Origin of the sequence: Chitinophaga jiangningensis, assembly GCF_900142605.1 — a bacterium.
GTDB classification, from domain to species: domain Bacteria; phylum Bacteroidota; class Bacteroidia; order Chitinophagales; family Chitinophagaceae; genus Chitinophaga; species Chitinophaga jiangningensis.
Map to the genome: position 1 here is coordinate 57,672 of NZ_FRBL01000003.1, position 57,671 is coordinate 115,342.

The 57,671-nt window shown below is 48.5% G+C and carries 43 protein-coding genes (2 of these 43 cut by a window edge); 19 read left to right on the forward strand and 24 right to left on the reverse strand.

The window, feature by feature from the left end; translation table 11 throughout:
* Positions 1–543 carry the 3' end of a hypothetical protein gene (locus tag BUB18_RS07830; RefSeq protein ID WP_073079676.1) on the forward strand. Its footprint begins 573 nt before the window's first position, so 543 of the gene's 1,116 nt are visible here — the last part of the coding sequence; its start codon lies off the left edge, out of view; the stop codon is at positions 541–543.
* A 332-nt stretch (positions 544–875) separates the two neighbouring features.
* Here the strand turns inward: BUB18_RS07830 and BUB18_RS07835 are convergent, their stop codons facing one another.
* Positions 876–1,592: a hypothetical protein gene (locus tag BUB18_RS07835; RefSeq protein WP_143159869.1), complete on the reverse strand. Its 717-nt coding sequence runs from the start codon at positions 1,590–1,592 to the stop codon at positions 876–878.
* Between the two features lie 223 nt (positions 1,593–1,815).
* Here BUB18_RS07835 and BUB18_RS29615 point away from each other — a divergent pair, with 223 nt between their 5' ends.
* Positions 1,816–1,965: a hypothetical protein gene (locus BUB18_RS29615; protein ID WP_178372101.1), complete on the forward strand. Its 150-nt coding sequence runs from the start codon at positions 1,816–1,818 to the stop codon at positions 1,963–1,965.
* A gap of 64 nt (positions 1,966–2,029) precedes the next feature.
* Here BUB18_RS29615 and BUB18_RS07840 read toward each other — a convergent pair whose 3' ends face one another.
* Positions 2,030–2,584, reverse strand: a complete 555-nt coding sequence (locus tag BUB18_RS07840; protein ID WP_073079680.1) for a GNAT family N-acetyltransferase — start codon at positions 2,582–2,584, stop codon at positions 2,030–2,032.
* Positions 2,585–2,995: 411 nt separating this feature from the next.
* A complete protein-coding gene (locus BUB18_RS07845; RefSeq protein ID WP_073079681.1) occupies positions 2,996–3,436 on the reverse strand; it encodes a hypothetical protein in 441 nt (146 codons plus the stop codon).
* Positions 3,437–3,599: 163 nt separating this feature from the next.
* Here BUB18_RS07845 and BUB18_RS07850 point away from each other — a divergent pair, with 163 nt between their 5' ends.
* The gene (locus BUB18_RS07850) at positions 3,600–5,078 is read left to right on the forward strand and encodes a DUF1214 domain-containing protein (RefSeq protein ID WP_073079683.1); all 1,479 of its coding nucleotides are present in this window, start codon (positions 3,600–3,602) and stop codon (positions 5,076–5,078) included.
* Between the two features lies 1 nt (position 5,079).
* On the opposite strand, the gene BUB18_RS07855 is transcribed toward BUB18_RS07850, so the two are convergent.
* Entirely contained in the window at positions 5,080–5,796 is a 717-nt protein-coding gene (locus BUB18_RS07855) for an SMI1/KNR4 family protein (protein WP_073079685.1), read from the reverse strand.
* A gap of 77 nt (positions 5,797–5,873) precedes the next feature.
* Here BUB18_RS07855 and xth point away from each other — a divergent pair, with 77 nt between their 5' ends.
* The 3 genes from xth to BUB18_RS07870 all read left to right on the forward strand — a co-directional run bounded on the left by xth (position 5,874) and on the right by BUB18_RS07870 (position 7,808).
* A complete protein-coding gene (gene xth, locus BUB18_RS07860; RefSeq protein ID WP_073079687.1) occupies positions 5,874–6,650 on the forward strand; it encodes an exodeoxyribonuclease III in 777 nt (258 codons plus the stop codon).
* Positions 6,651–6,720: 70 nt separating this feature from the next.
* Positions 6,721–7,155 carry a hypothetical protein gene (locus BUB18_RS07865; RefSeq protein WP_073079692.1) on the forward strand — a complete coding sequence of 145 codons (435 nt, stop codon included), beginning with the start codon at positions 6,721–6,723 and terminating at the stop codon, positions 7,153–7,155.
* 239 nt (positions 7,156–7,394) lie between these two features.
* A complete protein-coding gene (locus tag BUB18_RS07870; protein ID WP_073079694.1) occupies positions 7,395–7,808 on the forward strand; it encodes a response regulator in 414 nt (137 codons plus the stop codon).
* Positions 7,809–7,846: 38 nt separating this feature from the next.
* Here BUB18_RS07870 and BUB18_RS07875 read toward each other — a convergent pair whose 3' ends face one another.
* Complete coding sequence (locus BUB18_RS07875; RefSeq protein WP_073079695.1) at positions 7,847–9,883, reverse strand: PAS domain-containing sensor histidine kinase; 2,037 nt, start codon at positions 9,881–9,883, stop codon at positions 7,847–7,849.
* 150 nt (positions 9,884–10,033) lie between these two features.
* Here BUB18_RS07875 and BUB18_RS07880 point away from each other — a divergent pair, with 150 nt between their 5' ends.
* Positions 10,034–11,146 carry an acyltransferase family protein gene (locus BUB18_RS07880; RefSeq protein ID WP_073079697.1) on the forward strand — a complete coding sequence of 371 codons (1,113 nt, stop codon included), beginning with the start codon at positions 10,034–10,036 and terminating at the stop codon, positions 11,144–11,146.
* Positions 11,147–11,317: 171 nt separating this feature from the next.
* Here the strand turns inward: BUB18_RS07880 and BUB18_RS07885 are convergent, their stop codons facing one another.
* From BUB18_RS07885 to BUB18_RS07895, 3 genes are read right to left on the reverse strand one after another with little or no spacing between them, the layout of a single operon-like run.
* A complete protein-coding gene (locus tag BUB18_RS07885) occupies positions 11,318–12,223 on the reverse strand; it encodes an alkaline phosphatase family protein (protein WP_073079699.1) in 906 nt (301 codons plus the stop codon).
* Between the two features lie 14 nt (positions 12,224–12,237).
* The gene (locus tag BUB18_RS07890) at positions 12,238–12,918 is read right to left on the reverse strand and encodes a phosphonatase-like hydrolase (RefSeq protein ID WP_073079701.1); all 681 of its coding nucleotides are present in this window, start codon (positions 12,916–12,918) and stop codon (positions 12,238–12,240) included.
* Positions 12,915–14,174, reverse strand: a complete 1,260-nt coding sequence (locus BUB18_RS07895; RefSeq protein ID WP_218588011.1) for an MFS transporter — start codon at positions 14,172–14,174, stop codon at positions 12,915–12,917. The genes BUB18_RS07890 and BUB18_RS07895 overlap by 4 nt, the downstream gene beginning before the upstream one ends.
* A 238-nt stretch (positions 14,175–14,412) precedes the next feature.
* On the opposite strand from BUB18_RS07895, the gene BUB18_RS07900 reads away from it, so the two are divergent.
* The 4 genes from BUB18_RS07900 to BUB18_RS07915 all read left to right on the forward strand — a co-directional run bounded on the left by BUB18_RS07900 (position 14,413) and on the right by BUB18_RS07915 (position 19,029).
* Positions 14,413–15,510 carry a zinc-binding dehydrogenase gene (locus tag BUB18_RS07900; protein ID WP_073079702.1) on the forward strand — a complete coding sequence of 366 codons (1,098 nt, stop codon included), beginning with the start codon at positions 14,413–14,415 and terminating at the stop codon, positions 15,508–15,510.
* 118 nt (positions 15,511–15,628) lie between these two features.
* Positions 15,629–16,618 carry a phosphotransferase enzyme family protein gene (locus tag BUB18_RS07905; protein ID WP_073079705.1) on the forward strand — a complete coding sequence of 330 codons (990 nt, stop codon included), beginning with the start codon at positions 15,629–15,631 and terminating at the stop codon, positions 16,616–16,618.
* A 34-nt stretch (positions 16,619–16,652) separates the two neighbouring features.
* On the forward strand, positions 16,653–18,077 hold the full coding sequence (locus tag BUB18_RS07910; protein WP_083549562.1) for a serine hydrolase: 1,425 nt from the start codon (positions 16,653–16,655) through the stop codon (positions 18,075–18,077).
* A 154-nt stretch (positions 18,078–18,231) separates the two neighbouring features.
* Positions 18,232–19,029: an FkbM family methyltransferase gene (locus tag BUB18_RS07915; RefSeq protein WP_073079707.1), complete on the forward strand. Its 798-nt coding sequence runs from the start codon at positions 18,232–18,234 to the stop codon at positions 19,027–19,029.
* A 123-nt stretch (positions 19,030–19,152) separates the two neighbouring features.
* Here the strand turns inward: BUB18_RS07915 and BUB18_RS07920 are convergent, their stop codons facing one another.
* The 4 genes from BUB18_RS07920 to BUB18_RS07935 form a co-directional block, all read right to left on the reverse strand.
* Positions 19,153–20,142: an ABC transporter permease gene (locus tag BUB18_RS07920; protein WP_073079709.1), complete on the reverse strand. Its 990-nt coding sequence runs from the start codon at positions 20,140–20,142 to the stop codon at positions 19,153–19,155.
* Positions 20,142–21,104 (reverse strand): ABC transporter ATP-binding protein, encoded by a 963-nt coding sequence (locus BUB18_RS07925; protein WP_073079710.1) that lies wholly within the window; start codon positions 21,102–21,104, stop codon positions 20,142–20,144. The genes BUB18_RS07920 and BUB18_RS07925 overlap by 1 nt, the downstream gene beginning before the upstream one ends.
* Positions 21,105–21,109: 5 nt before the next feature.
* The gene (locus tag BUB18_RS07930; protein WP_245805627.1) at positions 21,110–21,898 is read right to left on the reverse strand and encodes a COG1470 family protein; all 789 of its coding nucleotides are present in this window, start codon (positions 21,896–21,898) and stop codon (positions 21,110–21,112) included.
* Positions 21,899–22,351: 453 nt separating this feature from the next.
* Positions 22,352–22,873: a GNAT family N-acetyltransferase gene (locus BUB18_RS07935; protein WP_073079714.1), complete on the reverse strand. Its 522-nt coding sequence runs from the start codon at positions 22,871–22,873 to the stop codon at positions 22,352–22,354.
* A gap of 134 nt (positions 22,874–23,007) precedes the next feature.
* Here BUB18_RS07935 and BUB18_RS07940 point away from each other — a divergent pair, with 134 nt between their 5' ends.
* On the forward strand, positions 23,008–23,517 hold the full coding sequence (locus tag BUB18_RS07940) for a VOC family protein (protein ID WP_073079715.1): 510 nt from the start codon (positions 23,008–23,010) through the stop codon (positions 23,515–23,517).
* Positions 23,518–23,539: 22 nt separating this feature from the next.
* Here BUB18_RS07940 and BUB18_RS07945 read toward each other — a convergent pair whose 3' ends face one another.
* The 3 genes from BUB18_RS07945 to BUB18_RS07955 all read right to left on the reverse strand — a co-directional run bounded on the left by BUB18_RS07945 (position 23,540) and on the right by BUB18_RS07955 (position 29,070).
* Entirely contained in the window at positions 23,540–25,447 is a 1,908-nt protein-coding gene (locus BUB18_RS07945; RefSeq protein WP_073079717.1) for a sialate O-acetylesterase, read from the reverse strand.
* 70 nt (positions 25,448–25,517) lie between these two features.
* Entirely contained in the window at positions 25,518–27,656 is a 2,139-nt protein-coding gene (locus BUB18_RS07950) for an alpha-glucuronidase family glycosyl hydrolase (protein WP_073079719.1), read from the reverse strand.
* A 370-nt stretch (positions 27,657–28,026) separates the two neighbouring features.
* The gene (locus tag BUB18_RS07955; RefSeq protein WP_073079720.1) at positions 28,027–29,070 is read right to left on the reverse strand and encodes a LacI family DNA-binding transcriptional regulator; all 1,044 of its coding nucleotides are present in this window, start codon (positions 29,068–29,070) and stop codon (positions 28,027–28,029) included.
* Between the two features lie 315 nt (positions 29,071–29,385).
* Here BUB18_RS07955 and BUB18_RS07960 point away from each other — a divergent pair, with 315 nt between their 5' ends.
* Both BUB18_RS07960 and BUB18_RS07965 read left to right on the forward strand, forming a co-directional pair.
* Complete coding sequence (locus BUB18_RS07960; protein ID WP_083549566.1) at positions 29,386–33,147, forward strand: DUF3857 domain-containing protein; 3,762 nt, start codon at positions 29,386–29,388, stop codon at positions 33,145–33,147.
* Between the two features lie 393 nt (positions 33,148–33,540).
* Positions 33,541–40,548, forward strand: a complete 7,008-nt coding sequence (locus BUB18_RS07965; RefSeq protein ID WP_073079724.1) for an autotransporter-associated beta strand repeat-containing protein — start codon at positions 33,541–33,543, stop codon at positions 40,546–40,548.
* A 128-nt stretch (positions 40,549–40,676) separates the two neighbouring features.
* Here BUB18_RS07965 and BUB18_RS07970 read toward each other — a convergent pair whose 3' ends face one another.
* From BUB18_RS07970 to BUB18_RS07995, 6 genes are all read right to left on the reverse strand, one after another.
* On the reverse strand, positions 40,677–41,786 hold the full coding sequence (locus BUB18_RS07970) for a glycoside hydrolase family protein (protein WP_083549569.1): 1,110 nt from the start codon (positions 41,784–41,786) through the stop codon (positions 40,677–40,679).
* A 183-nt stretch (positions 41,787–41,969) separates the two neighbouring features.
* Positions 41,970–43,031 (reverse strand): glycoside hydrolase family 43 protein, encoded by a 1,062-nt coding sequence (locus BUB18_RS07975; protein WP_083549700.1) that lies wholly within the window; start codon positions 43,029–43,031, stop codon positions 41,970–41,972.
* 201 nt (positions 43,032–43,232) lie between these two features.
* Positions 43,233–43,643, reverse strand: a complete 411-nt coding sequence (locus BUB18_RS07980; protein ID WP_073079729.1) for a DUF3592 domain-containing protein — start codon at positions 43,641–43,643, stop codon at positions 43,233–43,235.
* Entirely contained in the window at positions 43,640–44,056 is a 417-nt protein-coding gene (locus tag BUB18_RS07985) for a DUF3592 domain-containing protein (protein ID WP_073079731.1), read from the reverse strand. Before BUB18_RS07985 ends, BUB18_RS07980 begins: the two co-directional genes overlap by 4 nt.
* Before the next feature lie 112 nt (positions 44,057–44,168).
* Positions 44,169–45,779 carry a RagB/SusD family nutrient uptake outer membrane protein gene (locus tag BUB18_RS07990; RefSeq protein WP_073079733.1) on the reverse strand — a complete coding sequence of 537 codons (1,611 nt, stop codon included), beginning with the start codon at positions 45,777–45,779 and terminating at the stop codon, positions 44,169–44,171.
* A 20-nt stretch (positions 45,780–45,799) separates the two neighbouring features.
* Positions 45,800–48,805 carry a SusC/RagA family TonB-linked outer membrane protein gene (locus BUB18_RS07995; RefSeq protein WP_073079735.1) on the reverse strand — a complete coding sequence of 1,002 codons (3,006 nt, stop codon included), beginning with the start codon at positions 48,803–48,805 and terminating at the stop codon, positions 45,800–45,802.
* 371 nt (positions 48,806–49,176) lie between these two features.
* On the opposite strand from BUB18_RS07995, the gene BUB18_RS08000 reads away from it, so the two are divergent.
* Positions 49,177–49,611 (forward strand): SRPBCC domain-containing protein, encoded by a 435-nt coding sequence (locus tag BUB18_RS08000; protein ID WP_073079737.1) that lies wholly within the window; start codon positions 49,177–49,179, stop codon positions 49,609–49,611.
* On the opposite strand, the gene BUB18_RS08005 is transcribed toward BUB18_RS08000, so the two are convergent.
* A complete protein-coding gene (locus BUB18_RS08005; protein WP_073079739.1) occupies positions 49,608–50,669 on the reverse strand; it encodes a hypothetical protein in 1,062 nt (353 codons plus the stop codon). The two genes, BUB18_RS08000 and BUB18_RS08005, sit on opposite strands and share 4 nt — an antisense overlap.
* Before the next feature lie 237 nt (positions 50,670–50,906).
* On the opposite strand from BUB18_RS08005, the gene BUB18_RS08010 reads away from it, so the two are divergent.
* On the forward strand, positions 50,907–51,734 hold the full coding sequence (locus tag BUB18_RS08010) for an SDR family NAD(P)-dependent oxidoreductase (RefSeq protein WP_073079741.1): 828 nt from the start codon (positions 50,907–50,909) through the stop codon (positions 51,732–51,734).
* A 60-nt stretch (positions 51,735–51,794) separates the two neighbouring features.
* The gene (locus BUB18_RS08015) at positions 51,795–52,721 is read left to right on the forward strand and encodes a helix-turn-helix domain-containing protein (protein WP_073079743.1); all 927 of its coding nucleotides are present in this window, start codon (positions 51,795–51,797) and stop codon (positions 52,719–52,721) included.
* Position 52,722: 1 nt separating this feature from the next.
* On the opposite strand, the gene BUB18_RS08020 is transcribed toward BUB18_RS08015, so the two are convergent.
* Positions 52,723–53,445, reverse strand: a complete 723-nt coding sequence (locus BUB18_RS08020; protein ID WP_073079745.1) for a LytR/AlgR family response regulator transcription factor — start codon at positions 53,443–53,445, stop codon at positions 52,723–52,725.
* Between the two features lie 6 nt (positions 53,446–53,451).
* The gene (locus BUB18_RS08025; RefSeq protein WP_073079747.1) at positions 53,452–54,462 is read right to left on the reverse strand and encodes a sensor histidine kinase; all 1,011 of its coding nucleotides are present in this window, start codon (positions 54,460–54,462) and stop codon (positions 53,452–53,454) included.
* Positions 54,463–54,684: 222 nt separating this feature from the next.
* Here BUB18_RS08025 and BUB18_RS08030 point away from each other — a divergent pair, with 222 nt between their 5' ends.
* Positions 54,685–57,057 carry a TonB-dependent receptor gene (locus BUB18_RS08030; RefSeq protein ID WP_073079749.1) on the forward strand — a complete coding sequence of 791 codons (2,373 nt, stop codon included), beginning with the start codon at positions 54,685–54,687 and terminating at the stop codon, positions 57,055–57,057.
* Positions 57,058–57,074: 17 nt separating this feature from the next.
* Positions 57,075–57,671: the 5' portion of a DUF4249 domain-containing protein gene (locus BUB18_RS08035; RefSeq protein WP_073079751.1), read on the forward strand. Its footprint extends 216 nt past the window's final position; the window shows 597 of its 813 coding nt (coding positions 1–597); the start codon lies at positions 57,075–57,077; its stop codon lies off the right edge, out of view.

Consider the following 57,671-nt stretch of genomic DNA (forward strand, 5'->3'; position numbering starts at 1 on the left):
ATTACCGTAAGTACTACCGTGAGTGCTAACAAAGGTGTTGACTGGACACAGGTAACTAATCCTGCTTCTGCGTTTGCGTTGTTTAATGGTTCAAACGGTACGCTGAATTTCCGCCTCGACAGCTTAATGACCTGGGTCAACTGTGATCGCCTCATGAGCAATCCGAATCCTAAAACCACTGTACTGGGTTATTTTGCATCTAATTACAATCCTGCCACCGGCACCAGCTACGTTGGGGAAGAGCCTACCATGCTGTTTTTCAAGCCGGCAGGTATCAACAGTGTGATTAAATTCTACAACACGATTTTCACACCACCGGCAGGTTTTGAAGGCTTCCTGAGCTATCAGAACAGTATTCCGATTGGCCAGGCAGGTACTTTCCTCGCTATCTCTTCCATCGGTGGTCAGTTTTATGCGGAACAGAAGGATGTAGTGATTCCTGCACCACCTGCAGGGCAGAACTACACTACGTTTACGTTTAATCCCGCTCCGGTAACTTCTGCGCAGTTGATTGCGCTGATTACAAGTATGAATACCAAATAAGGGCAAATTTGAATAGCCGTTAAAGGTTGATTAACGGCTATTTTTTTTCGCGCGGTGGGCCTTCGGCCCTGGCGCGATTTTTTTTTCACGCAAAGCAGCATAAGCAGGTAAGCAGCTAAGGGATTGTGTTTTGTTGTTAAATTCATTTTGTTGTCCACCGAAGGTGGACAATAAAATGAATTGGGAGAGAACTTTGGTCTCTCCCAATTCAAACAAACTTATTCAAACAAACTTATTCAAACAAACTTATTGAACAAACTGCAGGTCTTAGATGCTTACCTGCTTATGCTGCTTTGCGTGAAAAAAGGAAAAGCCAAATTCACCGCTGACCGTTACAACTGCTTCAATACATTTTCCACGAGATGATGATGCAGCCATTTGGCAGCTGCGCGAGTATCCTTATCGCTGGTGCCGCGGCCCGCCACCAGCTCCAGTCCCCAGGTGCGGCCTTCAAATTCAAACAATACTTCTGTTGGTACGGTGGGTTCCACAATCAGCCATATAGCGAAGCTGATATTGCGGAATAAAAAAGTACAATCCCAGGTGAGGTAGTAGAGTTGCTGCTGATAGGGAAGGATTTCGTTGTACTTGCGCGCTTTGCCGGAATAGCGGCCAGTTTCATAGATACCTATTTTTACGGAAGCGCTGGTGTTAGGCATGAGGTAATACATCAGTTTGAGGGCAGGGCGTGGATGATCGCCGCGGCGGCGCAGCACATCTTTAAACAACACCAGCCAGATCTCCTGGATTTCGTGAATGTAATGCAATTCCGTTTTGATATCCACGCCATTGATCCAGACCGTCCATCCGGTGTTTTGGGTGCGCTTAAGGCCAAACTCGCGGCCATCGCTGAGGTGCCGTATAAACTCGCCTGAGCGGTTCCAGGTTTCAAAACCCAGCATAAACAACTCGTTGTTTTCAATAGGGATCGCCTCCATCGCATGGCGCATGGCAGGTAGAAAGGGGTAATGGACTTCTTCAACGCGTATAATATGCCCTTTGTAACGATAATACAGTCCCTCCTTGATATGTTCTAACTCAAGTGGCATAAAGTGTGCTAACAAAATTAGTAATGTCTGAAAAAAGAAAGCCCCCGGTAAGTCTGCTGTTGAGTCTTGAACCGAAGGGCTTTACTTATATGTCTGCGACAAAAATACTAATTTTTTTAGTAAATCCAAGCGCTCGCTTAAAAAAAATAAAATCCCTTTTTTACGTGATTGTTGCCGGGAAGGTATTAGTGTAAATTTAGTATAGAACCTAAATCTGTATTTTATGAAAAAGAAAATCACCACCAGGCTGAAACTGAACAAAATTAAAGTGAGTGCTTTAAACAGTAAAGCTGTACCGCAGGAAAATGCGAAAGGAAAATCACTGGTAACAACACAGTTTATCAGCTGTGGCGCTACCTACTGGGTTTGTTAATAGTTTGACTATTGTTTGTTTCCTGGAACTCCTTCTGCGCCCCCGGTGCAGAAGGAGTTCCGGTTTATTGACGTAACGCCTGGTATTCTGCTTCGGTGAGGCGGTATTGTATTACACTCCTGTATTTTCCTTTGATGCGGTATTCATCTTTCAGCACCGCTTCCTGTATCATGCCGGCTTTCTGTAATACCTTTCCGGAGGCTGGATTTTCGATGAAGTGATTGGCGAAAAGTTTATTGAAGTGAAGGGTGTTGAACCCATAATCCAACACAGCCTGTAGCGCTTCCGACATGAGGCCCTTGTTCCAGAAAGGCTCTCCCAGCCAGAATCCAATTTCTGCTTTATTGTGTTCCTGTTTTACATGCAGGCCTATTGCCCCGATGAATTCATTACTTTCCCGTAGAATGATAGCGAAGATGTATCGCTCGCCTGAACGGTATCCCTGTATACTAAAGCTGATCCAGTTCACTGCATCATCAATGGTGTAAGGGTAGGGCAGGGTGAGGGTGTTCTCAGATATCCGCCTGTTGTTGGCGTATTTCACCATGGCAGGGATATCTTCAGTGGCTACTCTTCGTAAAATCAGTCTGTCAGTAGTTAATTGCGGGAAAGCCTTCATGCCGGGTTTTTTGATTTAAAATGCAGATAGGAGTACTAAGATATTAAAAACGAGGGAGTAATCACAGCAAAGCTGCCAGAAAAATATACCGGGAAGGAATAAACGTAAAGCCTGCGAAGTGTTTTTACATGGGGACAGCAGGGTGAAATAATTTAAATAAACAAATACACACAGTGCTTGTTAATGAGAATAAACCGACCTGTGCGAGAATCATGACGCCACGCCCAGTCGCAATAGACAGGGTTGATAAGGGCCGTCCGACGGTGCATTCCGCAGTGGAGCAAAATGGAAGAGCTGAACAAGGTGCTGGATTCAAAGTTGCAACCACACCCACCAGGCGGATGAATTAATCCGGGATGTAGGTTTGTTTTATATGAATGACACCATTGCCATTGCAATGGCACTTTTTTTTTATGATTTATTGGTGCGTAAAATCCCTTTAAGGAGATGGTAAACAAACAATAGCTGGAGTGCAAGAAAGGCTACAGTGCAGCTTAGTACGGATACCTGGAAAAACGTTTGCCAGCGATTATACACCTCCATGCTGGGAGCAGTAACTACTTTTTGCTGCGCACTTTCCCAGAGCATTAATCCGATTATGGATAACAGCATAGCCACGGTACCGTATATATGTATCCGGCTTAGCCTGGCGGAATACAGCCAGTGATGCACCAGCTGGTATAACAACCATGGTAGCACGAAGAATATAGCCCCGGCTCCAAATACCAAACCATAGGTAAGCACATAGTAAGTGTCGTCGAAATGCAGGTAAAACTGATCCGCACGGAACATAAAGGCAACAGATACCAACGCAATCGATATTAAAAGAAACAGGTGCCAGGGTTTATTCATGCAAATTCGTTTGTACTGTAAATTATTATTTTTCCCCATAGGTGCAACATTCATTTCGATCGTTTGTTATAAAACGTTGCATTGTTATCTCCCAAAATAATATTCCTGAGCCGGATTCAGCGATCATCATCTGTAACAATTCTATTCAAACAAAACGTTCATTATGATCAGGATGTTGATTCCTGCTGTTTCGGCCCTTTTACTGGCAGGATGTTCTAACCAGACTTCCGTAAAAACGCCTGATGGCACCACTACAGATTCTACCGCCACCGGTTACGAATTTAATGGCGGGTATCCCACCAAAGCCACTATTCAGAAAGCTTATGATGATGCTGATCTGGTAAGAGCTATAGCAGCATATAAGTTTTTCTATCCCACCGTTTCAGGAGAAGCCATCTTAAAAGGCAACCTGGATATAGGGATCATTCCCAATAAAATAGTAGGTAAGCTGGACACCAAGCCGCAGCAGATCGGTTATACGCTGAATTCCGATACCCCCTATGGTCCCTTTCTGCTGGACCTCAGTCAGGGACCGATGGTGGTGGAAGTGCCGCCAGGCCCATTGATTGTGGTAGCCATGGATGTAAACCAGCGCTGGGTAGCGGATATGGGTATACCCGGTCCGGATGCAGGAAATGGCGGGAAGCACCTCATTTTGCCGCCGGATTACAAAGGAGAAGTTCCTGCCGGCTATCATGTATGGAAAGCCAGCTCTAATAACCTTACAGTGGGTATAAGGGCTTTGCCTGTTGCGGGAGATGTAGATGATGCCATGAATCGCCTCGGCACGGTTAAATTACGGCCGCTGCATCCCGGTGCCGACTGGAAAGAACCGCAGATACTGGACCTTACAGGCAAACCGCAGAATACTACGCCAGCCGAATACGAAACGAGTCTTAAATATTGGGAAGTACTCCACGGCGTAATTGACCGCGAGCCTGCTTACGCTGGTTACAGGGATTACTATGGAGAACTGGCCGTCCTGGGAATTGTAAAAGGTAAGCCCTTTGCGCCGGATGCCCGTATGAAAGGTATTCTTGAAAAAGCCGCCAAAGTTGCCAATGCGCAAATGCGCGTGCAGTCATTTGCCGACAGACGTCCTGACGCTGTTGTGTGGAAAGACCGACAGTGGGAATGGGCAGGGTTACGCCCTGAAAACGGTGATTTTGATGCGGCCAGCTATGTAGATCTGGATGCAAGAGAAGTATGGTTTTATCAGGCCATCGGCGCTTCTCCGGCCATGTTTCGCAGGCAGGCAGGTGGAGGTTCCGTGTATTGGCTCGCTACTAAAGATAAACAGGGTGAATACCTGGATGGTGGCAAAACGTATAAGTTGACTGTACCACAGCCTGTACCGGCTAAGCTGTTTTGGTCAGTAACGGTGTATGATGCTGAAACCCGCAGCCAGGTGCTCACGGACCAAAACAAAGCAGCACTCCGTTCCATGTTTGAGTTAAAAGACCTGGCAGGTAATCCAAATGCAGAACTCTACTTTGGGCCCACAGCACCTGCCGGTAAAGAAGCACAGTGGATCAAAACCATTCCGGGTAAAGGCTGGTTCGTTTATTTCCGTGTATACGGTCCCGAAGCCAAAGCCTTTGACGGCAGCTGGAAACCGGCTGATTTCGAAGAAGTGAAATAACCTAATTGTCTGCCCGGAACTCCGCAGCAGCACCCATACGTTGAAGCTGAAGGATGATAGGTTTGAGATGGAGGAGGTAACCTTGTTTATAGGTTATCTCCTTTTTTTTGCTCAGCTCGAGGGCCTGAACATTCGTGATACGAAGGGTTTCCTTCAGTAGCTGAATCAGCTTCATTTTATTTGCGCCCAGGTCTGTAATTACAATTCTGCCGGCAATCCATTCGCTCATGTCCACCGGAGTAGATTCCTCCGGTTCTTGCTCCCGATCCTGCGTGTTGGCGTACACTTCCTGCCACAGCTCATTATGCTCCACATCCACCTGTTCACGCAGGTAGGCCAGGGTAGCTTCCTGATCATCATACCGTTTTTCCAGTTCCTGCATAAGCTGTATAAATTGTGCAGCACTGGATGCTACCGGTACTGCATCCCAACGGCCGGCGCCATGCGGTGCATAATACACCGGATAGCCGGTATCGCTTTCCGTGAAATCTACAAAAAACGGGTCATCCATGCCATTTAGTGCGATGGTATACCAGCCGGGCTGCCATTGTCCGGATGCTGTACCGGTAAGATCCTCGCCGGTATGGCCGTGCGTACGGAAGCCCGCCTGCAGCGACTCAAAAGTCTCCACAGCAGGATAGTAAGCTGGCAGGCATATATCGCCCGGGCATATCGCCGCGGTGAGTATTTCCTGAATGGAAGCGGGTAGCTGCGTCATGGTTTGCCGAAAAATGTTGGATGCCAAAAGTAAAAAAAAGCGGTGAACCTGGGATCAATTGTTGCTGTTAAAAATACATGCTCAAGATTGCTACCTTCAATATCAACGGGATCAATGGCCGGCTGAACGTACTGCTGCGCTGGCTGCAGGAAGCTGGTCCGGACATCGTATGCTTACAGGAGCTCAAAGCCCCTTCGGATAAATTTCCGCTGAAAGCCATTAACGATGCGGGTTATGAGGCGGTATGGAACGGACAAAAAAGCTGGAACGGCGTGGCGGTGTTATCGAAAGGTAGCCCCATACAGGAAGTGCGGCGCATACTCCCCGGCGACCCTGCGGATGAACATAGTCGCTACATCGAAGTAATTACCCACCAGCTGGTAATCGCCTGCCTGTACCTGCCTAACGGGAACCCCTATCCCGGACCGAAGTTCGACTACAAGCTGAAATGGTTTAAGCGCCTGACCCGCCATGCTACTGCTTTACTGAAACATGAAGTGCCGGTGGCGCTGATCGGCGACTTCAACGTAATGCCTACGGAGCTGGATGTATACAAACCGGAAAAATATATCGGGAATGCATTGTTCCGGACGGAAGTGCGGGAAGCGTATGCTGCTTTGCTGAAAAAAGGTTGGACGGACGCGTTGAGAAAGTTGTATCCGGATAAGCGAATTTATACCTTCTGGGATTACCTGCGCCATGCCTGGGAGCGGGATGCAGGGCTGCGACTGGACCATTTCCTGTTGAATGAGGAACTGTTGCCCCGACTCAAAAGCGGTGGTGTAGATAAAGCCGTGAGGGGTTGGGAAAAGGCCAGTGATCATGCTCCCGCATGGATCACCATAAAAAGTTAGTAATAGCAGTAACGGTTACACGAATTTTTGTATTTTAAAGTATGGTATCCACACCATATAAACCTATCTTATGTATGAACCCGCTATGGAAAAACCTTTTGTTAACAATGAGTTTCAGCAGCTATGTACGCGCTATCCCGCACTGTATGCGGCTATCCGGCAATTTTTTATTTCAGGAAATAAAATCAGGAGGGACGAAATTGAGCCGGATCAGTATGGCATTCTTCGGCTAGGTATGGGCTGGATGCAATTATTTAGTGCAGTGAGTTACCTTAAAATGCGTGGTGTAGAGTTATCCTTTGCCGGCATGGTGCTGCGTAATGATGGCTATATTAAAACCGGAGAGCTCTGGATGGATCATGAAGGCGATGAATTGCTGGCGATGCCCGGTCAGGACGAAGTGTATTATTACAGCACCCTGCATCAAACAGTAAGTTTATTATCGCCGGGGGTGGATGAGTTTGTACAGCGGGTGCTGGTGCCGTTTATCTGCGGGGAAGACTGATTGTATTGGGAATTCCCAAAATGAGAATAAAAGTGAATTTGCAATAATTAAGGCGTAATATTGCACGGATGGGATCGGAATTACTTCAGGTGTGATTTTGACGATGTGTGTTACCACTGATAAAATATGGCGGGCGCTGCCATATTATTACCCTATTTTTGTCAAGGTTAACTCGTAATACACCGGGAACTCCTGTTCAAACTATTTAGTAAAACTGAAGTTAATACAGCTGAACAAGTATGAGAAACACTGTACACATTTTCCTGGCAGATGATGATCTCGATGATCAGGTGCTGATGAAGGAAGCCTTTTCAGAGGTTTCCGAAGCGGTCAGCTTCGAATTTTTCGAGAATGGAAGGGTGCTGGTTGACCGGATTAATGCGGGCGTGTTAGATGGCTATCCTGACCTGATTGTACTGGATTATAATATGCCGTTGATGAATGGTTTGGATGCACTCATGGCACTGCAGCAAATATCGGATTGGAGTGATGTGCCAAAGGTGATCTGGAGTACATCCAGGGCAGAAAAGATGGTGGCCGATTGCATGGAAAACGGTGCTGCCGCTTACTACCGGAAACCGAATGATTTTGCTGAATATTGCCGCATCGCAGCAGACATGTTAAGCATGGCAGTAGCTAATAAAGTAAAGTAGCACCATTGCCGGGTGCTACTCAAATCTCTCTGTAAAAATTAAAGGTGTTGGAGCTTGTTGTTGTCCTGCGTAACAGGGAGCAGCAGGTGAAAGGCAGCACCCTTGCCCGGCATGCCGGATGCTGTAATGCTTCCGCCATGGCGGCGTACCACACGCTGACATAGTGCGAGGCCCAGTCCTGTGCCTTCATAAGCATCCTTGGAATTCAACCTGGCAAATGCTATAAATATTTTTGTGTTGTATTCGGGCTCAAAGCCAATACCGTTATCGGTTACAGTAACAGATAGCCATTTTTTTTCCTGCTCCGTTTTTTCCACCGCCTCAATGGTAATGACTGGTGGGGTATCCTTTTTTGAGAATTTCAGCGAATTATAGACCAGGTTATAAAACACCTGGTACAGCAGGATGGCAGCGCCCTGGATCACTGGCAGGGGACTGGTATGGATGGTAGCGTGTTTGTCGTGGATCAGTATCTCCATATCCTCCCGGATATGCCGTATGACCTGGTTCAGGTCTACCTCCGTAATTGCCTGCTCGGAGGCGCTGGCAGAGGAATAGGCGAGAATACCGTCAATCATCAGCTGAATACGGTCGGTGGCGGATTGCACTTTCTGCAGATAGAACCTGCCGTTATCGGAGAGGTGGCTGGTAGTGTCTTCCTGCAGGCGGGACGACCATACCTTCACCTTGCGCACGGGTTCTTTGAGGTCGTGGCTGGTGATATGGGCAAATTGCAGCAGGTCATCGTTGGAGCGCTGCAGTTCAGCGGTGCGCTCGCTTACCAGCGTGGACAGCCGTTGCGTAAACAGTTTTTGCTCGGTAATGTCGATAGTAACACCCACCATCTTTGCAGGCTGCCCTGCTTCATCGCACATGGTGTTGCCGGAAGTGATCACATACCGTATGCTGCCATCAGGTTGCTTTACCTGGTATTCCGCGCTGTAGATATCTTTTTCCATAACGGCCTTTTGCCAGGCGGCGGCTTTCTCGGCCCGGTCGGCCTGATCGAGTATCTCCGCCATTTCCCACTGATAGTATTTATTCGCCGGCGGCAGGCCCAAATGAATACGGCATTGCTCATTACAAATTACTTCACCGGTATGCAGGTCGAATTCAAACGACCCGAGCTGCGCCGCTTCCAGCGCTATTTCCAGTCGCTGTGCATAGGAAGCATTGGCCAGTTTCATCTCGGCTAATTTGCTGGAATTAACTACCTGGCTGGTTACATCCTGGCAGAGGGCCATAACACCTATAATGGTGCCATCAGCATCTCTGTAAGGTTCATAATTTACATTTACATAGCCACCAATTTTCCTGCCCTTGCTCATGACTTCAAAATGCTGTTGATACAGGAAGGAGGGTTCGCCGGTAGTACGAACTCTTTCGAGTTGCTGTTGGAATATAAGGGGAATATCCGGGATAATTTCCAGGAGGGACTGATCCTGCAATTCCTCTACGGTGCGGCCAATCAGGCGGCCGTACGCATCGTTGACGATCGTTATATGCATCTCCGGCCCCGTGAGCACTGCAATGCCGATGGTAGCCTGGCGGATCAGGTTACGAAAGCGTTGTTCTGAATGTTGTAATTGCTGAAAGCTTTGTACGCTGCGTGTAGTTTCGGAGCATACCACCAGTATGCCTGCCACATGGCCGGTATCACCGCGAACGGCGCTGTAGCTGAAGGTCCAGTATACATCTTCGAGTTGACCATTCCGGTAAATCGGAATCAGTGAATCTTCCTGCCAGGTAGATTCGCCGCCATCCAGTACCTGTTGCATCAGCGGGTGAATGATAGCCCATATTTCCGGCCAGCAATCAGCTCCTTTTTGCCCTAAGGCAGTTGGGTGCTTGCCTTCTGCGCCCATGCTGGGGCGGTAAGCGTCGTTATAAAACTGGTAGTGATCCGAACCCCACCACAAGAACATGGGGAACCGGGAGTTCAGAATAATACTAACAGTTGTGAGCAGGCTTTGGGGCCATGTATCAGGGGAGCCAAGCGGGTGATTGTTCCAGTCGTAAGCGCGGGTGAGGGCGCCCATCTCTCCACCTCCCTGTAAAAATGTTAATGCGTCCATATGAATTGGCACTAATATAGGTTATTTGCGATAAGGAAGCGGTGATCATCCGGAATTGCAATATGTTTTTAACCAATCCTGTGCGAATCTTGCCGCCGGCTTTTGAATGCTGCGGCTGATTTTTATATTACGTGAATAGCTATTCACGTTATGGAAAAAGATATTTTAAAATCCCGGCAGCACTACGAAGTGCTGGATGGATTACGGGGTATTGCCGCCCTGTCGATTGTAGTATTTCACCTGTATGAATTTATGGTGCCCGACTATACGAAAAGCCCTATCGGCCATGGTTACCTGGCGGTGGATTTCTTCTTTTGTTTATCTGGGTTTGTAATCGGCTATGCATACGATGAACGTGCCCTTCAGCTGGGACTCAAAACATTTTTCCGCAATCGCCTGATCCGGTTACATCCGATGGTTATACTTGGAAGCGTGCTGGGTGTAGCGGGATACCTGCTGGATCCTTATATTGGCGCAGCTTCCGTGGCAGAAGCAGGTTATTTTAAAATCGTGCTGGCCTTCGTATGTTCATTACTGGTATTGCCGTTTCCCTGGCTGCCTGGCAGGGGCAACGGTTTGTTTCCTTATAACACGCCGGTGTGGTCGTTGTTGATGGAGTATATCATTAACATCTTTTATGCCCTGGTATTGCTACGCACTCCAAAACGCTGGCTGCTGGTGATGTTGGGCGTAAGTGCTGTTTGGATAGCCCTGGTGGCAAGGCACCGTGGCTGGATTATTACCGGCTGGGACGGCCCCACCTTTACAGATGGATTTGCCCGTGTATTTTTTTCCTTCCTTGCTGGCTTAACGGTATACCGGTTTAATCTGATGATATGCAACCGAATTAATTTTCTCCTGCTGGGTGCTACGTTGATAGGTGTATTTATGTTCCCGCATTTTAATAACGACTGGATCATAGAAATGATCCTGGTGATGCTGGTGTTTCCCTTCCTGCTGGCACTGGGTGCCGGCACAACTGCCACTGGCTGGGTGCGGAGCTTTTGTGTGTTTACGGGCCGCTTGTCGTACCCGCTGTACATGACGCACATCTGGATGGTATGGTTGTTTGGTAACTACCTGACTGCCCGCAAACCTGGTCCTGCGGAAATGTACCTGGTGGCTGCCGGTGTGGTAGTGGCAGCAATAGCACTGGGATATGTGTCCCTGCGCTTTTATGATGAACCGCTCCGTAAGTGGTTAACGGCACGTGCTAAGGTGGTGGCGAAGCGGGAACTGGAAAGTGCTGCTTCGGTAAGTTAATATCTCTCTATAACATACATGACTAAACGAAATTACCCTGCATGGAAATGCAGGGTTTATTTTTGTGTATGTAGTTAGAAAAGATAATTAGGTTAGGCCAGCATTGTCCTGCACCTGCGGTGCATGGTAATGCTGGCTGGGAGTGGCCGCCGGCGCACTTCCAGCCAGCTACTATTTTTTAAAAACTCCCGCTGGTACAACACCGGTCCAAAATTCCGGCAACGTTTTAATCCCAAAAATTTTTGCGATAACCTGCGAAGTATTTTTATTGCTGTTATAGATATTCACCAGGCCTGCCTGCTTAATCTGCGGCCCTGTAATGGCCCATGGGACCTGCATTTCATCCATACTTACCCCGCCATGGCCGTGGCCTTTACCACCATGATCGGTGATGAGCAAAAAATGTGTGCCTTTGTCGAGTCCTTCCGCCTGCATGCGTGCGAGCAGATTGCCGATGGCAGAATCCGCGGCTTCAATTGCCTGAATGTACGGAGCGGACATCCACTCATTTTTGTGGCCCGCATGATCCGTATGCACACTATACAGAAACACCAGGGTAGGCTGTTTTCTGTTGGCTTTCATGAAGGCGAGGGCTTTGTTGTAATTGTCGGTGTAGGCATCGTTGGCCTCGAACGATACCTCATCGAGATATTGCGGATTAAAGGCATTAATCAGTTCCGCCCAGTTGTAGTAAAACGCGGTTTTCACGTCCCTTACATTTTCTTTCAGCAGCTGGAATACCGATGGGTAGTAGCCTGCTGCATCCTTTGCAAGTGGCTCCAGGGAGTGTTTGCTGACGGTCCAGTCGTTAGCGGTAACGCCGTGTTCCTCCGGGCCGGAGCCGGTGAGGTGACTGGTCCAGTTAGGAAGGGTAACGGAGGGCATCACCGGCCGGGTGGTGATGGACAGTACGCCGCTGCTAAACAGGGTGTCGATATGCGGATGTTTAGCGGTTTTAAAGCCGGCGGTGCTGAAGCCATCGAGGCCGAGGATTAGTACACGTTCCGCTTTTTGTGCATGGGAATTAAAAGCGAGTAGCGACAAAATGGCTACTGCTGCAAGTTTGCGCAGTTTCATACGGGAAAATTTTATTACTGGTTTACGTGGTCGAGTACGTCGAGTAGTTCCATGAGCTGGTCGATTACATAATCAGGATGTGCATCTGATAACTGCTCATATGTTTGTGCGCCGGTGGTGATGCCGATGCTCAGGGCGCACCCGCTGTTTTTGCCTTCTTCGATATCTATGCCGGAATCGCCAACTTTTACTACTTCTTTAGCGTCGTGTATGCCTAACTGTTGCATTGCGTAAAGGACCATATCCGGGTGTGGGCGGTTGTTAGGGACGTCGGAAGCGGTAACGAGGGTGTCGATATCTGTTCCTATTTTCCAGCCAATTTTTTGTACGAGCATTTCGGCCACCTGCCGGCTGTAGCCGGTGTTGAGTGCTACCTGTATACCTTTGCTGTGCAGGGCTTTGAAGAGCTCAGCGGCTTGTGGTTGTTCCGTTACATTCAGTGTGGCGTATGCATTATCCAGCAGTTGATTAAAGTCTGCAAATATTTCCTGTGCCAGCTTTTCATCTGCCACGTTGCGGAGTGCGAGCACTGATCTGATTGCCTGTAATTTTTCTTTGCCGGCGCCAACAGCCAGCACTTCGTCGAGGGTAAAGTCGAAGCCACGTGCATTTACTGCATCGCGAACGGTTTTATATACCACATTATCTTCATTGACCGTGGTGCCGGCCATATCAAATACAATTAATCGAATCATGAATTTATAGTTTCCAGTGTTTGAATAGGCGGTGTTTCCGTGTGAAGAGTAATTTTTACGAGTCGCGTAAGCAGTATCGTTACGGCGCTGAGCAGTGCGATAATGGCTACTGCCAGGAAAATAATTCCTTTGTTGCCGGTATGGTCGATGAGCTTTCCCATTAAGGGTTCACCCAGCGCTGCAAAGAGATAGGCACACATGTTCATGATGCCCGTGCCGGTACCTACATGCGCCTGCCCCAGGAGTGCAGGAGATAGTGGCCAGAAGTTGGCCTGCGGGCCGTAGGCGAAGAATCCCGCCAGGAATACAAACAGTCCTATGAGGAAGGGCTGATGCATGGGAAAAAGAAATAGTGCAAAGGACACGGTGGCACACAAGCTCATGCCTAGCGCGATGGAGCGGATGCTGTCGGACCTGAAAAGCCGGTCGGAAATAAAACCGAAAGAGATAGCGCCGGTAGCCATGCCTATGGGAAGCAACAGCGAGATCCATACGTCTGTATTGGATTTGCTGAGGAAGTAAAGTGGAATCCAGAATACGAGTCCGTACCGGGCCATACTCTGGAAGCCGATGGACAGGCATACGATGAGAAATCGTTTATTCGCCAATGCTATGAGGTAGGACTGTTTCCAATTGCCCTTCGGTGCTTCAGCCATTCCTGTATCAGTTGCCTGATCAGGTTTATTTTTTACCAGCAGGAAGAAGATAATGCAGGCGCCTGCCATAAACAGCACGGGTATACGAAAAAGGTTTCGCCAGCTATCCTGCACCAGCAGGATAGAGCAAAGATATGTAATGATGGAGGAGGTGCCGGCGGCCATGGTGTACATGCCATAGGCAAGGCCACGCTGGCGTGGAGGCCACCAGTTGGCGATGATCCTGCTGCCGGAGGCCCAGGCCATAGACTGGAAGTAGCCGTTGAATGTCCAGAGCAGAAGAATCATGGTAAATGAATCCGAGAAGCTGATCATAATATTGGCGGCGGCGGACAACAGACCACCGGCGGTGATCATGTGTTTAGGGCTGCATCTGTCCGCCAGGTTGCCGTTAATGAGTTGACCTAGGGCGTACCCGATCAGCATGGCGAAGCTTACCCATCCGATTTTCTCATAGGATACCTGCAGGGCTTGTGACAACTCTTTTGCTGCCCATCCGAAGTTGTGCCGGCCTGTATAAAAAAACAGGTAGCAAAACATGGTCAGCAGGAGCATTTTCCATTGTAGCCGGTTGTGTAGTTGTTCACTGTTATTATTCATAATCTTCAGGAAATAGCCTTCTGTTTACGAAGGTTGTTTTCGCCCTTTCCGGGTGTAAATATAATTTCTTAATGCGAAAATATATTTCCCTTTAGTAAATTTATTTATTCCTGGTTTAAATAATCGTTATGTCTTTAAAAGCATAAATAGTTATAATGCAATTACGTTTTAAAAATTTCTCCACAGGAAAAAATATTTCCCAATAAGGAATTTATCTATTTACCTTTACGAAAAAAAGATGCACAGGCAAGGGCGTGTTGTATTATTTGAAGCTGCCGGAAAGGATTTCAGGCAGGAAACCTATGAAGTACGCAGCTTAAAGTACGGGGAGCTGCTGGTAAAAAACAGGTATACTACTATTTGTGGTAGTGATCTCCATACTTTTTGTGGTGTCAGAAAAGAGTTATCTCCTACGGTGCTGGGCCATGAAATAGTAGGGGAGATTGTAGAGCTGGGTCCGGGCCACCCAGGCGTGGATATGCGCGGAAATCCGTTGTCAACAGGGGATTTGATCACGTGGACTATCTTTTCCAGCGAGCCGGAGTCGTGGTATAGTCGCCATGGTATGCCTCAAAAAGCAGAACAGCTTTTTAAATACGGCCATGCCCTTGCCGCAGGCGAAGAGATTTTTCATGGAGGCATGGGGCAATTTTGCATTTTACGGGAGCACACTACCGTGCTGAAGCTGCCGGCAGGTATACCTTTGGCCGTGGCAGCCACGCTGAATTGCTCTACGGCCACGGTAGCTGGTGCCTTGCGCATGGCCGGTGATCTGCAGGATAAAAATATACTCATCACCGGTATGGGGCATCTCGGCATTACCTGTGCGGCTATGTGTAAAAGCGCTGGTGCAGCCATGGTGATCGGGGCGGATATTGCTCCGGGGCGACTCGCCACTGCTACGCAATTTGGTGCCGATAAAGTGATGAACCTGGCCTCGGATGCGGCTTTGATCACGAAGCAGCTGCAGGACTTTCCACGCAAGGGTATTGATGTAGTGTTTGATATGAGCGGCTCTCCGGAGGCCATGGAACTGGGCCTGGCGCACCTGGCCGTGGGGGGTACTGCGGTATGGATCGGCGCCGTGTTTAACACACGTCCTTTACAGATCAACCCGGAATCGATTATACGCCGGCTGATTACCATCAAAGGTTTGCACAACTATAACTTCGAAGATTTCAATTATGCCATGACCTTCCTTGAAAACAACTGGCAACGCTATCCTTTTGAGCAGGCGATAGAAAAAGAGTTTGAGCTCGCAGAGGCACAGCAGGCATTTACGTATGCCGTGCAGGAAAAGCCGCTACGGGTGGGTTTGCGGATAGATCACGTGTAATACATTTAAAATGGAAGCCTGCATTATCTGCAGGCTTCTTTACTAAAGCAAACGGTTATACGGAGAAAGTAGTAGATTTGTTGCCCTGTTTCAGCATTGTCCACCCAAATATAGCAACATGTACTTTCCTGCTACTTACTCTACCCTGAGCCCTGCTGCATTAGCTGATTTTATTACTAAGGAATATCAATTTAAGCAGGTTACCTGCAAATTACTGGTGCGCGGTGTGCACGATACTTACCTGGTGGAAACGAATAAGGAGAAGTACATTTTAAGAGTGTACCGGAACAGTCACAGGAGTTTGGAACAGATTTCTGAAGAAGTGTTCTTCCTGGAACAGCTGCATGCAAAAGGCGTATCGGTTTCCCACCTGGTGGCAGGGCCCGGCACCAGGCGGAGCATACACGCCGAAATGGCCATAGAAGGCATCCGGCATATGGCCTTATTTACCTATGCACCCGGGAAAGTAGTGAAACTTTTAAGTCCGGCACAACTACGGAGTTTAGGCAGGGAGATGGCACGCGTACATGAGGTAGCAGCTGCGTATAAGCCGAATGGCGCCCGGTGGAAGTACGACCTGGAAACGACGCTGTTTGAACCCCTGAAACGCCTGGAAGCGCCTTTTGCCGATGATACTGAAAGTTACGCCTGGTTACAGCAGGCCGCTGTTACTGCTGCCGGTTACCTATCACAGGTAAGTATACACGAAGTAAGCACCGGCTATTGCCATTTTGATTTTCTTCCTAAGAACTTCCATTTCGAGGGCGATAAAGTTACCTTCTTTGATTTCGATTTCCTGGGCGAGGGCTGGCTGGTAAATGATGTGATGACCTTCTGGATGCACCTGCAACTGGATGTGTTAAACCGCCGCCAAACGCAGGCCGCTGCCGACGAAGCCTACCAGCTGTTCCTGGACGCCTACCGGGAAATACGACCGCTAACCGATACGGAGCTAATCGCAGTGCCCTACCTGGGATTGGGCTTCTGGCTGTTTTACATGGGCTTCCATACTACACACGATCAGTTTACCAGTTACACCCAGCTGCCGTTTCTGCAATCATACACCGGTGTGATGAAGCATCTGGTAAACACTTTCTGGCAACAGTAATGCAACTTTCCCTCCCCGCATTTGTCTATAATGCATGACACTCACAAAAGTCCTCTATGTACTGCTGATCAACTGCATCACCACCGCCACCATGGCGCAAACAAATTCCGCTGACGCATTTTTACGCCGTAAAATGCAACAGCTGCGGATACCTGGCTTGCAGGCAGCCGTAGTGAAAGATGGGAAAGTAGTATTCCTGCGATCATATGGATATGCCAATGTGGAGGATAGTGTGCGCGTGCAGGACCGCACCGTATTTTCCATTAATTCCTGTACCAAAGCTTTTACAGGCGTAGCAGCGGTGCAACTGGTGGAAAAGGGCCTGCTGGACCTGAATGCACCTGTATCTGCCTATATTGATAGTTTACCGGTGGCCTGGCAGCCCGTAACCATCCGGCAACTGTTAACCCATGTATCGGGCCTGCCGGATATTTTGCGGGTGCTTACGCCCGGTGCAAATTTAAGTGAACAAAGAGCCTGGGAACTGGTAAAAGCAGCGCCTATGTCGTTTAAAACCGGGGAGCAGTACAGCTATAACCAAACCAACTATGCCTTGCTGGGTAAAATCATTGATCAGCTGCGTGGTATGCCCTTCACGGAAGATTTCAAAGCCCACCAGTTTGTGCCGGCAGGCATGCAGCGTACTTTATTCGGGGATTCCTATGATGTGATTCCCACATCGGCAGAAACCTACCGTTATGTAGACCAGCTCTATGGTGAGCCATTGCCACAGGAAAAGTTAACCCGCAACTTCGAAGATTTTCCTTTTTTCCGCCGTACCGCCTCCGGACTCAAAAGTACCGCAGGGGATATTGCCCACTGGTTAATTGCATTACAGGGTGGAAAATTACTTGCTGACAAAAAATTTAAGGATACCCTCTGGACCGCAGGGAAGTATAACAATGGCGCACCTACGCAGTGGGCGTTAGGATGGGTGACCAAACCCCGTCCGGCGCATCGCGCAGTGACGGCCTCCGGTGGCGGACGTGCTGCGTTTTTCATATATCCGGAAGATAATATGGCCGTGGTGGTGCTGACCAACCTCGCCGGCGCCTACCCGGAGGATTTTATAGACGAGCTGGCCGGGTATTTCAATCCGGCTATCCCCGCAAGCGACCCCATCACCACCTTACGCATGGCCCTGGACGAAAAAGGCTACCAGCACGCATTTGACATCTACCAGGAAAAAAAGAAAAGCAACCCGCTGTTTACCCCCAACGAAAATGACCTGAACGACTGGGGCTACCGCCTGATGGCTACCCGCCAGCAAAAAGAAGCACTGGCAATATTTAAGCTGGTGGCAGACCTGTACCCCAATAGCTGGAATGCTTACGACAGCTACGGGGAAGCCCTGCTGAGAAGTGGCGACAAAACCGCCGCTATCAAAATGTACCAGCGCTCAATTGACCTCAATCCTGACAATGGCCATGGTAAAAAAGTGCTGCAACAGCTGCAGTAACACGATGACGCTGTTAGTTTTCGATGAAGGAGTTAAGTTGCTCATTGGCAGTAATTTATTTTCGTATAGTTATCAAGGTTAGCGCGCACTCCCTGCATTTTCCTTTCATTTTCTGTTTTTTTGTATTTATCTTGACAGATAAATTATCCCCAATATGAAAGATGAAGCTTACTACCCGTCCTGGAAGAATATTTCAAAATACAAGCAATACCTGAGCTATTTCGGAGAGTATGTGCGCTATGGTGACTGGAGGTCATTGGGTGCATCACTAAAAATGGTACTGGTGAATAAACCCAGTCAGCAGGAATGGCAGGCTACTTCCGCCATGGGACGCTTCAGAATCCGTAGAGGTACAACGGATTTTCAGTTTATCAACTATGCATACGAGCGCCAGGTACGCGATTACCTGCGCAACCAGGTAGCCGCAAAAAAACTGGATACCTTCATTGACATCGGCGCCTGCATTGGTGAATACGATGTATGGCTGGCAGCGCAGGGCGTGCACTGTATAGCCTTTGAGCCGGTGAATTTTAAAGCAATAGAAGAAAACCTCCGCCTCAATGGTATGAGTGATAAAGTGAAACTATACGCCTGCGGACTTGGCAGCAAACAGGAAAAAGTGAATTTCAATATCATGGCTACGGTTACCGGTTCCAGTTATGTAGACCGTAACAGCGCCGCAGAAGGGAATATTCCCATCTTCCGCCTGGACGATCTGCTGCCTGAAATGGGCCTGCAAACTGATCAACATATTATTGTAAAACTGGACGTGGAAGGAATGGAAACGGAGGTGCTGGAAGGGGCGCGACAGTTCATTAGTCAATATCCGAATCTGCGCGTAATTTTTGAGCGCTATGACAATGACAATACCGTGAATGATAAGCTCAGTGAGCTGGCCAACTGGGCGTTTGAGCGGATTGACCGTTACAATTACCTGGCTACAAAAATTTAATTTTTTTTAGAGAGATATAAGGGCCTCCCGGACAGTATTACGCAGTCCGGGAGGTTTTATTTTTAGTGTATGCTTCCAGGTAGTGGGAGTATGCTGCCGTAATTTGGCAGGTGCCCGGTATTTTTAATGCCTGATTTCTTTTCTCATAAAGAGATAATAGGTTAGCGCGAAACAAGCCATCGTGGCGGCTATCAGTCCCGTTACCTGCGGCCATACAATCATCAGGCTATCCATAAAGGAAAGCGGGGCAGGTATCGCACCGGCCATCTGTTCCATGGACAGGGGGCCTAAGCTCCGTATACTCGGCATCAGCAGGGTAGTGGCAGCATCCGTATACAGCTGACTGGGCGCCACCCGCATCAGGGAAAGAATCAGGTTATTGAACGCATTCACCTGCTGCGGATCCAGGTATGCAGGATCAGGCAGGATAGCTGCCATCACCATGTTCACAATCATCTGGTAAAACACGGTGAAGAATAACCAGATGCCAATGGCAGTGAGGGCCGATGTAGCGGCGTGCCGGAACTTAACGGACAGGCATATGGCTAAACTTAACCAGAACCCCACGTAAATCACGCTGATGGCCACAAACGCCAGGATGCGCAGCAGTTCCGTTGCCTCCACTGGGGCACCGGTAATCAGTAGTCCGCCGCCGATCATGAGCAGCACCAGGCTTAAAAACAGGGTGCTTACTACGAGCAAGGCCGCATAAAATTTCGCCAGCAAAATATTGTCACGATACACAGGCTGTGCCAGCAGCCGCATCAGCGTACCGCTGTTTTGCTCCGAGTTGACCGCATCAAAACCCAGCGCAATGCCCAGCAGCGGCCCCAGAAAGCTGATGAAAATATGAAAGGCCGGCATGGCATTACCGGCAGTGGTCAGCAATTTCAGGTATACGTACAAGTGATCCGGATCATTTACTTCCATCACCACCTTGCGGATGTTGGCCAACGAAATGTACATGGCGCCCACAAAGGTTAGCACAATCAGCAACAGCATGGTGATGAACCGCCAGCTGCGGATATGATCACCCACCTCTTTGCGCACCATGGTCCGGAAAGGTGTTGGCGACTCCGGCACGGAAAATAATTTATCGATGAATACAGACATCAGGCACTTACTTTTTTAGGATTGTTTTCAAAAAATCGCTGGTAAATTTCATCCAGGCCATAGGCTTTACGCTGCACACCGGTTATGTTTAATCCCTGTTGTACAAAGAAACGCACCAGCTCCGGGGTAATGTCGGTACTGCAGGTAATATCCATCGTCTGCCCGTTTACCTGTACGCCCACTACGCTGTTCATTCCCTGTAAGGCGGCTATCAGCCTCCCTTCCCGGGGAATCTCTTCCCTAACGGTAACGGCTACTTCAAATGATTCCTTTCCAAACAGTTCACCGGACAGCGTATCAATATCTCCCTGCATGAGCAGCCTGCCTTCCACGAAGATGCCTACACGGTCGCATATTTGCTGCACGTGGTGGAGATGGTGGGAGGAGAGGAGCACGGTGAGTCCCTGCTGCCGGCTCAGGTGGTGAATCAGTTCCAGGAAGTCCCTGATACCACTGGGGTCTATCCCCAGCGTAGGCTCATCCAGGATCATGACTTCCGGATCTCTGATGAGCAGGTCCGCCAGGCCAAGGCGCTGTTTCATACCACGGGAATAGGCGGATGTTTTTTTGTGCAACGCATCGCTGAGGCCCACCAGTTGCATAGTTTCCTGTGCCCTTGCTTTGATATCCTGTTCCGCAATGCCATTGAGCCGGCCGATGTACAGCAGATTTTCCAGCGCCGTGAGGTTATCGTAAAATCCTGCATTGTCGGGCATATAGCCCACCTTCCGTTTCACCGCTATGGGATTGCGTGTGGCATTGATGCCGCAAACGGTAGCCTGCCCTGCATCGGGATCGGAGAGGCCCAGCATCATGAGGATGGTGGTGGTTTTGCCGGCTCCATTAGGGCCCAGCAATCCGAAGATTTCCCCTTTGTTGATGCGGAGATGCAGATTGTCCACCGCCTTTACTTTACCATAAATTTTGGTCAATCCATCCAGTTGAATAATGGGATTTTCCATAAGCCTTATCTTCTGCCGTATTTACGAATCAGGTAATAGATAATGCCGAGCGACAATAATATCACCAGTACACCAATCCAGCCGGAGAGCAGCGAGGTTTTTACCGTCATGCGGAAGGTGGCGGTGCTGGTGGCATCGTTGTTTCTGGCGGTGAAGTTGGTGACGTAATCGCCCGCAATGGTTTTATCGGGCACGCTAAGCGTAGCGGTAACATCCTGCGACTGACCAGGGTCCAGGCGCTGTATGCTGGAAGGTTCAAAGGTGGCGCTCCATCCGGTAGGGGCCTGTGTTTGCAGTTCCAGCGAATTGAGTGGGAGCGACCCGGTATTTCTGATGGTTAAGGTGATTTGTTTTTTTCTGCCTTCGGTCACATCATCGCTGAGTCGGCCTGTAGGCGTGGTCAGTTCCAGTCCGTAGCTGCCTTTTACCACCGCCTGCAGCTCGGCGCGCAGGGTGTCGTTATAGGAAACCGCAGTCACCGGTATGGTGTATTTCCCAGGTTTTGTTTGGGGAGATGTAGTGATTTCTATGGACAGGTCCTGCGTGCGGCCGGAGTCCATCCGCAGGCCGGCCACCAGGCTGCCTTCTGCGCGAAAGGAGGCATTCCACCCTTCGGGTAGTTGCGCATGTAGTTCATAGACTTTCGTTTGTCCGCTGCCGTTACTGAGCGTGGCATTGTAGCGGAATGGGTCTTTGGTGGTGGATTCCAGGTTGATGAGTCGCACCGTCAGGGCCGACTTCCCTTTTTGCGCGCTGGTAGTGGATGCAATAACAAATAACAGGCATGCAAGCATGCAAATCCTCATAGAGTAAAAATACGCTGACATAGCAATACTGATGATAAATGATTAAGCTGTGTTTGAGTAAATAAATACAAATAGTAAGGGCATAACTATCCCGTTGAAATACGATCCGTATTTCAAATTATCCTGTAACAGAGCAGGTATTAGTTAACTGGTGGTGGATGCAGCGTTGGAAAAGGGTAGCTGCTGTTAGAATTGTTGTTGCGCTTGTTTGTAGGTTCGGGGAGTGCCTGCCCCATTTCGGTTGTTGTACTAAATTTTAAAATGTTTGTCATGCTAAATGAAATTGAATCAATGAAAAACAAGATCAAGTAGAAAATGTCATATCCGTGGATGTGCTGCTGATACAGGTGAACCGCCGGCAATGAAATCTGACAATGATTACGCTGAAAAGTTAAAGATAGAAATGTTATAGTAATGTTAAAACAGGTTTGTGCCTGGATGCTACTCAATGGTTTTATGCATCATCAGGTCGGTTTGTACTTCCTTGCCGAGTATGAATGTATGCTTATCGAAAGTGACGAACCCATTTTTTTCGTAGAACCGGATGGCGCGTGGGTTTTCCTCCCATACCCCCAGCCATATACGGTGCTTTTGCAACGCACGCGCTATCTCTATAGCTTTTTCATAGAGTAGTTGCCCTACCTTCTTACCGTGCCAGGCATGTAAAACGTATATGCGTTCTATTTCGATTGTTTCGGGAGATTTTAACTCCGTTTGTGCATTGCCGGTATTGAGTTTCAGGTAGCCCACCGGTACATCGTTTTCCCACGCCATATAAAAGAGGGAATCGGGATTGCTGACTTCGTTGTGAACGGTAGCTTCGTTGAAGTGTTCCTCCAGGTATTGCTGCATGTCCGCCTCGCTGTTGCTGGCAGCGAAGGTTTCAAAGAAGGTGTTCCTGGCCAGTTTAGCCAGGGCAGCGATATCCGCGATATTAGCTTTTCTTATTTCTATGAGTTCCATAATCACAAAAATTTCCAGGGATTGCGATAATACTGAATTTTTATGTAACCGTCGCAATTCACCTTCATATTGGCGTGATTGCACAGGTAATTACAAGTCCAGCCTACTTAACTTTACCGCATAAAATAACAGTTATGAGTAATCTACAGGATACCATCAAAGAACTGGAATTAGCGCAGATAGGCTGGGTAGTGCCGGACATTCATGCAGCCGTGAAATTTCTCAGTCAGGCCCTGGGCGTGGCGGGCTTTCCTGAGCCGCAGCTGATGCGTGCGCAGGACCTGGACATGAGCTATAAAGGCAAGGTGGTGGCCGCAGAATGGCTGACCACGCAAACGCATAATGGCGGTGTTTTTGTGGAGCTGGTGCAGCCGTTATCGGGGCAAAGCATGTTTCATGATTACCTGGAAAAATATCCGCTGGGAGGTACACAGCACCTGGCATTCCGGCTCCCGATCAGCGGATTTGAGCAGGTGACGGATAATCTGAGGCAGCTGGGCTATGCCGTGATCAGCGAAGTGGATCATCCTATTGCGCGGATGGCATTTTTTGATACTTATGCTACAACAGGTATGGTAACGGAAATTATGGGTATCACGCCGGAAGGCTGGAAAGCAGTGAAGCAAATGGAAAAGAGCCGGTAACCAATGGCTACCGGCTGCGGAATTATTTTACGCCCGCCTGAAACGGTGAGGCGGGTAGTTTAGCACTGTTGATGAGATTAGGGTTCACCGGGTTGTCGGACCAGGCGTACCTTACGTACACCGGCGATGCAACATTGTTGCTCCATACCACCACTTTATCGCCTTCAATTTTTGCTTCGGCCCATACAAATTTTTTGTCGGCACCCGCTATTTCAAATGTTGCCGGTGCGCCCGCATCTGTGGTCGCGAGGCCTGTACCGGTATCGCTAAAGCTAAGGGTGATTTTATTCCCTGCTGCTTCGGCCGACAGATACAGCGGTCCTGATGCAATAATATTTTCTTTGTACACCAGTTTCCTGGCTGCCAGCGCGAGGCGATCTCCTACTTCTTTTTTATTGTCGGGATGTATGTCGTTCCACTCGCCTAAGTCAATGGCCACCGCCATGGCGGTATTAGGTACGGATAATGTTTTCCGCTGCGCTTCCCTCAACGCTGCCCAGTTGCTTTCTGATGGCAGGTAGTTGTAGTCCATGAAGCCCGGTAGCTGTACGTACAGGAAAGGCAAATCAGGCCGCTGCCACTGCTTGCGCCAGTCGTATATAAGTGCGGATAATAATTTCGTATAGTCGTTAGGGTGGAAGGTATCTGCTTCTCCCTGGTACCAGCAGATGCCTTTGATTGCGTAATTGATTTCAGGTGCTACCATCGCATTAAAGAGTGCCGTAGGCTGCATGATAGCCTGCATGGGCGGCTTAGGTGCATCCGGTGCTGGTGGCGGGAAAACGGCGCCTACTTTATATTGCCAGTAGCCTTTCAGGTCCACCGTATCAGTGCCGGAAAAAATGCAGTAAGGCTTATCCGGTACAAAACCACCTTTGCCGCTGTAGTTGGTGACGCGTACCACAAAGCGATTGAGGCCGGGTTTCAGCACGTTGGCAGGTACGGTATAGCGGCGTTGCGGGTATTGATAGGTGGTGTTGCCGATTTTTACCCCATTGATATAGAGTTCGTCCGCATCGGTGATGCGACCGAGAAAAACTTTCGCTGACTTGCCAGCCATGCTTTGCGGGATTGCTATCTCCCTGGAATACCAGACTACTCCATCTAAATTTCGCAGGCCCTGATCTTCCCAATAGCCGGGAATATTGATTGTGCGCCAGTTTTCCGGCTGATAGCTGGTACTAAACCAGGTGGGCGTTGCCATGCCTGCATCCGGTGGCGGCGGCGCAGGAGGCATGGGTTTTACCTGCCGGCTCGTATCCTTGTTACCGGCAATAGTGGCCACCTGTGCCGGGAAGCCGGCAAGGCCTGCCTCACTCGTCCAGGCATCTACCGGTGTGCCACCTACGCTGGCGTTGATGATGCCGATAGGTATTTTATACTGCGCATACAATTGCTTAGCAAAGAAGTAGGCCACTGCGGAGAACTGGCGGATATCATTGCTGGTGGCCGATTTCCAGGACCCGCCGTTCAGGTCTGATTGCGGACCAAACAGGTTGGCGGCATTAGGTACAAGGAATTGCCTGATCTCCGGATTGTTAGCCGTTGCAATTTCATCCGCGTAAGTTACATCATGTACGTTAAGCTGATGTACCATGTTGGACTGGCCGCTGCAAAACCATACATCTCCGAAAAGTACATCCCGGAGCCGGATGTTGTTGCTGGCTGTAATATCGATCTGGTAAGGCCCTCCAGCTGCTGTTGGGGGCAGTTGTTGCTGCCATTTACCGTTGGCATCCGCCTTGGTGCGATAAGTTTTGCCTTTGAATTGAATGTTGATCTTTTCGTTGGCGGCGGCGGTACCCCAAAGTTTCACCGGCTGATCACGTTGCAGGATCATGCTGTCGCGCAGCAGCTGCGGGAGTTTTACCTGGGCTGATACCAGGCTGCTCATCAGGAGGAGGGTGGGTATTAAGAGTTCTTTTTTCATGGTGAGATATTATTGGAATCAGAATCCGATGCTGTTGCCACCGTCTGTAGGCAGCGGTATAAATCAGTTTTTAAATGCCCGGTGCAAAAGGGAACCTAAGACTTTTATAATATTCCAGTGAGGTGGAAGGTTGTTCGTAACGCGCTGGAATGGGCTGGCGACTGAACGTTTGGAAGTAGAGCAGGCATGCATTGCGCCACCAGATGGCTTCCTTGTGTTCAATGCCCAGCAGCATGGCCACTTCATGGAAGCGTTGTTGATCCACATAAGCCTGCAGTTTATTCCAGGTTTGTTGCAGGGCAGCGGTGCGTGCCGCACCGGTGTAGTACTGGTAGCAGAGCTCATTCCAGAGGCTACGGCCACTGCGCATTTTGTAATTCCAGGGAACATGATGGAACCAGAGGAGGTAAGCATCCGGGCAGGTTTGTAAGTCTTCCCATTGCTGCCTGGCCTTTGGCTGGTATTGTGCCAGGGCATTGCTGCCGGTGGTGGTGCGGTCGAAGCCAACGCCTATGGAGTCGGCCTTGTGATAGTATACGGGATTCCATTCCGGGCGTCGCTGGTCGTTTACCCAGGGTGCAGGGCCGTAGTGATGACCGGTGCCCATGATGTGGTGTAGGCCCAGCGGATTAGTAAATTGTACGTATATATCGCGACTCTGCAACATCATTGCTGCAGCGGTATCTACAAAGTGCTGGTTGTTGGTGAAGGTCATGCGCAGCCACTCGTTAGCGATGCTGGCGCTGCTGAGTTCATGGTCCCAGGCAAGGCGGCCGAGGGCGTACCAGTTGGCCTGCGCGAAGGGGTGGCCGCACCAGTTGATATCATTGCCGATGTTGGCTACACCGGCGATGCCGGTGAGGGAGTCGTGGCGGGCAGTGCCATCTATCACCTGCGCCACCGTATAGTCGTTACCGGTATTGCTTTCCAATACTTCCTTAAATAACGGTGCCAGGTATACGAGGTTGGTAGCCTGACCCAGGTATTCCTGTGTTACCTGGAATTCCATCATTAGCGGTGTTTTAGGCATTGCGCCAAACAGCGGATGGAAGGGTTCCCGCGGCATGAAGTCGATAGGTCCGTTTTTTACCTGCAGCATTACATTTTTTCTAAACTCACCATCGAGCGGAGTGAATTCGTCGTAGGCCTGTGTATGGCGGTCCAACGGGTTGGTGTGGCTATACACAAATGCGCGCCATATAACGATGCCTTTAAACGGTGCTACGGCATCCGCGAGCATGTTGGCACCATCGGCATGGGTACGGTGGTAATCCTGTGGTCCGGGTTGTCCTTCGCTGTTGGCTTTCACGAGAAAGCCGCCGAAGTCGGGTATATATTGGTAGATTTCTTTTACTTTCTGTTGCCACCATTGTTGAACGGCGGGGTCCAGTGGATCAGCGGTTTTGAGTCCGCCTGTTTCCATTGGTGCGCTGAAGCGGGCGGTGAGGAATACGCGTATGCCATAGGGCCGGAAAACATCCGCAAGTGCCTTTACTTTTTCGAGATAAGGTTTGGTGAGTACGGTGGCGTTAGCGTTTACGTTTGTGAGTACGGTGGCGTTGATGCCAATGCTGGCGTTGGCCCTTGCGTAATCAATATAACGGGGATCTATATAGTCAGGCAGGGTGTGCCAGTTCCAGATGGAGAAACCGGCGTAGCCTCTTTCAACGGTTCTGTCGAGGTTATCCCAGTGGTTAAGCATGCGCAGCCGGATACGTGGTGCGGAAACGATATTAAGTTTGGTGATGGGTTGTTCCGTTTGGAGTAAGCGTAATAAATGGAAGGTGCCATATAGTACGCCTATGTCTGTGTTAGCAGCAATAACGGTGGTGGGTATATTATTGATGGTAGTGGTAGTAATGATGAATCCTTCGTTGCCTGCTTTTTTTAATTGTCCGGTGATAGCGGCGTTGCGGAGGAGCGGTTCGTTTTGCGGCGTGCCGGCGATGAGGGTGCCGGGTTGCGGTGTGGTTCGCTGAGCCACCGTGGTAGCCAGTAGTCCGTTGAGTCCTGTTTGCAGTTCCTTCCGCACGATGTCCATGGTGGGGGAGTTGCCGCTGGCGAGGATGCTGTTGAGTTGTTGGCGGTAGGCCTGCAGGAGGCTGTTGTTTGCTACTTTCTTGTACCGGAGCCAGAGGTCATAGCCGTTTTCTGAAAAGGCAAATAGTGATGGCAACAGGAGTAGTAATAATAACGGGAATCTTTTCATGTCGTCTTTTTTTTCTCGCGAAATGAGCGAGGATTTTTAGCGCGCAGCGAAGTGTGTTTTGTCTTTTTTTCACGCAAAGCAGCAAAGCAGGTAAGCAGCTAAGGCTTGTGTTTTGTTGGTGAGGTTCTAAATCTGTCCGCCTTCGGTGGACCGATTTAGAACCTGTAGCAGACCTTCGGTCTGCTAATAAACTCCTCCAAACAAAATGCAGGTCTTTGCTGCTTATGCCCCTTATGCTGCTTTGCGAGAAACAAGATCGCTTTGCTGGCTCTGCGTGAAAAAAGACTGGCGGCGCTGCTGTTCATAACGTGGATTTGCGCTAATTTAAAATATTTTTACGCAATCGGTTGCGTTTATTTTACAAAAAAATTTACCCGGCGGCATCCTTTTTCAGAGAAGAAGCTCTGATAACGAGGTCGGCACGGAGGGTGATGGCATTGGTTGCATACAGATCAGTACTGCCTTTCAGGTGGTTGATCAGGTAGGTGGCTGCGGTATTACCGATGGCTTCACCGGAATAGTTCATGGTGGTGAGGTTCGGTTCAATCACTTTGCTGATAGGGTCGTTGTTGAACCCTGCGAAGGCGATATCTTCCGGGATACGGAGGCCAGCGGCTTTAAGGGCCAGCATGCAGTATACAGCGGCGGTATCGTTGGCGGAAAATACGGCGTCCGGGCGTTCGGCCGCAGGCAGGTCCAGGATGTATCTGGCAGCTTCTGTGCCTGCCTGTTCCGACAGGTTACTGACCAGGTGCAACGATTCAACGAACAAAAGGCGATGGTCTTTCAGGGCCTTTTTATAGCCCTTAAAACGGTCTGTATATACGTTACGCAACAGGTTGCCTCCCAGGTGCATGATGCGCTTGCAACCCTGTGAAATCAGGTGCGTGGTAATTTTGTAAGCAGCTTCGTAGTTGTCGATTCCAACGGAGGTGCTGTCGGCATGCGGATGTACGCGGTCAAAGAACACAACCGGGATTTGCTTTTTAAAAAACGGCTCCAGGTGCTGAATATCCACCGCGTTGGCTGAGAGGGAGATGAGCAGGCCATCTACTCTTTTATTGTACATGGTCAACACGTTGCGCTTTTCCTTATCTACGTCTTCAAGGGACTGCGCAATAATGAGATTATAGCCGTGGAGGTTGGCGGCATTTTCCATGCCCGCGAGCACAGACGACATGAAATGACTGTTGAGTCGCGGTACCAGTACACCCAGTGTAAGCGTTTGCCGGCTGCGCAGGCTGCTGGCAAAGGTGTTAGACTGATAGCCCAGCATAGTGGCGGCATCCGTGATCTTTTTGCGGGTTTGCTTGCTGATCATGGGATTGTTTTTCAACCCCCTGCTCACCGTAGCTGCCGAAATGTTCAGGTATTTCGCAATGTCGTATATCGTTACTTCACGGTCTTCCGCCATAATAATTCAGCTTATGGATCAAAGAAAATTAAATTTCTTTGAATAAAAAAATGCAATCGGTTACGTTTACTTGTAAAGATCATTGTCAATGCCTGGTTTGCCTTAGCTTTTTGTACTATGTAATCTCAGATAAATAATACCAGCTAATCTGTAAAATTAATGCATGTAAGGATGTGCTGAACAGTGCAAAGCTGCAACTGGAAGCCCAATAGTTGAAAATGGTGCATCAAGATAATTATCTGCAAAAACCAATCCTTCGTGGGATGGACGCACAAAATTTAACTGCTAATTTTGCGCCGTTAAATCCTTTTACCAATGAAAAGAGTTGTTAGCATTATTTTGTTAACCCTATGCCCGTACCTGCTAATGGCGGGCGATTATGAGAAAGCCTGGGAGGCACTGCACAAAAATGATTTTAAATCAGCCACCATCTACCTGGAAAAAACTATCAAATCGGGAGGACCGAAGAAGAATAGTGCTATTGTTACCATGATCCTGTTAAAGAACATGATTGGGTACGACAATGATTTTACCAGTCAGTATTTTAATCCGCTGAAAGCATTGAAAAACCCGGCCCCATATGCCTATGCCATGTGGTTTTTAAATCCTGTACTGGGCCAGTATGGTGTAAAAACAGGCGTTCAGCTTGAAAATCTGCAACAACTGTGTGCTGATACCCTGAATTACAACGGTTCTATCAATGCCGCTGCCACCTATTTTATGGGCCTGCAAAACAGTTGTGCCAATAACAAAAAAGAGGCTGCCCGCTGGTATCATGCCATCGGCGCACTGGAAGAATGGTCGTATGTGGGGCCATTCGACAACGTAATGGGAAGCGGTTTTGATAAAGATTATGGCCCGCTCAAAAGTCCGCAGGGCACTGCTTTTACAAGCAGCAATAATAACAGTCCTGTAAACTGGTTCTCTCCGTTGTATACCACCCGCGAGGGTTGGAATGAGGTGAGTTCCTTTTTCCCGGTGCGCAGTGCAGTTGGATATGCACAAACCTTTGTAAATGCTCCCGCCGATATGGATCCAATTCTTTGTATGGGCGCTACCGCAGCCATGAAGGTATGGGTGAATGATAAACTGGTGATGAGTCAGCCCCAGGAAATGGTGACGGAAATGGACTGGTGGAAAGTAAAAGTACACCTGAACAAAGGTTTTAACCGGGTTTTGGTGCAGATAGGTTTCACCGAAAATACTTCACATCCTAATTTCATCCTTCGGTTTACCGATGACCACTACCGTCCTCTGAAAGGCCTTGTATCACAGCCTTTGGCAGAAAAATATCAAACAGATATGTCGGCATCCGCACCGGAGCTGATCCCCCATTTTGCGGAAGACTACTTCCGGAAACAACTGGCATTACAGCCGGAAGATCCGATTAATGCTGTTCTGCTAAGCCGCGTGTTTATCCGCAACCAGGAATGGGATAAGGCTAAATCAGTGATGAAGAACTGGTATAAAACCTTTCCTAAAGATGCTTTCCTGTTGAATTATTATGTGGAATGTATGTCCGGTGCAAATGACCGCAGCGATTATGAAGAAGGGCTTGAAACCCTGAAAAATATGTTGCCGGACAATTACTGGGTACTGTACAGCAAAGCCGTAAAGCTGGAGAATGAAAAAAGCTACAGCGAAGCCATGGAACTGGTGGATAAAATGATTACCATAGAAGGAGAAAGAAGCGTTACCACTCTTAAGAAACTACAGTTATTTGCCATGCAGAAAAAACTGGACAGCATGGTGCAGCAACTGAAATTTGCTTATGAGAAGTATCCTGACAACTATGATGCGGTGCAAACCATGTATATCTACGAAAGCAGGTTAAACAACAATCCTGTAAAAGGTGCTGAGGTGCTGCAAAAGTATTGTGATAGCTTTTACAATTTTAATATGCATACCTTGTTAAGAGACGTATATCTCAACCAGGGTAAAACAGATGAAGCGCTGCGGCTGATGCATGCTACTGTTGACATGGCCCCTTATGACCTGGATGCCTATTCCCCGCTGATCAGGTACTATTTTGGCAGCAGGCAATATGATTCCGCCATACATTACCTGAATATCCAGCATAAGATCAGCCCTTATTATCACCAGCCTATCGGTGACATTGCCAGCTGCTATATGCAGTTGAAACAGAATGATTCTGCTGTAGCTAATTTCAAAAGAGCACTGGCTATGCATGCCGGCGGATTTGATTACCGGGAACAACTGCGTATGCTGGAAAAACAAACGCCCATTGAAAAGTATTTTCCAGTGATGGACTATTACAGTGAGATCAAAGACTATTCCATGCCAACTGCCGATACCAGTCAGCCTTATGCTTATATCTTCGATGAGAAAAACGTAGTGTTGTACCCAGAAGGTGCCAGTGAGCAAACCATTAATACCGCCGTTTACCTGAGTAATAAAAAGGGCATTAGTCGTTGGAAAGAAATCAGCCTGCCCTATAACGGCGTGTACCAGGAGCTGATCATCGTAAAGGCGGAAGCAATAAAACCAAGCGGGGCAAGGATTCCGGCAGAAACGGACGGCAATGATATCGTGTTTACCAAGCTGGATGTAGGCGATGTGGTTTACTACAGTTATAAAGTAAGATCAGTAGGCCGTGGCCGCCTGAAGCGGGAATTCTGGGATAAGTTTTATTTCTCTGATTATGTGCCCGCAAAAGTTTCCGCCTATAATGTGCTGGTGGCAGATACGGTGCCGCTATACTACGAATACAGGAATGGTGCCGGTGATAAACCTAAAATTTCAAAGCATGACCAGTTTAAATTATATAGCTGGAGAAAAGAGAACATAAAGCCTATCCGCAAGGAGTATTATATGCCTAATGTTTCCGAGGTGGGAGAGGTACTCCATGTTTCTACCGTGAAGGATTGGGATGTGATTGCCGAATGGTACAGTGATATTACCCGCGAACAATCAAGAGAGGATTTTGAAATCAACGAAGCTTTCAAAGAAATTTTCCCGAATGGCACTGCTAACCTGGATGACCTGACGAAAGCAAGAAAGATTTATGATTATATAGAAGACAGGATTTCGTACAGTTCTGTTTCTTTCCGTCAGGGGGCATATGTGCCACAGAAGGCCGGAAAAACACTGATTACTAAGCTGGGCGATTGTAAGGACCTGTCCACCCTGTTCCTGGCCTTTGCACGTAAAGCCGGTTTACCAGCCAACCTGATTCTGGTAAGTACCAGGGAATATGGAGAACATAATATGCAGTTGCCTTCGCTGGACTTTAACCATTGCATCATTGCATTTAAGGCCAACAATAAAACCTGGTACCAGGAGCTGACTTCCAACACCCTGCCTTTTGGCGTGGTGCCTACCGCCCTGGCAGGAGCTCAGATACTGAATATCCCCTATGACTTCAAACCCGGAGAAAAACTGGGCACTATCCCGGCATCAAACTATACCAAAAAATCGGTAGTACGACGTATGGACGTTACCGTTAAAGGTACCGATGCGGTGCTAAGTTCCAATTGCGCTTATGTGGGAGAAGTATCAGAGGAGCTGCGGGCCGACTACCTGCATAAAACCCCTGAAGACGTGAAAGACGGCGTACAGAACCGGGTAAGCAGAAACTTTAAAAACCAGGTGGTATTGGATAACTATAGCATCACCAACCTGGACAACCGTAAAGATACCCTGTGGCTGAATACCAGCTTCACCGTTAAAAATGAAGTGATTAATGTGGGGGATATTCATATGATCAAATTACCATTCATGGATGTAGTGGCTACCGCAGATATATTTACTGCTGAGCCAAGACAGTTTCCATTTGTTTATGCCGATTATGAGCAGCTGGATGATTATATAACGGAAATGCATGTGCATCTTTCAGGTGATATTAAATTTGATCAGCTGCCATCCGCTACCACCCTGAAGATGGGGGAAATGTCCTACTCCCTGGAGTTTAATAAGGTGTCGGATACCCACCTGGTTGTTACCAGGCATTTCAGCACCGATAGTAATAAAACTATTCCGGCAGCTGCCTGGAAAGAGCTGGAAACATTTTTCAATGGCATCGTGAAATCGGAGCAGAAGTATATTTCTTTCCGGTAAGGGAAATTTGAGAAAACCTTTTTCACAGCGCGCATGCACCACGGTGTATGCGCGCTTTTTTTTGACCCCAACAGGACGGTACAGGACAGTAAATTTCAAATGCCTGTCTATATTAAGCTATCAATCTATGAAATCTATCCGTTCTTTCGGCTCCCCAGCTACTCAGTCGGCCGTAAAAACATAGAGCAACATAGTCGGGTAAAACACAACGACCGGTAAGTGCAAACCCGCATTGGCATTGCGAGCACCAGCTATTTTGTAAGTACACTTAAACTGATTTTTCCTGAACCTATAGGAAGAGGGCAACCCCTATAGCACCAAGTTTCACGTGATAGTATTTAGTTATCTGCATCGTTGGTAAATATTTGAAAAACTTTATTTCTTGTAAATTCCATGAAACAATTCCACACATTCAGGCGGGGGTACCTGCCATTATTTACACTGATACTTTTTATTTTTTACAGGGTCCCGCTATTTGCGCAAACGCTGGCTTTCCCCGGTGCGGAAGGATTTGGGCGCTTTGCTACCGGTGGCCGTTACGGATCGGTGTACCATGTGACCAATCTGAATAACAGCGGGGCCGGTTCCCTGCGGGACGCCGTCAGTGCTCCTAACCGCATCGTAGTATTTGATGTGGCCGGTGTGATCCGGATCACTTCCCGCATGGTGGTGTCACCCAATATTTACATTGCCGGGCAAACCGCTCCGGGGGAAGGTATCACCGTATATGGCAATGGCTGGAGCTTTTCCGGCGCTCATAACACCATTTGCCGCTACCTGCGCATCCGCATGGGTATTGTAGGAGACGATGGTAAAGATGCCAACGGCCTGGCGGATGGCCATGATATTATATTTGACCATTGTTCTGTTAGTTGGGGGAGAGATGAAAACTTCTCTATTAACAGCACCACGGGCAGGAACATTACGATCCAGAACACGATCATTTCGCAAGGTCTGCTCACCCACTCGGCGGGTGGCCTGATACAGGCAGACAGTATTACATTGTACCGTAACCTGTACGTCGATAACGGTACGCGAAATAACAAGATCAAAGGCATAAATCAGTACGTCAACAACATCGTTTACAACTGGAAAGATGGCGCCTATATTATGGGTGGTGAGTCGGAAGGCCATTCCTACGCCAACGCCGTGAACAACTGTTTTATTCAGGGACCTGTGAAAGGCGTGGCGCCGTTTAACCTCGGTAACCTGAATTACCATATTTATGCGTCGGGAAATATTTTTGATAGTAGTCGCAATGGATTATTTGATCCTTATGTGATTCCGCAGAGTCAGTATGTAGGCCCACCGGATTTCCAGGCCAGCCCTTATCCATATCCCAGCCTGCCTACAGAGCCGGCAAATGTACTGGTAAACACCTTGCTGCCGTCAGTAGGCGCCAGCCTGCCTTATCGCGATTATGCCGATTATTATGTGGTGAATGAAGTGAAATCTTTTGGTAAGAAGGGAGAGCTGATCGCCAATGAAAATTCCCTGCCATTCGGTGCACCCACCATCTGGCCACTATGGAGCGGTAATCCCCGCACAGACACGGATAACGACGGCATGCCCGATGACTGGGAATCCACTAACGGTACCAATCCCGGCGTAAACGATGCCATGACGATTACCGCTTCCGGCTATACGAATATTGAAAATTATATCAACAGCATTACGGGTAGTAATTCCCAGCCATACCTGCGTGCACCAATGAAGCTGAAGCAGGACTCCGCCAACCAGTCCACTATTTACCTTTCCTGGCTGGATTATACTGAGCAGGAAACCGGTTATAGGGTGGAAAGGATGGTTAACGGCACCTGGATGCAAATTGGAACCACCGGCGTTAATGAGAACTATTTTGCTGTAACAGGCATGGAACCGGAGGAAGCAGATACCTTCCGGGTGAAAGCGTTTAATAGCGGGGGCGAGTCCGGTTACTCCAATGAATTTATAGGCAAAGCCAAGCCGGTGGAAGTACCGGTGCTAAACCCCGCCACCTTTGCGCCGGCGCTAACATGGACGGGCGCGGTGAGCCAGGATTGGGACCTGACCACCAACAACTGGGCGGACAGCACCCATAACGCCGTGGCGTATACGGACAGCAGCGCCGTTACCTTTGGTGAAACCAGTGCCGCCGGGAGGGCGATCAATCTCACTGCCCCGGTGATTGCCGGCGATATCCTGGTAAACAGCAGTGCAGATTACAGCTTCTCCGGCCCCGGCGTGATAACGGGGATTAAATCAATGAACAAAGCCGGCACCGGCACGCTTTCCCTGCTTACTAAAAATACCTACACCGGCGCCACAGTGGTGCACGGCGGTACTATCGCACTCAACACCCTTGCTAATGGCGGGGTCGCCAGTTCCATCGGCGCTTCGGCCAACTATGGGTTTAACTGGGTTTGGAAAGGCGGGCAATGGTTGTATACCGGCCCAAGTGTAAGTACCGACAGAAACGCCGTGCTGGACAACAGCACCGCCTTTAATGTAGCAAACAGCAGCAGCGTGGTGACCTTCACCGGCGTGCTTACCGGCGATGGTGGGCTGATCAAATCAGGCCCGGGTAAACTGGTCCTGAAAAACGCAAACCCATATGCCGGCGAAACGATTATCAATGGTGGCGTACTGGAAGTAAATCCGGTGAGCAGTGCTACGGTGGAAGGTGACATCATCGATAATAACCGTGGTATCGGTACTTCGCAGGTATTGCGCCTGCACGGTGGTACCTACCGCACGGCCAATGGTAGCAATACGATGTATGAAAACTATCCTTTACAGCTATACGTAGATGACAGCACCGTGAACGGCTTTGAGCCTAACCGCCTTGCTAACCTGAATATGACCGTGCATGGCGGCGGCACGCTGAATTATACCATTCCTTATTTAAGAGAAATTATTCAGGGCGACTGGAGCGATTATACGGGCACGTTAGTAGCCAACGGTATCAATACAGACGATACCTATAGCCTGCTTGCACTCGATAATAACGCCGGCTTCCCTAACAACCGCCTGGTAATTACCGGGAATACCAAGATTGCCGCTTATAGTAACAACAAAGTGTTTTCAATAGGTGGTTTATCTGGTAATGCCGGTACTTTCCTGTCCTGCGGTGGCACTAAAACCCCCAGCTTCGGAAACGGTTACACGACTTATGTTGTAGGAGGCGCCGGTACAGACGAAACTTTCAATGGGGTAATCAATAACCATCTCTATGGCTATGCCTCCGAAGGCAGCGGTACCACCACCATCGTTAAAACAGGTGCCGGAATTTGGCGTTTAACGGGCAACAACACCTACGTTGGTACAACCACAGTGGAAGATGGTAAACTGGTGATAAACGGCAACAACAGTGGTAACGGACCGGTAACTGTGAATGAAGGGGCAGTATTAGCCGGTAAAGGGTCCATTGCAGCGGCAGTGGCCGTGGCCGGAACATTGGAGCCGGGCGACAGCTCCATTGGCACTATTACCCTCAAAGATAACCTGAACCTGCAAAACGCAGCAGTGACTGCCATCGACATTAACAAAACCAACAATACCTGGGATATGGTGACCGTGGCCAGGGATGTGGTGTACGGTGGTACGCTGAAAATTAATTTTACAGGTACACCTGCATCAGGTGATAAATTCAAAATTTTCAATACCGCAGGTCTAGTGCAGGGCACCATAACACAGTTTGAGCCGGCGGTACCCGGTGCAGGACTGTTGTGGGTGTTTAAACCAGCCATCGGAGAGCTGGCGGTGCAACACCTGAACTTCGTGGAAGCACCATCAGCACTGAGTTTAAATGCACCGGTGGCAGCGCCGGGACAGTCCAATACGGTTACCTGCACCTGGACAGACAATTCGGATAACGAAGATTACTTTATCCTGGAAAGAAGCAGCGATAACGTAATATTTGCAGATGTGGCCCATCCGGCTGCAAATGCCACTACCTATGAGGATGGAGGTTTGCAGGCCGGCGTGAAATATTACTATCGCATCAAAGCGCATAGTCCTTTGAGCGAGTCGGTGTATAGTGCCGTGGCATCCGTAACCACACCTGCTGCCGGTACCTTGCCTGCGGTAACCAACACGCCATCGCCGGTGAATAATGCCAGCAATGTATTTGTAAATAATGAGGCATTCAATTTTAGCTGGAAAGGGAACTATGCTGATAGTTATGCCATTTACCTCGGCACCGATACCGCCAGCCTCGTGAAAGTAGGAGAGGTGCCTGCGGGTACCGCGGTATACAACCCTGGGGAACTGCAGCCTAACACCACCTACTATTGGCGAATTGACGCTAAAAACGGCAATGGTACTACCAGCGGTACTACGTGGAGCTTCAGGTCCGCCAATATACCAATGACGGTTGCGGGCGATTACCGCTCCGCTGCCAGCGGTAACTGGGGTACGTCCAGTGTGGCTACAGTTATCTGGGAAACATATGACGGCAGTAATTGGTCAGGTACTGCGGTGCCACCTTCAGGAGCCACGCCTACCGTGACGATCAGAACAGGACATACTGTGGCTTTAAACGCTACAACTGCGGTTAACAACCTCGTGGTAGAAAATGGGGGTGCGCTGATTTCCGGTACCAGCGATGGGGGCAGCGGTACGCCTGCCAACAGGAACCTGCGCGTGATCAGCAGCGTCAACAATTTTGGCACAGTAGGCTCGAGCACCACTACTACCAACCGCGTAAACTTTGAAGGATATAAGGCTACCGGTAAAATTTACATGACGGGTACCAGCACTTATTACCTCAATACTTTTACGGTAAACGCTACGGCTAAAACCATGGAGGTGGTGATTGATGCTAATCTTAATCTCGCCAGTTACCTGCGTCCGAACTATTCTACGGCTACTACGCTTCCATGGACAACCGATTCGCAGAACGATGACAATGTAACCATCACCATCAATGAAGGGAAAACGGTGACGATAGGCAGTTCCGGCTACCTGATGGCTTCCAGCTCACCTACTACCAATACGATCGGTGAGTTTGGCAGTTATACCTTTAATATCAATGGTACGCTGGATATGCGCTCCACTGGTACATCGTGTGTGGTGGGGCATGCTACTTTACCTGGCACTATTACCATCAATACAAACGGGAAATGGCTGATGGGAAATGCCATTCGCTTTATTACCTCTGCCACTACTGCACCAGTGGGGAAAGTGTCGCTTAACATCGGTGCAAACGGGGTGGTGGATGCCGGTGCAAGAACCATTAGCTCCAGCAATACCGCTACTAATATCGTGGTGGTCAACAACAATTTTGGGCAGGTGGTATACTTCAACCTGGAACCGGGTGGCCAGCTTAAAACGAAGGTGGGCAACAGTGCGATGACTTATTACATTGGCGCTGATGCGGAATATAGTCCGGTGAAATTAACGAACACAGGTACGGCTGATATTATCGGGGTGGGTGTAAAAACCGGTGTGACTTTACCGGTGGCAGACAGTTCACGGATTGTAAATAAAGAATATACCATAGTTCCTGCCACCGCCGGTGTAACCACAGTTGCAGCGAGCTTTGGCTGGATGCCGGTAAGTCAGGGCAGTAATATGACTACGGCAGGCGCGTTGGTACAAGGCCGTTACACCAATAACGGCTGGACCGAAACACCTGCCACTATATCCGGAGCAGGTACCATGACGAACCCATATTATGCTAACGCCAGCGGGCATACGCAGTTCGGTACTTTTGTAGTGGGGCAGGTGGGTGCTGTAAAAGATTTGGAGGCGCCGGTGGCCCGTGCAAAAGATATTGCCGTTACGCTGGGCCTGGATGGTACAGCTGCCATTACAGCTGAACAGGTAGATGATGGTAGTACCGATAACATGGGGTCGGTGACCCTTAGCGTGAGTCCGGCAAAGTTAACAGGTACGGACAGTGTTACACTAACCGTAACGGATGCTACCGGCAACAGTGCTACCGCTAAAGCGCTGGTAACAGTGAACAGGCGTACGGCCACTATAGCGTATAGTGGTGACCGTAGTCAACAGTATTCTGATAAACTATCATTCATGGCAACCTTAACGGACCTGGAAACCGGTACCTTACTGGCTGAGAAGAGGGTTCGTTTTGAGCTCGGAAGTCAGTCGGTTGCTGCAGTGACGGGCATGGACGGAGTTGCGCATATAGTCATGGCCATTACTCAGGCGCCTGCGACTTATGGGTTGACTACCTTCTTCGAAGGGGATTCACTGTTCCTGGCTGCGGTGGATACTACCACCTTTACGGTGCAGCCGGAAGATGCGCTTGTGACCTATACCGGGGCGTACTATGCATCTGCTGGTACGAGTACTACGGCTACGGTGGCGTTAACAGCTACTATCGCGGAGGTAGGGGATTCCGCTGCGGGTGACATCAGCAATGCACAGATAACTTTTGTAGATCGTGTAACCAATACCGTGATAGCCAGGGTTCCCGTAACGGTGAGTAATGGAGTAGGCACTGCCACATATAACTGGAATGCCGACCTGGGGGCCGCAAACGCGAAGGACTATACGATTGGCGTAGTGGCGGCTGGTTACTATCAGTGTAATACCGCGGAAGAAAATACGATTGTCACCGTTGCAAAGTCAGCTTCGGAAATGATCAGTGGTGGAGGATATTTGATGTTGAGTCGCTCCGGTGGCCAGAAAGCGGGTGATATGAACAGTAAAAACCACTTCGGATTTTCGGTGAAGTATAACAAAAATACCCGTAGCCTGGAAGGCAGTTACAGTGCACTTATTCGTCGAACCGAAGCCGATGGCCTGCATGTATACCGGGTCAGCGGCAACGTACCTTACGTGTTTACCGCTATTCCTGCCATTGGATTGCTGCCTGCTAAGGGCGTATTCAAAGGGAAGGCCGGCATTGTAGACATTACCAATCCGCAGGCACCCGTGAATTTGGATGAATCTGCAACGATGCTCGTGGATATGAGTGACCGCAGTGAGTCGGGCACGGGTGATGCCGTAGGTATAACCATCCGGGATAAACGTGGCAGCTTGTGGTTTGCCAGCAACTGGCTCACCCTCCTCAACGCCGAGCAAACGCTGGCAGCGGGCAATGTAAAAGTAAATAGTGGGTTCTCCCTGCTGCAAACTTTCATCTCCTCACTCCTTAGTACAGTGAATGAAGATGATATTGCCAGGGGCGGAGGCAACAAGGGTACAGCCTTACAGGTAGCACTGGCTCCCAATCCTGCCACCACTTATACAAATGTGATCGTACATGCGGCGCCGGAGAAAGGAAAGGTATATGTGAAGGTATTTGATGTATACGGTAAGCTGGTGGAATCCAGGGAGGATGTACCTACCGGCACCGCCATTCAGATCGGCAGCGATTACCGAGCCGGGATTTACATGGTGGTGGTGAACCAGGGTAAAGTGCAGCAAACTGTGAAGCTGGTAAAACAATAGTTAAGTTTTTTTAGGGAGATAGCAGCCGCCTCTGTTTGAGGCGGCTGCTTTTTTATGTACACTGCCCGTAAGCTGCGCTTACATCTCCCTAAAAAAATAATTAGGTAACTGTATGTAAGGAATTGTTTTTATTTCAACGGAATCACCATATTCCATGTCCGGTCCACCTCATACGGCCTGGGGCCGGAACCGGTGGCTGCAAATAAATGCGTAGGCTTCCCATTTTCAAATAATAAAAATGGTCGCTCAAAATTAGCCTGATGCGTTACCGTGCCATCATTCCATTTCACCGTCCTGGAATAAGCTTTCACGTGTTTGGATAGCTTCCAGTCCACCCCGTTTTTAGAAGTGGCGTGTATGCCTCCACCTTCTTCTCCGCATATTTTTCCGAAACGATCTTTCATGATCAGTTCGTAATGATCCTTGTGCCACCATACAAATGGATCTTCTACGTCGCTTTCATTTTCCTTAGTGCTATGGAAGTCGAAGATGGGAGCGTCTGATAGTCGCTCATAGGGCCCTGCATAGCCATTTTTCGACAACGCAGCGCCCAGCATCAGCGGTGGCTCTGGTCCTTTGGCGGAAGATTTATACATCAGGTAGATGTTACCATCCGGGCGTACTACCGGGGATGGATTTGAAATAATGGACGCGTCCCATTTACCTGGTCGCGGTGTCATTAATGGGTGATCGAGTCGCTTCCACGGGCCTTTTACAGAGTCGGCCACCGCTACGCTGGCCCTTTTATGCATCCAGGCTTTTTGTGCGAGCCCATTTGCCCAAATGTTGTCCGCATTATCCGGGAAGGGGAAGTCGTACGTGACGCCTACATAATACAGCAGGTATTGCCCTTTGTATTTGGTGATACGGGGATTGAAAGTACACATGCCATCAAACCAATCTTTTCCTCGCTGTCCCAGCACCACTTCCACAAAGGTATACGGCCCTTCCGGCGTATCTGCTATGGCGCGCACGATTTCGGAGTTGGTAACCCATTTGCCAAATCCCACCGCTTTGGGCCAGCGGGAAGCAAACATGTGGTATTTTCCATCTTCCCCTTTAACGACAGACGGGTCCCAGATCCAATAATCTTCCATCTCAAAACCGCCGCCCTTAATGGCTGGCTGCAGTTTATCCGCGAAGGAGTGCGCCTGTGGCAGCGGAAAATCGAAGGAGCCCAACATGGTGGGTAACAGGAGTCCTCCGGACAATTGCTTAACAAAATCTCTTCTATGCATGGACGTAATTGTGGTGGCTAATTTACTACCCGGCAGCCCTGATTCCTGACATTATTTTGTGCATTTATGACGTCAATTTCGCTGTAAAGTGTTTTCTGCCGGAATTTGAACCACTGAAAAAGTACCGGCCTAAAAAAAACTGCGCTTATATGGCGCAGTTTTTTTTTAGGGAGATGTAATACTTTATTTATCAGTATGGGAGCTGAGTGTTTGAATGCTACCGTCCGCATTATAGTGCAGCGGTAATACTTTCACGTTCCTCAGGTGCGTTTTACCGGAGAGCTGGGTATCATGATAGAAGAGGTACCATTTATCCTGCACTTTTACAATAGAGTGGTGGGAGGTCCAGCCATCCACTGGCTTCATGAGTACGCCCTGGTATACGAAAGGTCCGTACGGACTATCACCGATGGCATACACGAGGTTGTGTGTGTCGCCGGTGGAGTAGGACAGGTAGTACTTGTTATTGTATTTATGCAGCCATACTGCTTCAAAGAAGCGTTTATCATTTTCTTTCTCTGTAAATAATTTGCCGGTGCTGTCTACAATTTTCACCTCGCGTACCTCTTCTGCCAGGGAGGTCATGTTATTGGAGAGCTTGGCCACGCGTGGCAGAATGGCTGTTTCCTCCGGTTTTTTCAGCTGTGCTGTGGAGTCGTATTTGTTATGGTTCCAGTGCTGGAGTTGTCCGCCCCAGATGCCGCCAAAATACAGGTAGGACGTACCATCGTCATCCGTGAATACGCAGGGGTCGATACTGTAAGTACCTTTGATGGGCGTGGGCTCCGCAGTAAACGGACCAGCAGGGTTTTCACTGGCGGCCACGCCTATACGAAAAACACCTTCCTTATCTTTGGCCGGGAAGTAGAGGTAGTATTTGCCATTGGCGAATGCTGCATCCGGTGCCCAGAGCTGTCTGGAGGCCCATGGCACGTCTTTAAGGGCAAGTGCAACGCCGTTGTCTGTTACCTTTCCGCCAACGGAGTCCATGGAAAGGATGCGGTAATCCATCATCTGAAAATGATCCCCGTTATCATTTTCGGCCACGCCGGTGGCGGTATCATGTGATGGGTAGATGTAAATCTTTCCGCCGAAAACGTGCGCGGATGGATCGGCAGTGTAGATGTGCGATACCAGTGGCTGTGAAGCGTACTTTGCTTCAGGCGCAGGTACGGAATCAGTTTTAACTTCGTTGTTGGGAGCATTACCGCAACTGGCCATCGCCATACATAGGAATGCAGCCATTCCAATTCCAGTAAAGTTACTGTAAAAGCAATTTTGCTTGAGCATAGAAGATTAGTTTAAAAATTACTCATAACGTGTGTGCTGTTAGCCGGCGGTTGTAGCGCAACTAACACTTAGTTCTATAACGTGTTTTCAAATTTTGGGTCTGGTGACAGGCTTACGTAGCCCGTCAACCAAAGATATAAAAATAGCTGAGATATTTTAAGCCCCGAATAACTGGTGAAACAGAAAATAGCCACCGCCAATCAACAGCAGGTCAATTGAAATGGCCAGCAGGCAAAGGGGCCACCAATAGATGCTCCAATAGGAGAACATCCTGAGGGTTTCCGGTTTTCCTGGTTCGAAGATAAAGGGTACGCTTTGGTGCAGTTGCCAGGGTGGGTTGGAGAAACCGGTAGTATGGCGAAAGGTGAGTGTTTCATTTTGGAGTGTAGGGATTTCGAATACCGGGTAATATACGGTGCCCTCGTCGTCCGATTTTTCCACGAGTTCCACCAGTGTACCGCTGGCGCGTTCGGCCGTTTTCACGAAGCGGATACGGTTTTTTAAATCCGCGATGGCAAAGCCTAACAGTAATGCCCCAACGCAAATGAATATAGTGTGAATGATCATAAGCGGGGTGTTGAAAGGTGAGGGGTGCTGGCTGTGGGTAATACAAAGTATCCACCGCCAATGATGATGAGTGGAATGGCCAGGCCCAGGCAAACCAGGCTCCAGTTGAATATCCAGAAATACCGCATCATCCTGGGAGACGACCGGTGATGAGGATCGTTGAGGAAGGTGGCGGTTTCACCTACTTCCCAGCTGCTGGGGTTAGAGGCGGCGGCATGGTGGTATATGATTTCGTCGCCACCCGGTGTAGTGATGCTAAAAACCGGTGAGTAGGCGCCGTCGCTTACTTCCAGGGAAATAACGGTGCCGGTAACCCGTTCGCTGCTGCGGATGAAATCAATGGACTGTTTGAGTACGTATATGGATACACCCAATAAGATAAGACCGGTTAACAGATACAGTTTATACCACATGGTGGATTCGGTTTGGATTTCTAAATTAAGAAAAATCTCGCATCAAACCCTGCAACAAAAAAAGCCTGCGCAATAACGCAGGCTTTTTTCTGTTGCATTTACCGGGGTATGGTTAGTACCCTGGGTTCTGCTTAAACTCATTCACTGTTCTGTCGATCTGATCCTGGGGGATCGGGCGCAGCACATGTTTAGGCTGGATATTGGCGCGGGCTTCCGCATTGTGGAGCCGCACCCTGTCTAGTAATTTATGTGTTCTTACGAGGTCAAACCAGCGCATTTGCTCGCCAACGAGCTCGCGTCCCCTTTCATCGAGGAGGAAGTCGATGCTCATTTGGGCAGCGGTTACCCGCATAGCATTGCGGTTGGCGGCTGTTTCCGCATCTGTAGCGCCAATACGCGCTGCTCTTAAGCGCACTACATTTACGAGGTCCGCTGCTGCCTGTGGATCGCCCTGCATCAGCATGGCTTCTGCCTGGATCAGGTATGTTTCTGCCAGGCGGAAGGAGATGAAAGGCCGCACGCCGGAAGCCTGGTTATCAGGCCGCAGGGCATCTGCAAATTTGTTAAGTGATGGATACAGTTTTTCAGTGTAGAGGCGTGGCGGTACCAGCATATATTTTTTGCTGGCAATTTCTGCTGCCGACACATCGTATCCTGGCAGGAACACCGCCGTATCACCCAGCTTCAGCGTAGCGGTAGGTGCATTGGTGTACCAAACGGTAGTGAAGAATTTTTCGTAACGGGTATCGTGTACGCGATCCTGGTAGAGCGTATCCAGCAGGAACTTTGTAGGCCTGAAACGCTTCCATGGTGTACCATTGGGCAGGTCGCGCTTCATGCCCGGCAGCACATCGTATTGCATCAGGAAAAAGCGGCAGGCGTTGTTATCACCGTTGTTATACAGCGGATCAGTGGTGAACTGCGCTGCCCAGATGGTTTCGGAGTTATTTTCCTTACCCTGTGCCCAGATCAGCCCTGGATCATCCAGTAGTTTAAAGCCATAATTTTTGATAACCATGTCCGCGTATTTTGCGGCGTTGGCATAGTCGGTACCCTGTGCATCCGGGGAGGAGGCGCGGGTGAGGTACACCCTTGCCAGCAGGTGCTCGGCGGCCGGTTTGGTAGCGCGGCCCCATTCTGACTGCGTGGCCGGCAGGTCCCTTTCGGCATCCAGTAAATCCTGGATGATGGCATTATAAATGGCGGAGGTGGAGTCGCGGTGTGCCTCCCGAACGATTTCAGTGTTTTCTTTCAGGCTGAGCGGAATGGGGCCAAACATCTCCATTAATAAAAAATGGTACTGGGCGCGACAAAACTTTGCCTCTGCCACACCTTTCACTTTGGTGGCGCTGTCGAGGTCCGTAATCTTATCGGCGCGGGTAATGGCCACATTAGCGGTGTTCAGCGTTTGGTAAAAGCTGTTCCATACTTCACGGACATGCGAATAGCGGGAGTCCAGCTGGGATGTATACTGTGAGGTGAATTTAAAATCGCCGTCCGATCCGTTGGTGATGATATCCGTACCGGTTTCGGTGAGCGTAATACCTCTTTCTGTGCTGTAGAAGTTGCGCATGGAAACATACGCGCCATTCACGGCTGTTTGAAAGCCGGCTTTTGTATTATAGAAATTATCTGTAGCGTTAGTGACTACTGTTTCATCCAGCATTTTATTACAGGAGGCTGTAACCAGCATCAGTAGCATAGCGGGAATTATATGTTTCATAACATTTTCCTTTTTAGTGATTAAAACTTCGCGTTAATACCGAACTGCATCATCCAGGTGGCAGGTGCATCGATGCCGATTACATTCACATCTTCCGGATCAATACCTTTCCAGGTTTGGCGGTAAGGTGCCAGTATCAGCGGCTGTTTAACGCCAACGGTAAAACGCAGATCGCGCATGCCCCAGTTGCTTACTACCTTGTTAGGCATCTGGTAAGCGAGGGTGATATTGCGGATTTTGAAGAAGGAGCCGTCGAAGTAACTGAGCGATTGGTAGTTGCTGGGTCTTTCCTGGTTGGCATTAGGCCGCGGAAAATCGTTGGATGGTGTGGCAGAAGTGTTGTACACTACGTTCAGGTTGTTATAACGACCAAACAGGGTGTTATAGTTGCTGTAGAAGTCACTTTTGATCATACTACCCCAACGGGCAAACGCTACGATGGAGAGTTCGAATCCTTTATAGGAAAACCGTTGCGTAGTACCTGCCTGCCATTTAGGTTGTGGTGAACCCAGTATCTGGCGGTCGTTTTTGGCGTCGATCACCGTATCGCCGTTCACATCTTCCAGTCTGATCTCTCCTGGTTTCACATTATACCTGGCGGCTAAGGCAGCATCTTTATCCTGCCAGATGCCAATTTTTTTGAAGTCGTAATACACGTAGGTAGGCTGACCCACAAACCAGGCGTTGCCGATATCAGCAGTTCTGCCATCGCCGAGTGAGAGGATGGAGGAGCGGTTACGGGAATAGTTTACATCCATTTTCCAGGAGAATCCGTTTGGATTATCGATGATGGAGGCGGATATACCAATCTCCAGTCCTCTGTTGCGGCTGGTGCCGAGGTTCATCAGTACCTGGTTGAAACCATTGCTGTAAGGCAGGGTTTGCGGCATGAGCAGGTCTGTAGTACGTTGGTTATACCATTCGATCACACCCGTGATGCGGCCGTTCAGGAAGCCGAAGTCCAGCCCGATATCGGTGGAGGTGGTGGTTTCCCAGGTGAGGTCAGGATTGCGGAGGTCCTGCGGTACGTAACCGAGTACGCCCTTGTTACCAAAGGAATACGGAATCCTTAACAGGGAGCCCTGTGTCGCATATGGGGTGATACCGGTGTTGCCTATACGTCCGAAGCTGGCGCGCAGTTTCAGGTTATCCATGAACGTTTGTCCTTTGAGTGGAGCTTCGTTGATGATGTTCCAGCCTACTGCTACGGAAGGGAAGTAGCCCCATTTTTTTCCGGGTGCAAAGCGGGAGGAACCATCGGCACGCATGGTGAGTGTTAAGAGGTAACGGTCATCGAAGCCATAGTTAACACGGCCCATATAGGAGAGGATGGTCCAGCTGCTAAGGCTGCTGCTTAAGCCGGTTACGTTGAGCGCCTGGCCGAGGTTGAAGTACTGCTGTGATTCAACGGGGATACCGCGCACGTTGGTGCCGGACATATCCGTGGTTTCACGTTGTACGCTGTAAAGGCCCGTTACGCCGATGTTATGTTTCTTTACGATTTTATTATACGTCAGCACGTTTTCAATTGTGTAAGCTACTACTGATGCATTGTTTTTGCTGGCCGTAGCGTCGCCGCCGCCTATCAGGAGGTTGGTATTATTTTTTCCCTGGAACAGGCCGTAGTTGTAGGATTGAATATCCGGTCCTACGTTGAGGCGGTATTTCAGTCCGTCGATGATTTCCACTTCTCCATACAGGCTGGTGAATACGCGGAGGCGTTTGTTCAGCTCAATGCGGTTGCCGTCTACATAGTCGAGCAGCGGGTTAGGTTGCTGGTTATCACCGGTGGGGTAGGTGATCAGTTTACCTTTATCATCGTATGGTGCTGCGATGGGCAGCATTTTCAGTGCATTGTCGATACCGTTATAGGTTTCACCGTTGCGGCGACTATAAGCGCCGAGGAGGCTGGCGCCTACCTTAACGCGTTTGCCTATACGCTGATCCAGGGCAATGCTGAAGTTGTAGCGTTCGTAGTTTTGTAGTTTCAGTACACCCTGGTCTTTAAAGTAGCCGAGGCCTACGCTGTACTTAGTATTTTCGCCGCCGCCGGAAACGTTTACTCCGTGGTTGGTTTGGTAGCCCTGGGAGATCATGAGGTCCTGCCAGTCTACATCCACGCCTTTTTTGATATTGGCGTATTCTACTGCGTTGAATATTTTCTGATCGGAGGCGTCCGGGTTGTTATCGTCGTATTTACCGATGGTGCGGTTAGCTTCTCTGCGCATGTCAATGAACCGGGAGGCACTCATCATATCAGTTTCGCCAAGCTGGCGTACAATGCCATAGGAACCGCTGTAGGACACAACAGGTTTTCCTTCCTTACCGCGCTGGGTGGTAACGAGGATTACGCCGTTGGCACCTCTGGAACCGTAGATGGCAGTGGCGGAGGCGTCTTTTAAGATATCCATCGATTGTATGACTCCTGTGCCGATATCGTTCAGGCTACCGGAGTAGGGAATACCATCTACTACGTATAGCGGATCGTTGCCTGCATTGAGGGAGCGGGAGCCGCGGATACGTACCTGTGGTTCATCACCGGGTTTGGAGCTGTTGTTGATTACTTCCACACCGGGGGCGCGACCTTGCAGCGCCTGCTGCGGGTTGGTGACAGGCACGTCCTGTATGGCTTTGGAGTTGACGGAGGAGATGGCGCCGGTCACATCTTTCTTTTTCTGCTGACCGTAACCTACTACCACTACTTCCTCGAGTTTTTTGCGATCTTCCTGCAGGATAACGGAAACGGCTGTACGACCATTCAGCGGTTCCTCGTGTGTGGTGAAGCCGATAAAGGTAAATACTAACGTAACGTTGGCAGGGTCGGCTATCTGCAGGCGATAGTGCCCTTTCGGATCAGTTTGGGTACCCGTGTTTTTACCTTTGATGGCGATGGTAACACCTACCAGTGGCGATTTCTGGGCATCGAGTACATTTCCTTCCACAACAACGGGCTTACTTTGCCCGTAGGAAAGTTGATAGAATAGCAGGCAGGCTATCACACATAGAAAACGTGGAACTTTTTTCATAACGTTTGATTTGGAATTATAAAATGAACGGTCCGGGTTCGTATCAGTTTTTGTTTATGCTTATCAGATTTTGGATTTATATGGTTCTACAACGGGTCCACAGCATCAGGTTCTTCGGGGGACAAAATAGTAAAATTTCACAAAGTTGCAATCGTTTGCAATCATATTTTTATTTGAGGCTGATAGGTGTGGCAACATTAGTCGGATGTTGCAGTAAAAAGTAGACTCCGCTTCAGCCCAATAGAAAAACAACAGCTGAAGAGTGCGACGCAAGGATGCTAAATAGTAATTCTGTGGCTGAGTTCATCATCATCCTCACACAGTTATGGGTGTAATATTTGTTGCGGGTTTTATGAACAAAAATGTAAACCATGGAAACTCAAAACCTGATTGCGAAAGCTGAAGTAGCGATTCATGCGGATGCGGCGAAAGTCTGGCAGGCATTAACGGACCCTGCAATCATTCAGCAGTACATGTTTGGAACGAAGGTGGAATCCGACTGGAAGCAGGGGAGCGCGATTGTTTGGAAAGGCGAATGGAAGGGCAAGGCGTATGAGGACAAGGGCGTGATTACCGGTATTACGCCGCCGCAACAGTTGCAGTATACGCATTTTAGCCCTTTGTCGGGCAAGGAAGACAAGCCGGAAAATTACCATACCGTAACGATTACCCTGGAGAAATACGGAGGTGGCACCCGCGTAACGCTGCAGCAGGACAAGAATGCGAATGAAAAGAGTCAGCAGGAATCGCAGCAGAACTGGCAGCAGATGCTGCAAGGCCTGAGGGACGTGGTGGAACGTGGTTAGAGCAGGTAGTATAATTTTTTTATACTGTTTTCTTCCATTTGCCCCTGCTCATTCAAAATGTAGGTAATCATGAATTCCAGTTTGCCTGCCTCATTGTATTCATTACGATAGGCAGCCATGGTGAGTTGGTTTTCCGGTTTTTCCGGGTCCATGATGTGCGTTTCCACAGGATTGCCTTGCTCGTCGAGTTTTTCTACCACATGCTGGTGCGGAGTGATCGGATTTTTGGCCGTGAAGTCCTGGTCGAAGTAGGCGATATAACCTTCCATGTCATTTTCCCGGAAGTAGGTGTGCATGGCGGCGAGGTCATAATGGCCGATGGCAATGTCGATGGCAGGTATGCCGGCCGACTTTTTAGTCAGCAAATCGTTTTGGCGGATTTCTTCTTCTGTTTTATACAGGTGCAGCTGCCCGTTATAGCGGCCGTAGTATTCCGTTTTCTCCAACTGGTTTTTGGGATTGTAGTGATATTTTTTTTCTGCCGCCAGGAAGTTTTGGCCTTTGTTGGAATGGAAAGTTTGTTCCAGTGCCAGCTGCCCGTTTGTTAAATAGCTATAGTTAACCTGGTCCTGGAAAATATTATTCTTAAGCGTGGACCTGGATAAAAGCAGTCCCTTGTTGTCGTATACGTAGTTGATGCGTATGTCGGTACCATCTGCAAGTATGCTATTTTCTGAAACTTTGAGGCCTTTGTTGTAGGTATACACCACGCTGTGTTTTTCTTCGTAGCTGAAGTTGTGGGTATGTTCTTCCAGCAGCAGTCCTTTGTCGATCTTACAGTCTTTCTGGTAATGGGCTTCACTGGTCGTATACCAGTTGGCGTTAGTGAACAGGGCCACTCCCTCTTTCAGGAAGCGTTTATAGGTGTTGGTGTCCTGTTTATATCGTGTGAGCTGGTAGCTTTCGCCGGTGTAAGCGTACAGGGTCAGGTCGCCGCCGGATGTTTCGGCAGCCTTGTAGAGGTCCAGTACAGCGGCGATTTTATGGTCTTTATTGAAGAAAGTTTCTTTGATAGTGGTGCTACCGGCGTGGCGGTATACTTCTTTGTAAAGTTTCATAGGGGATTAATTAGGCACAATGTAGGATAATTTTGGGTAAATTGGTATTGTTTCGTGGGGACGTTTACGTTATATATTCCCTCACCGTCACAGGCTGCCCCTTTAAAAAAAACGGTTGCCATTGGGTTAGCCAATCGTGATGATGGATACCCATCCGTAATTTGCATACAACAATCCGTAATTAGCTTACAAACTTAAAACTATCGTGGGCCAACTTTGCTATATAAATCAAAACATATGGCACAGCAAACAAATAAAGTATGGTTCATTACCGGGGCCTCCCGTGGTTTAGGAAGAATATGGACAGAGTCCGCATTGGAACGTGGCGATAAAGTAGCGGCCACTGCCCGCAACATCGATAGTTTGGCTGCACTTAGCAGCAAATATGGTAAGCAGGTATTGACATTAGCGGTAGATGTTACTAACCCCGAACAGGTAAAGGATGCAGTTGAAAAAGCGCATGCGCACTTCGGCCGGTTGGATATTGTATTGAACAACGCAGGTTATCCTTTGGTCAGTACCATTGAAGATGGCCGTGCGGAAGATATCCGTGCCCTGTACGAAACAAATGTACTGGGTCCGGTGGCAGTGATTCAGGCAGCATTGCCACTTTTACGCAAGCAGGGTTATGGCCATATTCTGGGCACCTCCAGCAACCTGGGGCACCTGGCTTTACCCATCCTTGGATATTATTGTTCCTCAAAATGGGCATTTGAAGCGATACATGAGAGTCTCGCTGCCGAGGTAGCTTCATTTGGCATAAAAGTGACTATTATAGAGCCGGGTGCTTATGCTACCGAGTTTGGCAGTGCACAATTGCCAGCCCTCTTTGAAGGCCTGGAAGTCTACAAAGATTTTAAAGCGAATTTTATGGAGGGGATGAAAGGCATGGAAAGAGGTAACCCGGCAGCTACGCCGCAGGCGCTGTTTAAAGTAGTGGACGCCGAAAATCCGCCACTGCGCTTTAATCTGGGTAGTCACAACCTGCCTGGGTTAAAAGCCGCTTATGCCGACAGGCTCGCCACCTGGGAAGCCTGGGATGATATTTCCCGTTTGGCCCAGTAATCACTTCACCGGTATAACCGGCCGTTAACAAAAATGGCCGGTTATACCTAATTTAGTAGTATGAAGAAGAATGAGCAACAGCCGCTGAGATTGGAATCACTGACGGATGCGCACCGGATGTTTGGCCTGCAGCTTCCGAAGCATCCGCTGATTAGTTTGATCCACGGCGCACATACACCGCTGGCGGATCAAATGCTTCCCGGGCCGCATGTACTTGCGTATTATAAAATTGCCTACAAGGCTAAGCTTGGCGGGAAATTAAAGTACGGCCAGGGATATTATGATTTTGATGAAGGCGGTTTGCTGTTTGCTGCACCGGGGCAGATCATTGGAGGCAATGATCATGAAGGTGCGGTGTGCTCTCAATATACCTTGCTCATTCATCCGGATTTCTTTTTAGGCTATGCATTGGCTAAGAAAATAAAGCAGTACGGTTTTTTCTCCTACAGTACCAATGAAACATTACACCTTTCGGAAGAAGAAAAGAATACCATCCTCTCTATTTTTAGTTTCATGGAAACGGAATTGAATGGCCGTATCGATGACTTTAGCCAGGATGTAATGATATCCCAGATTGAGCTGCTGCTTAATTATGCCAACCGTTTCCACAAGCGCCAATTCCTTACACGGAAGGCCGCCAGCGCCGGCGTGCTGCAAAAAATGGAAGAGATATTGGAAGCATATTTTAATGAAGAGGAGTCGCTGCGGCAGGGGATACCCACTGTAGCTTTCCTGGCGGAAAAATTGAACCTTACACCGAACTACCTGAGTGATATGCTTCGTACGTTAACCGGCCAAAGCGCCCAGCAGCATATTCACGACCGCCTCATCGAAAAAGCAAAGGAAAAACTCTCGACCACTGATTTGTCGGTCAGTGAAATCGCTTATGCTTTAGGCTTTGAGTATCCGCAGTCGTTCAGTACTTTATTCAAGAGTAAGACTAAATTGTCGCCGCTGGAATTCAGGAAGTCGTTTTCCGGGAATTGATTTACCGGCCTATCATCTTTTTCGTTACAAACTCGTTGAAAAAGTAGTCCCGGTAAATACCACCAATGGGGATTTCGTTTGCACCAATGTACACCGTATTATTATCCACGGAGCCGATATGCTGCACGTTGATGACATAGGATTTACTTACCCGGACAAACATATCTTTTGGCAGCTGATCATAGATGGTTTTGAGGTTCATGGCTGTGATCAGTTTCTGCTGGTCGTTATGCATCACCACATAATCTTTTAACCCCTGTATGAAAAGTATGTTTTTGAAATAGACTTTGAAGATCCGACGTTCTGCTTTGACAAATAGAAAGTCCTCCGCTATCTGTTCGATTTTGTTCCGGTTGTAGTCCGCCTTGAATAATTTGGAGTAGGTGAAGGCTTTTTCCACTGCCTTTAGAAAGCGGGCAGATTTCACAGGTTTTATCAGGTAGTCGACGGCGTCTACCTCATAGCTATCGGAGGCAAACTCCGCATAGGCGGTGGTGAAGATTACAAAGGTTTCTTCAGGGATGGTCCGGGCAAATTCAAGGCCGTTAATTCCAGGCATTTGTATATCCAGAAATATCAGTTCAACAGGGTGGGTGGTCATGAAAAGTGCTGCGCTTTCTGCGCTGTTGAAGGAACCAACCAGGTGCAGATTGTCCTTTTGATTTACCAGCATCTCTATAGCCTCCCGTGCCAACGGTTCATCGTCAATAATTATACAGTTCATAACTTGTTACACCAGGTTAATGGTTAATGTTACGCAATACCGGTCAGCCTGTTCTTCGATGTTTAAATGATGTACAGCCGGGAACAAGAGTTCCAGTCTGCGTTTAATATTTATCAGCCCCAGTCCGCCTGTGCTTTTGGTAGCCTTATGTTGCGGTTTGGAATTGATGCATTTGAAGGAGAGTATATTGTTACTCACATCAAAATACAGCGCCACGTAAGAGGATTTCGTGGTATCGTTGTTGTGCTTCACCGCATTCTCCACAAATGATATGAACAGCAATGGCGGTATTTGTACCCCACTCAGATCTCCTTCTTTGGATATCAGGAAATCAAAACTATCCCTCCTTACCTTCTCCAAATTTAGAAAATCTTCCAGGAAATGAATATCTGAGGTTAAGAGCACCGTTTCCCTTGCGCTGTCATACAACTGGTAGCGCAGGAGGTCGCTTAGCCGGATGAGTACCTGTGAGGCTTTATCGGGATCTTTCTTCGTAAGTACATTGGCGTTGTTCAACATGTTAAACAGGAAGTGCGGATTGATTTGATTTTTCAACTGTTCCAGCTCCGCATAAATTTTCGATTGTTCCAGCTGGTGGATCAGTTGCCTGTCCAGCATCCCCTGTTGAAATAGTTTTATGGACGAGGACGCAGCCAGGAGCAGCACAGTAAGGAAGGAGAAAAGCGGGATGTTTAGTTCATTTGATTTATTAAATGGATTGAAAAAGTACCCGCACCCTGCTACTACGATCAGTATTCCTGCCACGGCTAAGCAGTATTTAATATTCTTGTTTTTGAGCAAAAGCCCTGGTACCAGCACATACATATTTACATAGAATAACAAAATGAAATATATGAATATTGCTACCGGGCTGGCGATAACAGCAGTGCTGTTGTATAGCACCGCGCCGATGGAGAGTATAAGCAGCAGGTGCCTGAAGATTCGGTATTTGGGTGATACCAGGAAACGAAAAAATGTGTTTTCGCTCACAGGCTGCTGAGATGTAAGATCATTCATTCATCCAATTGTATGGTACAAACTTAACAATTAAAGCCAGGACCTGCCCTGGTTTTTATACCAAAGCTGATGATTTTTATACAAAACTAACCGTATGATTCAGGTAATACATTTTGTTGTACCCCGGGCTGCTTTGCTATAAAAGATAGGCTGCTTTGTATAATAGAAAAGTGGCGCTCCGTCAAAGGGATAGTTTTGTGTAGATAAATGGATTTATAAGAGATGGTACACAAAGTTATTTACTTACTGTTGCTATTTACTGTGCCCTTATGGGTTTATGCCCAGGAGAAGGTGACCCTGAGCGGTATTGTTACTATGAAAACCAGCACAGAAACGATCACAGGTGCAAGTATTTACATTCCGGAAGCAAAGGTGTCAACGGTTACGAATGCTTATGGTTACTATGCTGTGACGCTGCCTAAAGGAGATTATACTATTGTCGTCAGCTGTGTGGGATTTGAGCGCATCGAGGAGCATATCTCCCTGACACAAAATACCAAAACAAATTATGCAATGCCTGACAAAAGTAAAACATTAGCGGAAGTAGTTATAAAGTCTGGTAGTGTGGTCAGTGACGTCAGGAAGCCAGAAATGAGTGTGAATAAGCTTTCCATTGCTACCGTCAAAAAGATACCTGCGGTGATGGGAGAGGTGGATGTTCTGAAGGCTATTTTGCAGTTGCCGGGTGTGTCCACTGCGCAGGAGGGAGCTACCGGTTTTAATGTAAGGGGGGGCGCTGTTGATGGGAACCTGGTATTGCTGGACGAAGCGGTGGTGTATAATACATCTCATCTGTTCGGTTTCTTCAGTGTTTTTAATGCTGATGTGATCCGGGATTTGAAATTATACAAAGGTGGTATACCGGCTAACTTTGGAGGGCGTACTTCGGCTGTGTTAGATATTTATCAGAAGGAAGGAAACAATAAGGCATTTCACGTGAATGGTGGGATAGGGGCGGTATCGGGCAGGCTATTAGCAGAAGGGCCTATAGTGCAGGAAAAAAGTTCATTTGTAGTGGCGGGCCGCGCTTCCTATGCGCACCTTTTCATGAAACTGGCTGACAACCCTAATGCAATATCCTTTTACGATGTGAATGCTAAGCTGAATTTTACGCTCAACGATCATAACAGGCTATTCTTGTCCGGGTATTTCGGGAAAGATAACATGGACTTCAATAACTTTTTCAGCAATACTTATTCAAATTCATTTTTTAACCTTCGCTGGAATCACATTTTTTCTGAGAAATTATTTTCGAATGCATCGGTGATCTACAGTAAGTATGATTATGGGTTGAAGATTAAATATGCAGGCATTGACTGGGTATCGGACATCCGCAATATTAATTTCAAATACAATTTCAACCATCGGCTTTCTGATAAGCTGACGCTGTGTTATGGCGTCAATTCCATCTACTATCAGTTCAATCCCGGTACCATAAAGCCTATGGATAGCACTTCACCTGTAAATGCCGACCAGATAGAAAAAAAGTATGCCTGGGAAAATGCTTTGTACCTCAGTGCGGAGCAGGAGCTCACGGGTAAGATATCATTGGTGTACGGCCTGCGATACAGTAATTTCAGGCGAGTGGGCCCACAGCACGTTAATAATTACATGAATAATCAGGCGGTAATTTTCAACCCTGCATTACAGATTTATGAAGAAGGCGTACCAACGAGTAAAAGGTATTACGCTAAAAATAAAAAGATCATTGATTTTGGCAACCTGGAACCCCGCCTGTCCGTTTCCTTTTCCATAAATGAGGACCAGGCTGTGAAGGCGAGTTACAACCGCATGTGCCAGTACATTCATTTAATTTCCAACACGGCATCTGTATCTCCCCTTGATATATGGGCCCCGAGCGACCAATACCTGCTGCCGGAAATACTGGACCAATGGGCATTGGGTTATTTCAGAAATTTAGGCAATGGAAAATATTCTCTGGAAACGGAAGCTTTTTATAAGCGAACTAAGAACAAGGCGGATTACATAGATGGTGCCGAACTAATTGCCAACAAAGCCATTGAGCGGGTATTGCTAAACGGAGAAGCACGGGCCTACGGACTGGAGCTGATGCTAAAGAAAAATACCGGCAGGCTCACTGGCTGGCTTTCCTATACACTTTCGAGAGCGGAGCAGCGCACACCTGGCAGAAATGCAGATGAGCCGGGTATTAACAACGGCGAATGGTATCGGGCTAATTATGATAAAACGCATAACCTTTCGCTTACCGCCGCTTACCAGGCAACCAGTAAATGGAGCTTTGGAGGCAACTTCACTTACCAGACGGGCAAAGCCGCTACCTATCCTGTCGGCAAATACCAGTACCAGGATATCACCATTGCCAACTACGGCATACGGAATGGTAATTCGCTGCCGGCTTATCATCATTTAGATTTATCCGCTACTTATATCCCTAAGCCGGATAGTAAGAAAAAATGGAAAGGCGAATGGATATTTAGTATTTACAATGTATATGGCAGGAATAACACTGCAGCTGTGCTATTTGAGCAAAACAAGGAAACGGGAGCAAGTGAGGCTAAAAGGATCTCCATCTTCGGTATTATACCAGGCGTCACCTATAATTTCAGTTTTTAGATTCAAATCAGATAAGGATGAAAAATATAATTATTGCAGGCTGCCTGCTGTTGTGGTCATGCACCAAAGTAATAGAGGTAAATCTGGAAACGGCTGCACCCAGACTGGTAATTGACGCATCCATCGATTGGATTAAAGGGACCACGGGCAGGGAGCAGCAAATCAAACTCTCCACTACCACCGGCTATTACAGTGCGCAGTTCCCAACGGTGTCAGGGGCTGAAATTGTGATGACGAATGCAGGAAACAGGGTGTTTACTTTTGTGGAAAATTCCGGTACCGGGGTGTATACCTGTTCGGATTTTGAGCCGGTTATCGGGGAAGTCTATACGTTAAAGGTTGTATTGAACAGAGAAACTTACACCGCTACGGAAACTTGTATAGGCGTTCCTGTTATAGCCGATCATATTGAACAGCGCAATGATGGTGGAGTCGGCGGGGATGAGGTTGAAATCAAATATTGCTACCTGGACAATGGCAATGAGGAGAATTATTACCTGCATCGGATCGTGTCGCCCGTATCCACGTTTCCGGACTACAAGGTTAGAGATGACGAGCGGAGCCAGGGTAACCTGATGCAGGAATTTTTTTCGGATGAAGACCTGAAAGCAGGG

Excerpts from the sequence above, each read along its gene's own strand:
- BUB18_RS07965 (WP_073079724.1), top strand. The coding sequence starts at position 33,541 with ATGAAACAATTCCACACATTCAGGCGGGGGTACCTGCCATTATTTACA.
- BUB18_RS07900 (WP_073079702.1), top strand. The coding sequence starts at position 14,413 with ATGCACAGGCAAGGGCGTGTTGTATTATTTGAAGCTGCCGGAAAGGAT.
- BUB18_RS07935 (WP_073079714.1), bottom strand. The coding sequence starts at position 22,873 with ATGGAACTCATAGAAATAAGAAAAGCTAATATCGCGGATATCGCTGCC.
- BUB18_RS07940 (WP_073079715.1), top strand. The coding sequence starts at position 23,008 with ATGAGTAATCTACAGGATACCATCAAAGAACTGGAATTAGCGCAGATA.
- BUB18_RS07870 (WP_073079694.1), top strand. The coding sequence starts at position 7,395 with ATGAGAAACACTGTACACATTTTCCTGGCAGATGATGATCTCGATGAT.
- BUB18_RS07960 (WP_083549566.1), top strand. The coding sequence starts at position 29,386 with ATGAAAAGAGTTGTTAGCATTATTTTGTTAACCCTATGCCCGTACCTG.
- BUB18_RS08015 (WP_073079743.1), top strand. The coding sequence starts at position 51,795 with ATGAAGAAGAATGAGCAACAGCCGCTGAGATTGGAATCACTGACGGAT.
- BUB18_RS07980 (WP_073079729.1), bottom strand. The coding sequence starts at position 43,643 with ATGATCATTCACACTATATTCATTTGCGTTGGGGCATTACTGTTAGGC.
- BUB18_RS07855 (WP_073079685.1), bottom strand. The coding sequence starts at position 5,796 with ATGACGCAGCTACCCGCTTCCATTCAGGAAATACTCACCGCGGCGATA.
- BUB18_RS08005 (WP_073079739.1), bottom strand. The coding sequence starts at position 50,669 with ATGAAACTTTACAAAGAAGTATACCGCCACGCCGGTAGCACCACTATC.
- BUB18_RS07845 (WP_073079681.1), bottom strand. The coding sequence starts at position 3,436 with ATGAATAAACCCTGGCACCTGTTTCTTTTAATATCGATTGCGTTGGTA.
- BUB18_RS07890 (WP_073079701.1), bottom strand. The coding sequence starts at position 12,918 with ATGATTCGATTAATTGTATTTGATATGGCCGGCACCACGGTCAATGAA.
- BUB18_RS07915 (WP_073079707.1), top strand. The coding sequence starts at position 18,232 with ATGAAAGATGAAGCTTACTACCCGTCCTGGAAGAATATTTCAAAATAC.
- BUB18_RS07835 (WP_143159869.1), bottom strand. The coding sequence starts at position 1,592 with ATGCCACTTGAGTTAGAACATATCAAGGAGGGACTGTATTATCGTTAC.
- BUB18_RS07865 (WP_073079692.1), top strand. The coding sequence starts at position 6,721 with ATGTATGAACCCGCTATGGAAAAACCTTTTGTTAACAATGAGTTTCAG.
- BUB18_RS07950 (WP_073079719.1), bottom strand. The coding sequence starts at position 27,656 with ATGAAAAGATTCCCGTTATTATTACTACTCCTGTTGCCATCACTATTT.
- BUB18_RS07975 (WP_083549700.1), bottom strand. The coding sequence starts at position 43,031 with ATGGCTGCATTCCTATGTATGGCGATGGCCAGTTGCGGTAATGCTCCC.
- BUB18_RS08025 (WP_073079747.1), bottom strand. The coding sequence starts at position 54,462 with ATGAATGATCTTACATCTCAGCAGCCTGTGAGCGAAAACACATTTTTT.
- BUB18_RS07905 (WP_073079705.1), top strand. The coding sequence starts at position 15,629 with ATGTACTTTCCTGCTACTTACTCTACCCTGAGCCCTGCTGCATTAGCT.
- BUB18_RS07930 (WP_245805627.1), bottom strand. The coding sequence starts at position 21,898 with ATGCTTGCATGCCTGTTATTTGTTATTGCATCCACTACCAGCGCGCAA.
- xth (WP_073079687.1), top strand. The coding sequence starts at position 5,874 with ATGCTCAAGATTGCTACCTTCAATATCAACGGGATCAATGGCCGGCTG.
- BUB18_RS07895 (WP_218588011.1), bottom strand. The coding sequence starts at position 14,174 with ATGAATAATAACAGTGAACAACTACACAACCGGCTACAATGGAAAATG.
- BUB18_RS07840 (WP_073079680.1), bottom strand. The coding sequence starts at position 2,584 with ATGAAGGCTTTCCCGCAATTAACTACTGACAGACTGATTTTACGAAGA.
- BUB18_RS07925 (WP_073079710.1), bottom strand. The coding sequence starts at position 21,104 with ATGGAAAATCCCATTATTCAACTGGATGGATTGACCAAAATTTATGGT.
- BUB18_RS07875 (WP_073079695.1), bottom strand. The coding sequence starts at position 9,883 with ATGGACGCATTAACATTTTTACAGGGAGGTGGAGAGATGGGCGCCCTC.
- BUB18_RS07995 (WP_073079735.1), bottom strand. The coding sequence starts at position 48,805 with ATGAAAAAAGTTCCACGTTTTCTATGTGTGATAGCCTGCCTGCTATTC.
- BUB18_RS07850 (WP_073079683.1), top strand. The coding sequence starts at position 3,600 with ATGATCAGGATGTTGATTCCTGCTGTTTCGGCCCTTTTACTGGCAGGA.
- BUB18_RS08020 (WP_073079745.1), bottom strand. The coding sequence starts at position 53,445 with ATGAACTGTATAATTATTGACGATGAACCGTTGGCACGGGAGGCTATA.
- BUB18_RS07945 (WP_073079717.1), bottom strand. The coding sequence starts at position 25,447 with ATGAAAAAAGAACTCTTAATACCCACCCTCCTCCTGATGAGCAGCCTG.
- BUB18_RS07985 (WP_073079731.1), bottom strand. The coding sequence starts at position 44,056 with ATGTGGTATAAACTGTATCTGTTAACCGGTCTTATCTTATTGGGTGTA.
- BUB18_RS08010 (WP_073079741.1), top strand. The coding sequence starts at position 50,907 with ATGGCACAGCAAACAAATAAAGTATGGTTCATTACCGGGGCCTCCCGT.
- BUB18_RS07885 (WP_073079699.1), bottom strand. The coding sequence starts at position 12,223 with ATGAAACTGCGCAAACTTGCAGCAGTAGCCATTTTGTCGCTACTCGCT.
- BUB18_RS07970 (WP_083549569.1), bottom strand. The coding sequence starts at position 41,786 with ATGCATAGAAGAGATTTTGTTAAGCAATTGTCCGGAGGACTCCTGTTA.
- BUB18_RS08030 (WP_073079749.1), top strand. The coding sequence starts at position 54,685 with ATGGTACACAAAGTTATTTACTTACTGTTGCTATTTACTGTGCCCTTA.
- BUB18_RS07920 (WP_073079709.1), bottom strand. The coding sequence starts at position 20,142 with ATGTCTGTATTCATCGATAAATTATTTTCCGTGCCGGAGTCGCCAACA.
- BUB18_RS08000 (WP_073079737.1), top strand. The coding sequence starts at position 49,177 with ATGGAAACTCAAAACCTGATTGCGAAAGCTGAAGTAGCGATTCATGCG.
- BUB18_RS07990 (WP_073079733.1), bottom strand. The coding sequence starts at position 45,779 with ATGAAACATATAATTCCCGCTATGCTACTGATGCTGGTTACAGCCTCC.
- BUB18_RS07955 (WP_073079720.1), bottom strand. The coding sequence starts at position 29,070 with ATGGCGGAAGACCGTGAAGTAACGATATACGACATTGCGAAATACCTG.
- BUB18_RS07910 (WP_083549562.1), top strand. The coding sequence starts at position 16,653 with ATGACACTCACAAAAGTCCTCTATGTACTGCTGATCAACTGCATCACC.
- BUB18_RS29615 (WP_178372101.1), top strand. The coding sequence starts at position 1,816 with ATGAAAAAGAAAATCACCACCAGGCTGAAACTGAACAAAATTAAAGTG.
- BUB18_RS07880 (WP_073079697.1), top strand. The coding sequence starts at position 10,034 with ATGGAAAAAGATATTTTAAAATCCCGGCAGCACTACGAAGTGCTGGAT.